The organism is Sphingobacterium thalpophilum, from assembly GCF_901482695.1.
In the GTDB taxonomy this organism is placed as follows: Bacteria; Bacteroidota; Bacteroidia; order Sphingobacteriales; family Sphingobacteriaceae; genus Sphingobacterium; species Sphingobacterium thalpophilum.
Genome location: NZ_LR590484.1, coordinates 1,038,086 through 1,095,756, shown reverse-complemented (window position 1 = coordinate 1,095,756; position 57,671 = coordinate 1,038,086). Strand labels below are relative to the sequence as shown.

Sequence of the window (57,671 nt, the reverse complement as noted above, 5' to 3'; positions counted from 1 at the left end):
ATTAACCGGATACTTACGTTTGGCGTATTATTGTACAAAGAGATGGATTGGGAGATTTTCTCCACAATATTGATGTTTTCCGTTACGGTAGTTGGAAATTTAGCAAAATGCGAAAATTCGGATGCAATCTGTGTAAGTGCGTCGATTTGTTCAATAAATGAGGTAGAGAACTTATTAAAACGGTCAGGAAATTTAGGATCATTATCCTTATACGACCTGCGGAGCTGTTGAATGCCTAATTTCATCGGTGTCAATGGATTCTTGATCTCGTGTGCGATCTGTTGCGCCATTTCACGCCAGGTCGATTCACGTTCCGTATCTTTTATTTTATTGGCATAGTCCTCCAATTTTATGATCATGAGATTATACTCTTTGATCAGAGTTCCGATCTCATCATTTCGCTGCCAGAATAGTGGCTCATTGGGCTGACCGAGTCGCAGCTGTGAGATCTTCTTACTGATGATGCTGAGCGGATTAGTCACACTATTGGCCACGAATGTGGCATAGAAACCAAATCCAATGATTATCAAGGAATAAATGTTGACTATGGTGTTTAAAAGTAGATTTTTATTAATATTTTCTTCCTTCTGCAAGGAAAAATTAGGGATACCGATATAAGCCAACGTATTGTAATTTTTGTCTCGGATAGTCGCATAACTCGTTTCAAACTGGAAGGTCCCAATTCCTTCATCCTCGATGGTCTCGGATTTCTTTAATATCGACAGATTTTTGAGAGCTGCCGGATTGATGAATGTCGAAAAAAGCTCTAGATCGTAGATCCGGCGCTGAGAGCTATAGAGTAGTCTTCCAGACTTCGAATACAGGTTAAAATCTTTGGATACGGTCTCGGATAGGGTTTTTAAAATGCTGATGAGCTGCGTTTCATTAGAGGCATCGTCAGTATCCGTCAACATATTTTCCATACGTTTGCCGAGCTCAATGATAAAGCGCTCCTTGCTATTTCTGTTGTTGTTATAAAGTTGTTTATTAATACTGATATACGAAATTACTGCAGATATCAGGATGGCCAGTATAACGGACGAAATGATGGAGGTCTGTATACGTGTTGAATACTGAATCTTATTGACGATTTTGTAAAATTGATATTTTAGGTTACGGAAGGTAAGCTTTGTGTTTTTCAGAAAAATGTAGAAGGACTTTATGAAATGGAAAATCACAAATACCATAAAAAATACGAGAAAGAGGAAGGATGTAGTGGCGACGTAGTCCCAAAAAGAAGGTTTCTGTTTGCTGATAACGTAAGTGGAAAATTTGTTGGCAATATATGCCATATGTAGGTATGCGTCTCTGTCAAGCACGGTAATGTATTGTCCAGGCGCCCCCTGTAGCCCTCTGAGATTGTTCTCATAGGTATATTTTCCAAATTGGGTCACCAGTGAGCCACCTTTATACAATGCGATCGAATAGTCGCCTTTATTATAGTATTGCGAGTTGTTGATGCGCATATCCGTCAGGATTTCAGGATAGGGCACGGTATAACTAAAATCCTTATTGGAGAGATTAATAATGATATTAACGGTTATGTCCGAATCGATCACAAGGGGAATTATCGAGAAATATTCATGCGTCCCCAGCTCGGCACTCGCCCGATAGAAATTCTGCGTGACCTTTATGGATTTATTGATCACTTTCTCGCGATATTCATTGATGCGATTTTGGCTGTAGGGATTTAACGGGATATTATTCTGATCATAATAATAGGCCTTGAACTCATATTTGGAAAGGTAGCCGCTAAAGTACTTTTTCTTAATAAAGTCATTGATAGCTTCTGTATTCGGATGCGGCAGACTAATATTAAATAAATGCTTCAGTTCTTTATCGTTAGCGATGCCGCTCTCAATATCTGAAAATAGTGAAACAGCATTCACATCATCCTCTGACTGAAGATTGCTGAGCAGAATTTTCATATCGATGAGATCGCGCTCCTGATAATAGCGGGCGTGTGTAATGGCACTTATTACTGCCCATAGAATAAGAACAGCGATATAATTTGTCAAGATATGACGATCAAAATATTTTTCGCCGAAGGACTTTACCAGAATGATCACGGCCAACAGGAGATTGACCAGGCTATTTTTCTCAATGTAGATCGATATAAGCAAAATGACAAAAATGACACAGGCTAACTGTATATTTAGCAGTTGCGTAGGCTTCAGTTCCAGTTTCTTCAGGAAGAATAGGACAAGGTCAATATAGATATTAAGCGCCAGAATTGCCAATCCGACGATACCCAGGTCTACCCAGCTCAAAAAATGAAGGTCGACAAGTTTGGTAAAATCAAAATAGATATTGTTGGAATGTGTGACCAGCGTACCGGCGATATCATATAAAAGAGCAAAGGCCAGATATATACTTAATATAAATGTGACGGCTATCGGAAGTTTAAAGAGCCGGATATTTCTGATTTTGTCAAAACTTAGTTCCTTTCGGATCGAATAAATGAATAGGACAAGCCAGAGAAGCAAAATGGTCGTGGAAAGGACAGACCAGATGTTTGGAAAGAGACTGTTATAGGCGTAATTGCGGGAATCAAAGATTGCAAATGTGGCATTCTCTGACAGTAGATTCCATTCGAGGTCTGCAACTTTTACCAAAATAAAAACTAGGGCGAGAAGCAAGGTGCCATACCAGGGCTTTCCGGTCTTAGCCATATGCAAGCAAAGGCTGTTAAAGAAAATTAGCAGTGCAATCCAACCCATAAGCCAGCAAAAGAACTGTAAAATGGTATATGCGTTTTCATGCTCACCTTCCTTGAGTTTCACCGAGAAGAGATAGGAGCCTTCGCTACTATAAATATTTTTAATCGCCACCGTATCGGTGTAAGAAGCAATATCGATATTCCTGGTCTCAAAGAAGTTTCTCCGGAGAGACGAGTTTAGATAAGGATTATTATTGTTTGTATAGCCCTTAACAAGGATATATGCGAGGATGCTTATATTGCCGATGGTCTTTTTACGGACCACATAAGAGCGGTTGTCGTCCTGCGTAAAATGCGATTTTTCCAGGAAGCCCTGATCTGTGATCGGTACAAATAAATGGGTACTCCACATCTTAGGCTCATGGTTCTTAAAAAGGAAAAGAAATATCTTATCCTGATTCTTGTACTTTTCAAAAGCTTGATAAACGGCTATCGGATACTGATCGTAGTTCTTGAATGTTTTGAGAAGCAGGGAATCATTGAATATTTTGTCGACTTTTTTCTCCTGTTCGGCAATGTGATCATTGAGCGATTTGGTGTCAATGTCCAGTATTTCTTTATTAGTGACAGATTCTTTGATGGTTATCGCTGTCCCGATAAAGCAAAGCGTTAAAATGAGTAGAAGTAAACGAATTTTTATACCAGAATTCACGTTAGTCAATTTACATTATTGTAAATATAAAAAAAAGTCCTTGCTTTCTTAGGGCAAGGACTTTTATATTATTTTATTGTAGCGCCTAGGCGTGAGGTTCTTCTTGTCTGAAGATTTTAGCCGTCAAATATTCACGGTTAAGACGAGCAATATTTGTCAGCTTGATACCTACAGGACATTCAGCCTCGCAGGCACCAGTATTGGTACAGTTACCAAAGCCCTCTGCATCCATTTGGTCTACCATAGCCTGGGCACGTTCGTAGCGCTCAGTTTGGCCTTGCGGTAAAAGAGCGAACTGTGATACTTTCGCAGATACAAACAACATCGCTGAAGCGTTTTTACAGGCTGCCACACAAGCACCGCAACCGATACAAGTAGCCGATTCAAATGCTTCGTCGGCAATACGTTTCGGAATAGGAATAGTGTTGGCATCAGGAACACCTCCCGTATTTATATTGATATATCCACCTGCCTGCTGGATGCGGTCGAAAGCTGTACGGTCTACAGCAAGATCTTTTAGCACTGGAAACGCTGCTGCTCTCCAAGGCTCAATCACGATCGTCTGTCCATCGTGGAAACTGCGCATATGCAACTGGCAGGTTGTAGTACCTTGTTTAGGACCGTGCGGGCGACCGTTGATCACGAGTGAACACATACCACAAATACCTTCACGGCAATCGTGGTCAAAGTATATCGGATCTTCGCCTTTACGTGTCAATTCTTCATTCACAATATCAAGCATCTCTAAGAAAGACATATCATCAGCGATATCGTTTGCCTGATAAGTCACAAATTGACCTCTCTCTTTATCATTTTTTTGACGCCAAACTTTCAGCGTTAAATTCATATGTTGTGCCATGATAATATTTCTTTCTTATTTATAACTTCTTTGTGTTAACTGAACGTTTTCGAATACAAGATCTTCCTTGTGCAATTGCTCAGGTACATTTTCTCCCTTGTATTCCCAAGCCGATACATAAGCGAATTCTTCATCGTTACGTTTGGCTTCCCCTTCTTCAGTTTGGCTTTCCAAGCGGAAGTGACCACCGCAGGACTCTGCACGTTGCAGTGCGTCGACGACCATTAATTCGCCCAATTCCAAGAAGTCTGCTACACGGCCAGCTTTCTCTAAAGAAAGGTTAAGTTCTTCGTTCTCACCAAGAACTCTAGCATTGGTCCAGAATTCTTTTCTAAGCTCCTGGATCAAACCTTGCGCTTTTTGTAATCCTTCTGCAGTACGCGCCATTCCACAATATTCCCACATGATGTGACCTAGCTTTTTGTGGATATCATCCACTGTTTGCGTACCTTTTAGCGACAATAACTTATTGATTCGGTCTTCCACTTCTTTCCGTGTAGCTTCAAACGCTGGGTGATTGTGGTCAACTGGAGCGAAAGAACCTAATTTAGCTAGGTAGTCCCCCACTGTGTAAGGAATAACGAAGTAGCCATCAGCAAGCCCTTGCATCAACGCAGATGCACCTAAGCGGTTAGCGCCGTGATCCGAAAAGTTACATTCACCTAGGGCATAAAGACCCGGAATTGTAGTCATTAAATTGTAATCAACCCATACACCACCCATTGTATAATGTACAGCAGGGTAGATACGCATCGGTTCTTTATAAGGATTTTCATCTGTGATCTGGTAGTACATGTCAAATAAGTTACCATATTTTGCACGTACAGCATCTTCACCTAGGCGGCCGATCGCTTCTTTAAAATCCAAGAAAACGGCAAAACCAGTTTTACCTACTCCGCGGCCGTCATCAACAGCTTCTTTGGCATTACGTGAGGCAACGTCGCGTGGTACCAAATTACCGAACGAAGGATATTTACGTTCCAGGAAGTAATCTCTATCCTCTTCTTTGATATCATTGGCTTTGATCTCCCCCTTACGTAATTTCTCCGCCATTTCACGGGTTTTAGGAACCCAGACACGACCATCATTACGAAGAGATTCTGACATCAAAGTCAATTTCGACTGGTGATCTCCAGTGACAGGGATACACGTAGGGTGGATCTGCGTGTAACATGGATTTGCAAAATAAGCACCGCGTTTGTGCGCTCTCCAAGCTGCAGTCACGTTACAACCCATGGCATTGGTCGATAAGAAGAATACGTTGCCATAACCACCAGTACACATCAATACAGCATGCGCAGCATGTGTTTCAATTTTACCGGATACAAGGTCACGTGTAACGACTCCCTTAGCGTGACCGTCAATCACTACCAAATCCAGCATCTCATGACGTGTATAGGATTTGACTTTACCTTTTTTAATCTGACGGTTCAATGCAGAGTAAGCTCCCAATAATAACTGTTGTCCAGTTTGACCACGCGCATAAAATGTACGGCTTACTTGAGCACCACCAAAAGAACGGTTGTCCAATAGACCGCCATATTCACGTGCAAATGGAACACCTTGCGCAACGCATTGGTCGATAATATTCACCGAAACTTCCGCCAAACGATATACGTTTGCTTCACGTGAACGGTAATCACCTCCTTTGATCGTATCGTAGAATAAACGAAACACTGAGTCACCATCATTTTGATAACTCTTCGCCGCATTAATACCACCTTGAGCCGCGATTGAGTGGGCACGACGAGGTGAATCCTGGTAACAGAATGTAATTACATTGTATCCTAGTTCGGCTAACGATGCAGCTGCAGACGCACCTGCGAGACCTGTACCAACAACGATAATCGTAAACTTACGTTTGTTAGCAGGGTTAACCAATTTAAGATTAAATTTATGATTTGACCACTTTTGGGCCAATGGGCCCGCTGGTACTTTTGAATCTAACATATCTCTTAATTTTATATTGATCGATAAGGCCTGAACCTTATCTTAAAGATTCCGAATTATTTAAAGAAGAAAAACAATGGCATTAATGCAAAGCCTATTGGAATTAAAACCCCAAATACCCAAACACCGATCCCTCTGATAATTCCAATGTATCTTCTGTGATTGAAACCCAAAGTCTGGAATGCGGATTGGAAACCATGAATTAAGTGGAATGCCAGCGCTGCCATCGCAATGACATATAAAGCGACCAATGCAACATTTTGAAAAGCAAAGTCTACTTGTTTGTACAAATCTCTTGCCTTTACGATTTGAACATTGTTTTCTACCGTTTCCTGATAGTCATGGAATTCAGAAGCTTGAAGTTCTCTCGCTGTTGTTTGTCCAGTTGCCAAATCAGTGCGGTATTCAATGTACGGTACTTGATCATTATGGAACTTCCACCAAAAATTGGACATATGCGTAGCTATGAATACTAAAATGACCGTACCCAAGATACCCATGTTGCGTGAATTCCATTTACTGTTTGCTTGGCCGTCATATTTAGCATAACCAATAGGACGAGCGGCTTTATTTTTCATCGTCAATGTGATGGCATAGATGACGTGAATGATTACCGAAGCATACAATAAGTAAGAAACAACTTTGATTGGTGTAAAGTGAGTCATAAAGTAAGCGTACTTGTTGAACGCTAGACCCGCATCATCTTTAAATAATTGCAAGTTACCAACCAAGTGAACAACCAGGAATAAACATAGAAAGATTCCTGTTAAGCTCATGATTAGCTTCTTCCCAATCGAAGAACTGAAAACTGGCTTTGATTTACTCATTATCCTTGTAATTTAATTTTAATTAGGCAAATCTACTATTTGCTATTAAATATGATACCATTTTGACAAGAAAAAGCAATAATTTAGAACGGTTCTAAAGTTTGTGAAAACAAAAAGTCCGTTTTGGATAAAAACGAACTTTAAATGATGTCTAAATGCTGGTTAACTGACTACAGGATGCTGAATAATCTATAGCCTAAGCCAATACTCCACATATTGATTTTGGGATTTGCCTGGCTTTCGTTGTTGACCTTATTCAGTCCCATTTCATAACGTACGTCTACCCGTAAGCTTGAAATGTCAGCGCCCACGCCAAAAGCCCATGATGTGCCGCTTTTTTTGTAATTGTTCGGGTTCAGCTGGTCGATCACTTTATCCTGTTTGTCGTCTACTTTAAATGAGAAAATTGGGCCGGTCTGTATTCTTGCACCGATTGGCCCTAGACCAAAACGTTTACCCAACAATACCGGAACGTCAACTGTTGTAAACTTTACATCTGTCGTTTCTCCATTTTCTGCTTTTACGGTAGTGTTTTTGCCCGTTAGGTAGACCTCTGGTTGCACATGGAATCCCAAGACGCCGACACGGCCGTAAAGACCTGCTTGATAACCTGCTTTGGTATCTGAATTGAAGTATTTGCCGTCGCTTTTGAATTTTGAAAAGTTCAAAGCGCCTTTTAGGCCGACTTCAAAACCTGGTAACAACTGTGCCTGTGCTGTTGCTATGCTACCACAAATCAAGAGTAATGCGGGTAAAATCTTTTTCATAGTCTTTTATTTATGTATATATTGTATCTTTAAACAAACTTTCACAAGTTTGGTAAAGATATACAAATTTTATACCTAAATCGTAGTTATGCTGAAAATTAACGAAGAACAATGGCTGGTAGCCAAAGAAAAACTCCGTCGTAAGTATAATCACTTAAGTGACGAAGACTTAGCTTTTCAGGCAGGGGAAGAGGAAAAATTAGTAGCCAAATTAGCACAGCGCTTAAGGAGAAAACCTTCTTATATTTTATTTACGATTGGCAAGGAGATCGAAGACATTAATAGTAATCGCCTATGAGCAGTGTCATTACCTGGGCGGAGTTTGAGCGGGTCGATTTGCGTGTTGGGACGGTGCTGGAGGTACAGGATTTTCCCAAAGCCAGAAAACCTGCCTATCAGCTAAAAATCGATTTTGGTAGCGAGATTGGAATTTTGCAGAGCAGTGCACAGATTACTGTACACTATACCAAAGAAGAGTTGCTGGGTAAGCAAGTTGTTGCAGTGGTAAATTTCCCGAAGAAGCAAATTGCCAATTTTTTCTCCGAATGTCTGGTGACCGGTTTTGCGGATGAGAAAGGAGATATTATTTTGACTTCAGTGGACAAAAAATTACCAAATGGAGCTAAACTTAGTTAAGTTTGCGGTATGACGTTTATAGATTTTGAAGGCACCCAACTGATTGATAGCGACGAGTCCTTTATGCGTATGGCTTTAACTGAGGCAAAGCGGGCGCTGGAAGAAGGAGAGGTACCCATCGGTGCCGTAGTCGTACACAAGGGGCGTGTAATTGGCAAAGGACATAATCTAACCCAGCGGCTCAATGATGTAACAGCGCATGCCGAAATGCAGGCTTTCACAGCTGCAGCAAACTATCTCGGGGGCAAATATCTGGATGAATGTACGCTATACGTAACTATCGAACCCTGTATTATGTGTGCTGGAGCCGCCTATTGGACCCATATCGGTAAAATCGTATATGGGGCAAAGGACGAAAAGCGAGGATATTCGCATTTTCATGACAAAATTCTCCATCCCAAAACTGTCATCGTGCAGGGAATTTTGGAGGAGGAATGCGCAGATCTGGTTAAATCATTTTTTCGTCAAAAACGTTAAACAAATTTTCAATTTATCGTAATACATAAAAACATAACAGGGTATATTGTGTTATATTTGTATATATAAACGAAGTAATTCACATTTAAAATTAAAATAGATATGGCATTTGAATTAGAAGCGTTACCATACGCAGCCGACGCATTAGAACCACATATTGACAAAACTACAATGGAAATCCACCATGACAGACACCATCAGGCATATGTGGATAATTTAAATAAAGCAATCGCGGGTACAGACGCCGAAAACTTGTCTTTACTGGATATTATCAAGAACGTAAGTAAGTATGCCCCTGCTGTACGGAACAACGGCGGTGGTCACTACAACCACTCGCTATTTTGGAAAGTGTTGGGGCCAAACGCTGGAGGTGCTCCAACCGGTGAGCTGGCAGAAGCAATCAATGCGGCGTTTGGTTCATTTGATGAGTTGAAAAAACAACTTCAGGCAGCTGGAGCGGCACGTTTCGGGTCAGGCTGGGCTTGGCTGATCGTTAATGCTGAGGGCAAACTCGCAGTGACTTCTACACCAAATCAGGATAACCCGTTAATGGATGTTGCCGAAGTAAAAGGTACTCCGATCTTAGGTATCGACGTTTGGGAGCATGCTTATTACCTGAAGTTCCAAAACAAACGCCCAGCATACTTGGAAGAAATTTTTAATGTGATCAATTGGGATGCAGTAGCACAAAATTATGCTGCGGCTAAATAGTTGAATCCGTTTACATCATACGAAGGAGCGGCAATATAAATTATTGCCGCTTTTTTGTTTAACAATAATTTTCTATTCGCACCTTGTCCTTATCGACAATTGAAAAAGAACCCGGCTGCCGACGGAAAATAAGTCTGTTGAAAGCCTCATCCCGCACTCCTTGTTACGTCTTTTTTTTAAGCTGTATAAGTCATGTTTAGAAGAGCACATTGGCATGGAATCCAGTGAAAAACGGTTGTCTTCTGGGGTAGACTGCCAACAGTATCACTGCCAGCTGTGATAATGCCATCATCATCTATGTACGATAATCGCTAACATGATCACGTTGCATGTGAAAGAACCAAATTGTCGGTCGGCCATAAACCGAAATTGGAAAAAATTAAACGTATCTTTTCCAAGCTGCTCAAAGCGAGGGCTTAACTTTGGGTATTCATAAAAATTAAGGTAATTTTACTGCTATTGGCGGGTTAAATAGCAAGCTAACAAGCTGAAAACATTGGGTTTTATAAATAGAATTAGAAAACCTGCTAGCTATCGCCAGGAGAAGAGTAATTTTTGGATGAATAATAAATAATTGTAATATGTCTAAAGGATTTTTTACAGTTCCTGTTCCTACTAATGAACCGGTGTATACGTACGCTGTCGGAACGAAAGAGCGTAAGTTGTTGAAAGCAGCGATTGATGAAGCACGTTCTAAGCAGATCGATATCCCCATGTATATTGGCGGTAAAGAAGTGACGACTTCTAAAAAGGTAAATATAGCTCCTCCACATGACCATCAGCATATCTTAGGTCAATACAACCAAGGCGATAAATCACATGTAACGGATGCGATCAATGCCGCGTTAGCAGCAAAAAAGAACTGGGAGAATTTGGCATGGGAAGACCGTGCGGCGATTTTTCTGAAAGCGGCTGAATTGATTTCGGGTAAATACCGTTATGAACTAAATGCAGCGACCATGTTGGGGCAGTCAAAAAATCCGTACCAGGCAGAAATCGATTCCGCTTGCGAGATCACGGACTTCTTGCGCTTTAACGTGCAATACATGAGTGAGATTTACAAACAGCAGCCTCCCATTTCAGGAAAAGGGGTATGGAATCGTGTGGAGCAACGTCCGCTCGAAGGCTTCGTGTTTGCATTGACTCCGTTCAATTTTACGGCGATTGCTGGCAACCTACCTTCGTGTGTGGCTATGATGGGAAATGTTGTGGTATGGAAACCATCTAACACTCAGATATACTCTGCGAATGTATTGATGAAGATCTTCCGTGAAGCGGGGCTTCCAGACGGTGTAATTAACCTTGTATATGTTTCTGGTCCGGATGCCGGAGAAGTTATTTTCCAACATCCTGATTTCGCGGGTATCCATTTTACAGGATCCACAGGTGTATTCCAGGATATCTGGAAAACAATCGGCGATAATATCCATCGCTATAAGACTTATCCGCGTATCGTCGGCGAAACAGGGGGTAAAGATTTTATTGTTGTCCACCCTTCAGCCGATGTAAAAGTTGCAAATACAGCGTTGGTACGTGGTGCCTTTGAGTATCAGGGGCAAAAGTGTTCGGCGGCTTCCAGAGCATATATTCCTAAGTCCTTGTGGCCCGCATTAAAAGAATTGATGATCGCGGATGTCAAATCATTCACTATCGGTGGAACCGAAGACTTTTCTAATTTTATCAACGCGGTTATTGATGAGAAGTCATTTGATAAACTTGCAAAGTTCATAGAGCGTGCTAAAGAGTCCAATGACGCAGAGATTGTTGTCGGAGGTACTTATGATAAATCGAAAGGATATTTTATCCATCCGACGATTATTGAAGCATCAAAGCCGGATTACGAAACGATGGTAGAAGAATTGTTTGGTCCAGTGTTGACCGTATACGTCTACGAGGACGCTAAGTTTGAAGAGACATTGGATATCGTGGATAAAACATCTATCTACGCCTTAACGGGCTCGATTATAGCTCAGGATCGTTATGCGATTAATCTGGCTACCGATAAGCTTAGACATGCGGCAGGTAATTTTTACGTGAACGATAAGTGTACAGGTGCCGTGGTTGGGCAACAGCCTTTTGGCGGTGCAAGGGGTTCGGGAACGAATGATAAAGCTGGCTCTATGATTAATTTGCTCCGTTGGGTATCTCCACGCACAATCAAGGAGACATTCAATCCCGATACGGATTATCGATATCCTTTCTTGGAAAAAGGCGAATAAGTATCCATGTCATATCGATGGCAATTGTTCACTGGAGATAGGGAAGGCGCTCAAAAAATTGAGCGCCTTTCTTATAGGTTCAACAGTCCTAGTTCGACCCCGTCGTCCCGGGTCATACGTACCGTCAACGATTTATTCGTGCCTGATACGTCAATGACGGTCCTGTTACCAATTTTAGGACCGCCACCGATGAAAATAGCGTATTGGTGGTCCTTATCAGCTGGATAATATCCGTATTGATGGGTATGCCCCGAGATCATGACATCAATTTTGTACTTTTGAAATAAAGGATGAAAGGATGCTCGGTTATCTAATGTGCCGTGCCAGTCGTCCGAATGGAAAATCGGGATGTGACTAATGACAACCGTGTAACGGGCGGATTTTCTTTCTTTTGATTGCAGTACTTTTTCTAACCATCCCGCCTGTTCCTTTCGGTAATTATCGTAATCTACCGTGCCCCCGTAGACTTCGTGGTTGTCGGGCTTGTCCTCTCCGCTGTCCAGCATAACCCAGAAAACAGGACCTCTTTTGAAAGCTTGATAGAACTTGTTGTCTGGATAACCGAAGTATTGTTTGAAATTGCGGGCGAAGGATCCCCTGGTCTCATGATTGCCTCTGTTCATAATAAAAGGCTTGTCTGTTGCAAAGAAATGTATTGGTTTCAATAACTTTTCCGTAATATCATCCTGCTTGGTTACATAATGAAAGGAGTCTCCATTGAGTACGAAGAAGTCATAGGGAGAAGTGTCCTGCCGGGGCAACAAATCCCGATAACTGGCTTTTTCTTCATGTACATCATTATATATGAGACAGCGGATCTGATCTTGGTCTTCGTGGGCTAATTTCGCATCATATATTTTGCTCTCGATTTCCTGGCCATAAACGATCTTGTAGGGGTCGAATTTTTGAATTTCTTTTGCTTTGATGCGGTATCGGAACGTCGGTTGGGCTTGCTCGATGGTAAACCGAAAGCAATCGGTATTGGCGTTGATCATGCCGTCCGCTGACTGAAATATTTTCTCCTGTATATTGCCGGAATTGTCCAGAATTTCGACCCAGGCGAGCCCAGGTTTGTTCAGTATGCTAAAGATACTAATGCCCGTGGCCGTTTGGTTCTGTAGGTACGCCGGTATGATGAAGGCGAACTGTTCTTCTTCCGTATTTCCAGTTTGTTCCCGGGCTATAGCAATGTTGGGTAAAGTGATGCCTGCTAGGGCAAGAGCTTCTAAAAATTTTCTTCTATTAAAGTTCATAGGGTTATTTTATATCGATTTCAACATACAAAGGTCTATGGTCACTGGCATATCGTTCATCAAGGATACGATGGTTCGAGAATTTAGCGCCTGCACTGCTGATCATGATATAGTCTATTTCTGTATTAGGTGAGTCTTGGGGAAAAGTGAAGCCATTGGTGATGGTACTTTTTGTAAATATTTTTCCTAGTTCCACGATCGCGGGATCATGAGGTTCAGCGTTCAGGTCGCCAACAAGTATGGTAGGTAATTTTTCTTTTTTAAACCGTTGAGTAATAAATTTGGCTTGCGCAATTTTATTTTCATCTTTTAGGTCGAGATGGGTATTCGCAAATAACAGTTTTTTATTCTGGATCCTCACTTCGGCAACCGCAAGGCTGCGCTGTTCGCTTTTTGCGGGCGAGGGGAGGAAATGTTTTTCCACACGCTGGATCGGATGTTTGGATAATATAGCTGTTCCATACTCCCCTTTTTCCAGGTCAATTCCTTTTGAGAAAATGTAGTGCATACCCGTAAGCTCGGCGAGCTTTTTCGCCTGATTTTCGTTATTGGACCGACCTAAATTAACATCAACTTCCTGCAATCCTACCAGGTCAGCGTTGGTAGTTTTGATAATTTTTGCGATGGTATCCAGATTGATAACGGTTTCGTCCTCGGTGGGCGGGTTGCCGTGATGGATGTTGAAGGACAGTATGCGTATTTTTTGCGCACTGAGCTGAAAGCTGCTTCCGAGCAGGATAAAAAAGAATACAATTAATTTACGGTTCATGATATCAAATTAAGTCCAGCGTATGGGATGACAGGCAACTGCTGCTGGACTAAAATACTAAATCCGGCAGTAGATAGCAATCAATTCCAACGTGTAACGAAATAATCATTGAAGTTTGCAGCCGACATGATCTGAAGTTAAAAAAATAGCCGTCCTGCTCAGGGACGGCTATCTACATTATACTAATTATTACAGCAACTAGTCTTCATTTTCATCCGTGTGAAGCAAAGGATCTTCTCCTGTTACTTCCGCACGGATTTTGGCCTCAAGTTCGTCCATTAAATCAGGGTTGTCAAACAATAAGGCTTTTACGGCATCCCTACCTTGTCCTAGTTTTGTGTCACCATAACTAAACCAGGAACCAGCTTTCTTAATGATGCCATACTCAACACCCAAGTCGATGATTTCACCTACTTTAGAAATTCCTTCGCCAAAGATGATATCAAACTCCGCAATACGGAATGGAGGGGCTACTTTATTTTTTACAATTTTAACTTTGACGCGATTACCCGACACTTCTTCGGAGTCCTTAATCTGCGACGTACGGCGAATATCCAGACGTACAGAGGCATAGAATTTCAGGGCATTACCACCTGTTGTTGTTTCTGGGTTACCGAACATCACACCGATTTTTTCACGCAATTGGTTGATGAAAATACAGCAGCAATTGGTTTTGGAGATGGTACCTGTCAGCTTACGGAGTGCCTGAGACATCAGCCTCGCCTGCAGACCCATCTTTGAGTCTCCCATTTCGCCTTCGATCTCTCCTTTAGGAACGAGCGCCGCTACAGAGTCAATCACAATGACATCAATGGCGCCAGAACGGATTAAATTGTCGGCGATTTCCAAAGCTTGCTCACCATTATCGGGTTGTGATATCAGTAGGTTCTCGACATCAACACCCAGTTTTTGTGCGTAATATTTATCAAATGCGTGCTCTGCATCAATGATAGCCGCAATACCGCCTTTTTTCTGAGCTTCCGCGACGATATGCGTTGCCAAAGTGGTTTTACCTGAGGATTCAGGACCGTATATTTCTATGATACGCCCTTTTGGTACACCACCGATACCTAACGCAATGTCCAAGCCCAGTGAGCCAGTGGAAATTGCTTCGATGGGTTCGACGGCAGTATCACCCAATTTCATAATAGAACCTTTTCCAAAGTTCTTTTCTAGTTTATCTAGCGTAAGCTGTAAAGCCTTTAATTTATCTGTGTTGCTCATATTTTTAGTATATATTTATCAAAAGTAACAATAAAAAATTATAATCCAAATATTTTCACTAAAAAAATTAGTTTTTCGATTCAGCGGCGGCTGAAGTGTCTTTTATATGATATGTTTTCTCAAAATACTTGCACATATATGTAATAGGACATTTTTCGCATAGTGGTCTTCGGGCCAGGCAGATATAGCGGCCATGCAGAATAAGCCAATGGTGTGCAATGGCGATCGTATCCTTTGGAAGGTTTTTGACCAGCTGCTTTTCGGCGGCCAATGGCGTGGTTGCACGGTAGGTCAGCCCAAGCCGGTTGGCAACACGGAAGACGTGGGTGTCCACAGCCATGGCAGGATTGTGATACACCACAGACGAAATGACATTGGCTGTTTTTCTGCCCACACCCGGTAACTTAATAAGGTCCTCAATTTTTTCGGGAACCACATTGTTAAATTTTTCAATCAGCATCTGCGCCATGCCGACAAGATGTTTTGCTTTATTGTTAGGATAGCTGACTGACCGGATATAACTGAATACTTCATCTACACTTGAGGCTGCCAATGCCTGAGCGTCCGGATAACGTTCGAAAAGCTTAGGCGTAACCTGATTTATCCTCTTGTCTGTACATTGAGCAGATAAAATGACCGCCACAAGCAATTCATATGGATTACTATAGTTGAGCTCAGTCTGTGCGTCCGGATTGTTTTTTGAGAAATAATCCACAAAAGCTTTGTATCGTTCCTGTTTTAACATGATGTCCAAACTTAGCAAAAATTGCCATCAAAAAAGAAATTTTGCTCCACACCGGCGGTAGCGAAAAGGATGTTTTTATCCAAAGGTACAGTAGTCGACTGATAATCATCTCAGGTATGTGCTTGTTAGGGTAAGCAGTTTCCCGGAGCGGTAAGCGGCAGCGATGTGTTATAAATAAGGCCTAATCTCTTGATTAGGCCTTTCTTTTTTCCAGTTGTTTCGAATATGCCAAGATATTCGAAATACATTTTTTGCTTGGATGAAGCAACATTTTGGGCAATTGAAGTTTCAATTCATTTTCTACATCCTCGTCAGTCATTTCCTTCTCGTTTTGGGTTAGTAAATTTTGAACTTCGTTTTCTGATTGAGTAAAATTTTCTACCATACGCGTGCTATATTTTGTCTCTGTAAGTTAATTAATTAAACGGACAAAATATAGTTTTGGTATATAAAAAACGAGAATATTATTATTTTTTCTTTTTACTGTTATATTCTTCGGCTTTTAAGATTGCATTATAGGCGTTAACGATACCGCCGGTCACGGATATATCGGCCAGTCTGGCCATTTTGGTAGCTGTTTCACCAACTTTCACGCGCACAAGCTGATCGGGTTTTTCGACAGATTCCAAGATGATCTGTTTTGTTTCCACGGCCGTCAGCTCAGGGTAATAGGAACGGATCATTGCTGCCAGTCCTGCCACTACAGGGGCGGCCATACTTGTTCCTTGCTCTTCCTTATATTTTGAGTCAGGAACAGTCGAATTGATTTTTATTCCCGGCGCAAATACATCAACCGAATTTTTTCCGTAATTCGAAAATTCCGCCAACAGTTCGGTGTCTGGATATAAGCCTGTTGCCCCCACCGTGATCCAGCTATTGGCAACACCGGTCGTATCCCCCTTGGCATTGGTGTAGTATTTCATCGGGAAATTGGGTTCTATGTCGTTGTCTTCGCTGTCGTTTCCAGCAGCGTGTATCATCAGGACATCCTTCGATTCAGCATATTTAATTGCTTCATCTACAGCTTGTTTGTTGTGAGCATAACTCTTGCCAAAACTCATATTCAGTACTTTTGCGCCGTTATCTGTAGCATACCGAATAGCATTGGCCACATCCTTGTCCCGCTCATCGCCGTCGGGTACGAGCCGTACCGTCAGAATCTTAACATTGTCCGCTACCCCGTCGATGCCAATGTTATTATTCCGTTTGGCGCCAATAATGCCGGCGACATGACTCCCGTGAAGGGCATCAGGGCCCTTTACATCTGCATTTCCGTAAAAACGTTCCTTGGCATTTGCATAATTGTCTCCGACAATCGGACGGGAGTCGTACTCTTTATTCAGATGGTACTCGACTTGGTTGTTGAAATATTTAGCACCTTCCGTGATATCTTCATAAAATTTAACAAAACCATTTGCCTGGATTTCTTCCTTCGCATAGCCCAAGGCGATCCGTTGGTTGTTCGATTTTGGATGGTAGTTTTCCAGGTCGGAAAGTGTGATCTCTTCCGGTTTTTTCCCTATTTCCCGGACGACAGCGTCCAAATTACGTTTCAGGGCATCATAGGAAAATTGTCCCATCTTGGCTTCTTCGAGCTTGTTCTTATAGCTTACCACCATCTTTTGGTAGGCTAAAAAAGCCTTACGGTCTTTGGCACTCAATTCTGTAGCTGGCGTGACATTGGCAAATCTTTTGTCCAGCTCCCGTAATTGTCTTGTCAGTTCTAAATTGTCAAATTGAACATTCTCACCGTTGGCGTTACCGATGAAATTCCATCCATATTTGTCATTGATATAACCATTTCCGTCATTATCTTTCCCGTTGCCTATACTATCTTTGGGGTTGATCCAGACGACATCTTTTAGATCCTCGTGGAAAACATCTACGCCGCCATCCAGCACGCCGACAATGACGGGCGTGGATTTCTTACCCTTCAATAAAGTTTTATAGGCTTTCTCAGTGCTGATTCCCATAACACCGTCCGTCTGATAGTCCAGATTGAACCAATTTGCAGGAACACTGTCAGTCTGAGCAAAGGAAATAGCCGGTATCAGGCCTAACGCAATAAAATATAAAGTTTTTTTCAGATTCATATGTAAACATGTATTAATTCGGTTTAAAGTCGCCGCTGTTTGTGATGCGTATATCTGGACACTTACCCCGTATAAAGGCAAAGATAGCGTTATTGTGCCGGTGGAATTGTTAATTTTTACTAAAAATCAGATTTCTTTAAATACTTATTTTACTTACATTCTCCTGATCAGTTATTAGAGCCATGAAGCTATTTTTGTTATTTATGAAAAATGGCACTAAATTTCACATCTGTTGTAGCTTACATTTTACGAATGTTATTGGTTTAGAATCGCTTCGACAAATCATATAAATGATAAATAAGCATCCCCGAATATGAAATACAAGAAGAATATACAATGGCCCTCAGCTTTGCCACCACAAGCAGCAATCTATCCGCGCAAGAGGCTAATTCATGACGACGAGGTCGTTGATGATTATTACTGGATGATTGACTATTTCAAAAAAGGACCAAAATCTCAGGAAGTAATTAACTATCTGACTGCTGAAAATACCTATACAACGGATATGCTGCGGGATACCGAGTCATTGCAGCAGGATTTATTCGAAGAAATGAAATCCCGGATCAAGGAAAAAGACCAGTCCGTGCCATATTTTAAGAATGGGTATTATTATTATAGTCGTACAGAGGAGGGGAAACAATACTTTAAGTTTTGCCGCAAAAAAGGTACGCTGGAAGCCGAAGAGGAGATCTTGCTGGACATCGATGAAATGGCCCTGGGTTTTGCTTATTATACTGCGACAGGCTTCTCAGTCAGTCCCGACAATCGCCTGCTGGCGTTCAGCGTGGACACGGTTTCGCGCAGACAATATACCTTATACGTCAAGAATCTGGAAACGGGCAAAATTTATCCTGATCACATAGCCAATACCGAAGGGGCAGCGATCTGGGCTAACGACAACCGGACACTCTTTTACACAGCCAAAAATCCCGTCACGCTGCTCAGTGAAAAGATCATGCGGCATACATTGGGTACCGATGTTGCACAGGACTGCATCGTCTACGAGGAGAAAGACAATAGCAACTATATCGGGGTCCATAAGTCGAAAAACGGCAAATATATCTTTATCCATTCTGAAGGGACGTTATCTTCCGAAGTATGGCTCTTAGACGCCGAAGTTCCCGATGCGGCATTCCGTGTTTTTCAGCGGCGTTTGGAGAATGTACTTTATTCAGTAGTGGCTTTGGAGGACCGTTTTTTAATCTTAACTAATCTCGATGCGATCAATTTTCAGATCATGCAGTGTCCTTTGGAGAATACCGAAAGAACGTATTGGCGGCCTTTTGTCAAACATCGTCCTGATGTCCTGGTCACTGACATGGAAGAATTCAGGAACTTTTTGGCTATATCTGAAAGAAAAAATGGCTTGACGCAGCTACTGATTTATACGCTGGGGACCGGGCAGCAGCATTATCTCGAATTTGACGAAGCCACATACACCGTCTATCCCGGAATTAACGTTGAATACGAGACTGAAAAATTGCGTTATGGGTATACATCCTTGGTGACGCCTGGTTCTGTCTTTGAATACGATATGCGGGCACACAGGAAGACATTGCTGAAACAGCAAGAAATTTTGGGCGGCTATAATCCAGGGGACTATGTGACGGAAAGAGTATATGCTACAGCACGGGATGGGATGCGAGTTCCGATATCCATCGTTTATAAAGAGGGAACTGTATTGGATGGTTCAGCTCCCTTGCTCCAATATGCTTACGGCTCATACGGAGCATCGATGGACCCCAGTTTTTCCAGTAATCGAATAAGCTTGCTGGACCGTGGTTTTATTTATGCGATCGCACATGTCAGGGGCGGTGAGGAAATGGGGCGGCATTGGTATGAAGATGGTAAAATGATGCGAAAGAAAAATACATTTTATGACTTTGTCGATTGTGGCCGGTATCTGATCGAGCAGCATTATACCTCACCAGCGCATCTTTATGCCCAGGGGGGAAGTGCAGGAGGACTGTTGATGGGAGTGGTGGCCAATATAGCACCGGAGCAGTATCATGGGATCATTGCCCAGGTTCCTTTTGTGGATGTGGTGAATACCATGCTGGATGAAACTATTCCGCTCACTACCAATGAATATGATGAGTGGGGCAATCCAAATGAAGCGGAAGCTTACTTTTATATGAAAAGCTATTCTCCATATGAGAATGTTGAGGCCAATGCGTACCCGAATCTTTTGGTAACAACCGGCCTGCACGATAGTCAGGTTCAATATTTCGAGCCCGCCAAGTGGGTGGCTAAGCTGCGCGCCACTAAAGTTGGAGAATCGGTCGTCTTGTTGAAGACAGATATGGACTACGGACATGGAGGCGCCTCAGGGAGATTTGATTATCTAAAGGAAATCGCGCTGGAATATGCTTTTCTGTGTAAACTGGAAGACCTGGTAGGCTAAGGTACATTCCCGACAATAAAAAAGCGGCATCAGCCGCTTTTTTATTGTCGGGAATGATTTAAGCTATCTTGTTGTTTCTGTAAACGTTCTTCCCGTTCGATCTCCCGTGCGTCGATCTGATGCTGTTGGTAGTTGTCCATGGCAACTTTGCTCGCTTTCTGCGATACGTAGATCGCTAATATGGCTACGACGGTGATAATCGCGATCCCCCAAGCGTATTTATGTTTGTCCTGTTTGACTAGCCAATACATAAAAATGATATAAGGGATAGCAAAAATGATATAGAAAATTAAACTCGGTGACATCGTATTTTTTTCTAATGATTTGTACAAAAGTATCGTTTTTCATTAAGAATAACGAACAACCAAAAGAAACTGGGGGATTCAATTGACAAAGCCTTAACCCTTTATCTATTTTGTTGTCAAATTAATATAAGTATATAGCTGCGCCATAGCGGGAAATTGTGCGAACTAAATGGTTGAAAATGAAGTCGGGAGAATGCTTTTGCATGATCAATGTAACTTTTTGATTTTTGCAAAAAATCGAAGATAATATTGTAGAAAAGAAAAAAATATTTTTATACATTTGCATCGTCAGAAACAATTGACAGAGAATAAAAAATGAAACAGCACAAAAAAAACGATTACACTTGCACTCAAACTTTTGAGAAGTTTATGAGGAAGGTTTTCTGTGCTTTCATTTTCGTTGAAATACCTGTTTTACGCTTCCGACGACCCATACTACCTCGGGCTTGATTTGAGGTAGTGAATCTTTCCAAACAAGACCATGATTGTCCGATGGTTTTGAATTCCATTATTTTAATTTATTGAGTAACAAAACGCAACAATAGTTGTTGTTTTATTATTAGGGTCGTAAGTCAATGACTATATCAGATTTTTTAATTATCCCGGCTAAGCCAGAGCATGCACACTATGCAGAGGTAATTTGCAACGAAATGTTTGAGTCTGCAAAGGCTCGCGGTACTGGTATTGCACGTCGTAAGCCAGAATATGTTGCCAACAAGATGAACGAAGGCAAAGCCGTGATTGCTTTGCATAGAGATGGTAGATGGGCCGGTTTCTGTTATATTGAGACTTGGGGGCATGGAGACTATGTCGCTAACTCGGGACTTATCGTCAGTCCGGAATTTCGAAAAGTCGGTTTGGCCAAGGCTATTAAAAAACGAGTATTTGAACTGTCGCGCGAAAAATACCCGAAAGCGAAAATATTCGGGCTCACGACAGGCTTTGCCGTCATGAAAATTAATTCCGAACTGGGATATGAACCTGTGCCTTATTCTGAACTCACGACCGATGACGAGTTTTGGAAGGGCTGTCAAAGCTGTGTGAACTATGAAATTCTAATGAGCAAGGATCGTAAGAATTGTATGTGCACGGCCATGCTTTGGGATCCGGAGGAAAAAGAACGGGAGCTGAGAGAGAAGATTCAGCGTAAACATGAGGCAAAGGAACGCCTGGAGCGGATTACACAGAAGCAATCTTTACTAAAGCGTATTCAGGCTAAATTCTGGAGATCGACAAATAAGTTTTTCGCTGTCAATTTTCCAAAGCACAAAAAGGTGGCCAAAGGCTTTTAAAATTAGTGTCTTTTGGTAATCTTGTCTGAGTAGAATAGATTTACAAATAGAATATATACAGGGAACTAACGTTTAAAAGGTAGTTTTCCCATAATAAGCAAACCGAGTGTAAACGCAGCTTTGGGCTGCTGGATTTTGCACTCATAAACAAATTATTCCAATGAAGAAAGTAGTTTTAGCGTTCAGTGGAGGATTAGACACATCATTTTGTTGTATTTATCTTTCACAGGATTTAGGTTTAGAAGTTCACTCCGTAGTCGTAAATACAGGTGGTTTTTCGGCTGAAGAATTAAAGAATATTGAAGCGCGTGCTTATGCTTTGGGCGTAAAATCGCATACCACGATTGACGAAACGGAAGACTACTACCGCGAAACTATTAAATATTTGATTTTTGGCAATGTGCTGAAAAATGCGACTTACCCGCTATCAGTATCTGCTGAACGGGTATGTCAGGCGACCGCTATCGCTAATTATGCTAAGAAAATCGGCGCTGAATGTGTTGCCCATGGTTCTACCGGAGCAGGTAATGATCAGGTGCGTTTTGATATGATTTTCCAGACACTAATTCCTGGAGTGGAGATTATTACACCGATCCGCGACCTGCAGTTGTCCCGCGAAGCCGAAATCGAATATCTCCATAAACATGGCGTTGAATACTCTGCAGAGAAGGCCAAGTATTCAATCAATAAAGGCCTTTGGGGTACTTCAGTGGGTGGAGCCGAAACGTTGACATCAAACCAGTATCTGCCTGAATCTGCCTGGCCGACTCCCGTTACATCTTCCGAGCCTCAACAGATAACGATAGATTTTGAAAACGGTGAGCCTGTTGCGCTAAATGGTACGAAAATGTCTCCTGTCCAAGTGATTCAGGAACTTCAGGCAATCGCACAGCCTTATGGTATAGGGCGTGATATCCACGTCGGGGATACTATTATTGGTATCAAAGGTCGAGTTGGTTTCGAGGCTGCCGCTTCAGTTATCCTGATCAAAGCACACCATACACTTGAAAAACATACATTGACCAAATGGCAATTGTCATGGAAGGACCAAATCGCAGCGTTCTACGGAAATTATATGCACGAAGGTCAGATGCATGATCCTGTAATGCGTGACATTGAAGCTTTCTTGCAATCCTCTCAGAGCACCGTCTCCGGTCGTGTTATCGTTGAACTACATCCTTATCGTTTTATTGTGATCGGTATTGAGTCAGCGCACGATTTGATGTCCAATAAATTCGGTAGCTATGGCGAGATGAATAAAGGTTATACTGGAGAAGATGTCAAAGGCTTCTCGAAAATTTTCGGAAACCAGACGATCATCTGGCATAAAGTAAACCAAAAATAAAAATGTTTTTCGGGCGGTAGCTGATTTGACGTCAGACGGGTAGATAAGCTGTCGCCCAAACAGTTTATATCAAACTAAATCTAAAAAAGCGATGATAAGAGTAGGTATAGTTGGGTCTGCAGGATATACCGGGGGAGAGTTGCTCCGTGTTTTGATCTACCATCCCGAGGTGGAAATTGTATTTGCCAATAGCGCTTCTAACGCTGGGAATAAAGTTTATGCGGTTCATAATGATCTTTTTGGTGATACCGAATTGACTTTTTCTGCCGATTTTCACTCCGATATCGATGTTCTGTTTCTATGTGTCGGACATGGGGATGCCCGTAAGTTTTTAGAGGCAAATCCTGTTGCCGATAGGGTAAAGATCATTGATCTTTCACAGGATTATCGCCTCCGTGCAAATACTGCTTATGGAGAAAAGCAATTTATTTATGGGCTTCCCGAGTTAAACAAAGAAGCCATCAAAAAGGCACAATATATAGCCAATCCGGGCTGCTTTGCAACCAACATTCAGCTTGCTTTGTTGCCACTGGCAAGTAAAGGACTGTTGCCTGATCAAATTCATATCCATGCGACAACCGGATCCACTGGCGCGGGACAGAAGCCTGGAGCGACAACGCATTTTTCCTGGCGTAATAACAACCTATCTGCTTACAAGTCTTTCGAGCATCAGCATTTACAGGAGATTGCAGAGTCCTTGGATCAGCTTCAGAAAGGTTTTCTGCCAGTGAACAGCGCCTCCTTGCTGGAGCGGGCCGCAGAGAAAATAAACTTTGTTCCCCAGCGTGGCGATTTTACCCGTGGGATTTTTTCTGCTATCTATGTAGCCTCTGATCTGAACGAAGAGCAGGCTTATGAGCTGTATGAAAGCTATTATGCGCCGCATCCCTTTACCTGGGTTAGTCGCGCCAACATTGACCTTAAACAGGTTGTCAATACCAATAAGAGCATTATACATCTCGAAAAACACGGTAACAAATTGCTTATCCTGAATGCGACAGATAATCTTCTGAAAGGGGCATCTGGACAGGCGGTACAAAATATGAATTTAATGTTTGGCTTGAATGAGCGGGCCGGGTTGAATTTGAAAAGTGTTGGTTTTTAAGGGGCTTGTGAATAGTAAACATAGTTATTAACAGTTTGTGGATAAACAAGCCAGGGTGCGCGGCAAAGAAGACAGAGTTTTCAACATGTTTATTAACACTGTGTGGAAAAACGAAGGGAGATCCCTTCGTTTTTTATGTATATAGTACAAGAGTTACTCCATTATGTTCATCGTATTTAGGAGGAGCGATATAAATTTTACACAATCGATTGATTTCCATTTCCTTTCTTCACCTGAAAAACTAACGCTTATCTTCAAGGAATAATTCTGTTTTTGCCGACTTATTTGTGTATCCGGATGCTGTGCCAACAACGCGGGAGTATTGATAAGCTATGAGCAAGATGACAGAGCTTCTAAACTTAAAGATGTATTCAGATGAAAAGACAACTTTTAATTCAGTATTTATTAATTAGTGCTTTATTTTATTTTTCGTTAGGTGTTAGGGCCCAGACGAGCAGTCAGGTATACGCAGTGCCACTAGCGGGCAATGCGTTTATAACTGCGGGCCAACAAAGTAAAACCGAGATCTCAGGGCGCAATGGCCTTGTAAAATGGTCCAGTGGCGAGGCGATAGCCTCGGTGTATTTCAGGGTGCAGAGGGCTGGTAGGCTCGAATTAAGACTTAATGCCAGGAGTTCTGATGGAAACAAAGCAACAATCGAACTAACTGCCCTAGGTAAAAAGACGAGATTGAAAATTGCTGGAAGCACATTTGCACCAACCGCGCCGCTATTGCTCCAGGTAAATGAGCCCGGTTATGTACAGGTCAACTTGAAAGGTGTAAGCAAATCCGGCAATAATTTTGCTGACGTCAAGGAACTGTTGGTTCAGGGCGAAGCTGCGGCCGGTGGACTCATTTATTCCAATGATCCCGATTACTACTATTGGTCACGCAGGGGACCATCCTGCCATCTGAATTACAATCTACCTACAGCAGCAAATGTCAGCTATTATTATAATGAACTGAAAGTGCCCGAGGGAGAAGATAAAGTCGGTTCATATTTTATGGCTAACGGATTTGGAGAAGGGTATTTTGGCATTCAGGTTAACTCTGAAACGGAGCGACGGATATTGTTCTCTGTCTGGAGTCCTTTTCATACGGACGATCCTCAAAGTATTCCTGAAGACCAGAAGATCCATCTGCTGAAGAAAGGGAAAGATGTCCATACCGGCGAATTTGGCAATGAAGGCTCAGGCGGTCAGAGCTATCGTAAATATTTTTGGAAGGCCGGTGAAACCTATAAGTTCTTGCTTAAGGGCGTTCCCGACGGAAAGGGTAATACGGATTATACAGCATGGTTTTTCGTTCCTGAAGAAAACACATGGAATCTCATCGCCAGCTTTAAACGTCCCAAAACAGATACCTATCTGAAACGTTTCCATAGTTTCCTTGAAAATTTTAACCCCAATCAAGGCCACCTAGGCAGACGAGTCGAGTTTAAAAATCAGTGGGTATACGATGGTCAATGGAAGCCTGTACAATCGGCCTCCTTCAGTGTCGATAATACTTACCGGGCCAACCAGCGCATCGATGCGATAGGAGGGGTCACCACCAGTGGATATTTTTTACAGAACGGGGGCTTCTTCAATGAGATCGTGAAGCCCGGTACCACATTTCAAATGGCGAATAAAAATACTGCGCCAAACATTGATTTTGATCGATTGCCGTAATGATAAGAATAGCCTTTATTATTAATGTAACTAACGGCAGATCAGCTACTGATCGGTAACAAAGAGCCGCAAATCATTGCGGCTCTTCTTTTTTTATTTTTCTGATAGCGTAATATCCCGTTCTATGGAGATATTGTCACCCGTGATAGCGTTCCCTTCCTTATCGACCAGTGTCAACTTAACTTTATTGCTACCCATCGGTAATCCCTTTATCTCGTATGGTCCCCATTTATCTAAGGTAAAAGTCTGCCCGTTGATTGTGGCAATGACCTTGTTTCCATCTCCCTTAAGGTCAGTATTGACGAGATAAAAATCCAATAAGAGATTTTTTGTCTCATCCCCTTTGTACTCCCCCTTTGGACGGGAGTAGAACAAGGCAGGATCTTTTGGTACAGACTCCTGTGTTAATTTCCCGGTTGCATCAATCTTAAATTTGAGTAATTTCGAAGCTTCCGGAGTTTTAATTGACTCATGGTACGATCTCGACAGGAAAGAAAGTAGGTAATGTTCCGAGTTTAGCGGTACCGTGACGCTGTGTTCAGGTTTATATAACGCCGTATAGGGTTTATTATCCAAGATAAAGTGAATATGCTGTCCGTCATGCGAATTGGCCATGTGGGCGGCATGCGCATCGTTAGTCATTTCTGTTAGTTTAAAGTTTTTTACCTCATATTTTACCGTCACTTTTGCTGAATCGGCACCTGCCTTCTCGGAGCTTATAGAAGCGATCTGAAGTGTGGCCCCTGGAAATTCTTTGGAGTCTGCAATTGGCGTAACGGATATCGAATCCATATTCTGAGCCATCAATGTGTCCGTATTCTCTGTCGAATCTGCACTGTCTGCACTTTTATGGCTAGAGTTATTACAGCCTACTGTTCCAATTAACAGGGCTAGTCCGGCAGTGATGCCAGTAATTTTGTAGTACTTCATAATTGTTTATATTTAAGTTTTTATTACTCAGTATCTTAAAACAATTTAGACACTGATTTTGTTTGTCGTGTCCACAAAAAACACCATCTTGCACGGACAAAAAGATCCATTTGCCTTTTGTATACTGAAAATATAAAATTTCCTGGAGCCGTTAAGTGGCTGTCAATTAGATAGATTGATTTTTTTTATAAAAAAAAGGACAGTAGATGTAATAGCTTGGTCTCTTCAGATGTCTTGCTAATAAATGGAACAGGCAGGATCAGGGGATTGAAAACAGGTGGAAAAATGAGTGGCCAGTGTCCGTGATGGAATCTTTAAGCGAATAATACATGAACCAAGAGCAATTTAAAAATACCGTTTTCGTCCATAAGGATAAGCTATTTCGCTTTGCGAAACGGATCTTGGTTGATGAGGAGGAGGCATTCGACGCCGTACAGAACGTGATGATGAAACTGTGGCAATGGAAAGATAGACTGCATCAATACAGTAATCTGGAGGCTTTCTGCATGCAAAGTGTGAAAAATGAAGCGCTGAACCGTATCAAACGGGATAAAGTGCGGTCTGACTTCGCGGAGCGCCAACAGATCATCGGAATGACAGAGAGTAGGGTTGGAAATACCAAAGAGATTATTTTGGAGATGGTCAATTCCTTACCCGAAAAACAAAGGCTGGTTATGCACCTCCGCGATGTCGAAGACTACGATATTGCGGAAATAGCAGAAGTCTTGGACATGGGAGAGTCTGCCGTGCGTGTCAATTTGATGCGCGCCAGACAAAGAGTCAGAGAACAACTGACAAAATTATTTGATTATGAAAGCGCCAGGATCTATTCCAGTAGGAAAGGAACCTAATCGCTTCGGTCATTTTTACATATCAAATTGAGAATGATGGAAAACAGCAGATTAAAGGAGCTAAGAGACAAATACTTCGGAGGCAAATCTTCTTTGGAAGAAGAGGACGAACTGAAAAAATCGAATGATTTCTTTTTCCGGATATTGGATCAGGAAAAGAAGGTAGAGATGGATTGGTCATTTGAGGATTTTGTAGAGCAGACGCAAGACCGAAATGTAGTCACTGTCCCGTGGTGGAAGAGCGTATGGGTGAAATATGCCGCTGCGGCAGTCATCTTCATGACTATTGGAATGATATTTTATATGAATCAAAATCAGCCTCCTTCCACGGCACCAGTATTTGTTCATAGAGATGTGCGGCCAAACGTCGGAGCACGGGCGGAATCGGTGGAAGAAGTGACTGCCAAGACTCCTCAGGACAATAAGGAGATTGTAGTAGAGCAGCGGACTGCAGTGCGAACAGAGCAGCCTCCGAAAAAGAGGTACCAAGGCAAACGGGCAGAAGCCAGAGGGAGGGAGCATGAGAGCAGCGAAGGCCTGTCAAGTTCCGACGGGTATCAAGCTGACTATGTAGTGCTAAATGGCAAACCGGTAGCAAACGAAGAGGAAGCAGTGGAATTAACCCTGAAATCCTTGGGATTGCTGGCAAACAATCTGGAAAATGGGATGGATAAAGCGATGAATATCAAACAAATGTCGATAACGATAAACTAAAAATAATATGAAGGGGTTTTTAATAGCATGCCTTTTACTTGCAGCAAGTATGGCAAATGCACAGATTTCGAAATTAGATAAACTATTTGAACAGTATCAGGGTAAAAAGGGAGTTACTACACTTAAAATTGGAGCTCCGATGTTCAAAATATTGGGAAATTTAAAGATAGATGACGAAGATTTACAGAAAATTTCCCCCTTGCTCAAGAATGTTAAGTCCTTGCGTATGCTGATCGTCGAAGATGGTGAGGACAAAAATTTGACTTCAGTCATCCGAGATGCTGTCTCTAACCTAAAGTATGAAGAGCTGATGTCGATGAACAGTGAGGGGGAGGACATCCGCTTTCTGGCCGAGAATATAGAGTCGAATGCGGATATTCTTAACAACTTACTGTTGACGATCAACGGTGATGGACAAAATCTCTTTATGATTTTGGACGGGGCGATACCGCTACGGGAGGTAACTAGCCTGGTGAATGAAAACAATAAGAAAAAATAACGGTTATGAAAAGACTAACTGTATTACACCTATTTGGATTGCTGTTTTTGTTGCAGTCCTGCATCGTGAAAAAGGGGGCTAACATGGAATTCGTGAGAGGGTCCAATGTTTCGCGAGATGCCGAAATTGTAGCGATCAGCCTGCCTATGTGGTTAACAAAACCTTTTATTAAAAAAGCGCTACAAGATGATAATGATGCCGACACCCAGGCGATGGCAGCGATTGTTAAAAAATTGAAGAAATTCCGGATGATGACACTATCCAATAATGAGCGCGAAAAAAGTAAGCTGATTCTGGCAGATTATCACAAGTATCTGAAGAAAAATAAGTTTGAGGAGCTGCTTGTCGTCAATAGCGAAGGGGAAGAGATTTCATTGCATGCGCGTATTGACAAAGATAACATGATTAACAGGGTCTCACTATTCGTGCAGGACGAAGGCGACGAGAGCGTCTTTATGGATATCAAGGGCAAGTTTTCACTTGACGAGATTATACAGGGATTGAATAAGATCAAAACGAAGGATAAAAAATTGGCGAACACATGGGTGGATACCAGTGGGACGCATCAAATCGAGCTCTGAGATTGCAGATTCTATATGCCTACACCTATGGTATATTGATCAAAAAGCAAATGCCCCAAATTCTTTTGGGGCATTTGCTTTTTGAGGCTCTTTTTAACCGTTGAAAACAATATCCAAAGCCTCAAAAATATGCTTCTTCGCGGTATCCAGATCGGATTCCGTATGCGCTTCCGATATGAAGCCGACTTCGTAGCCGGATGGACCAAAATACACCCCGCGATTTAACAATTCGCGATGCATGATCTTATACGCGTCCATGGAGGCGGGATTGATCTCGCTGGCTTTTTTTATATCCTGTTGTTCGGTAAAGGCAAACCAGAAAATTGAAGCCACGCTAAAGAGCTGAACCTGATAGCCTTTTTCCGCTATGTAGGAACGGATATCCTGTACAAATGTTGCGGTCTTGGCATTCAGGTTAGTATAAAAATCCTTTTGTGCCAGAATCTTCAACGCTGCAATACCTGCTGCCATTGCAACCGGATTACCGGATAAAGTACCTGCCTGATACACTGCGCCGTCCGGAGATATGCAGGCCATAAGCTCTCTGGATGCACCGTAGGCCCCTACTGGCATGCCACCGCCGATGATCTTGCCATAGGTGATGATATCTGGTTGGATATCGTAATAAGCAGCGGCCCCCTCAAATCCAAGGCGGAATCCTGTAATAACTTCGTCCAGGATCAGCATCGTTCCATTGGTTTTGGTGATCTCGCGCAAAAAGTGCATATACTCCTTGGTCTGCAATAAGAGCCCGTTGTTGGCTGGTATACCTTCAATAATAACGGCGGCAACCTGTCCTTTAAATTCTGCAAAAGCAGCTTCCAGTGCCGCTGTATCATTCAGTTCAATAACGATGGTCTCGTCGGCAAATGCTTTTGGGACGCCTGCAGAAGACGTTTCTCCAAAAGTAACCAGTCCTGAACCGGCTTTGACCAGCAGGGAATCTGAATGTCCATGATAGCAACCGTCGAACTTGATGATTTTATCCCGTTTTGTAAATCCTCTTGCCAGACGGATGGCGGACATAACAGCTTCCGTGCCCGAACTGACAAAGCGGATTTTCTCGATATACTTGTTATTTTCGATAATCAGTTCTGCAAGTTCGTTTTCTAAGGCTGTAGGTGCTCCAAAACTTAAGCCTTTGCTGAGTTGAGCAGCAACTGCTTCACGGACTTGATCATTGTTGTGCCCTAAAATCAAGGGACCCCAGGAACAGCAAAAGTCTATAAACTGATTCCCATCTGCATCCCATAGGTGTGCTTTGTCACCCCGTTCAATAAATAAGGGTGTACCGTATACCGATTTAAAGGCCCTAACGGGTGAGTTTACGCCGCCAGGAAAGTACTGTTTTGCTTTTTCAAATAATTCAGCAGATTTTGCTCTTGATATATCAGGTGTTTGCATTTCAGAAATTAAAAGTGAATACTAAATAAAGCCTTTTTCAAGTACTTCCTTTGAATGGTAGGACAAGATTGCTGTAGCACCCGCGCGGCGAAAGCTCAATAACGTTTCTAAAATAACACGTTCATCTAACCAACCGTTCTGTATAGCAGCCTTCAACATGGCATATTCACCGCTGACATTATATACTGCGATAGGAAGATCAAAGTTGTCCGCTAATAATTTCACGATATCCAGATACGGAAGTCCTGGTTTGACCATGAGGAAGTCCGCGCCTTCCTGTACGTCAAGTTGTGCTTCGATCAGTGCTTCCTTTGCGTTTGCCGGGTTCATCTGGTAGGTTTTTTTATCCCCATGTTTTGGCGCTGAGCCCAAAGCATCCCTAAATGGTCCGTAATATGCCGATGCATATTTTGCGGTGTAGGACATCAATGAGACATTCGTAAAACCATTGTGGTCCAGCAGTTCGCGGATATAACCGATACGGCCATCCATCATATCTGAAGGCGCAATAATATCAGCGCCGGATTGTGCATGTGCGAGTGCCATTTTCCCGAGGACTTCCAAAGTCTCATCGTTTAGGATTTCTCCATTTTCAACGATCCCATCGTGGCCATCGCTACTGTAAGGGTCCATTGCTACGTCAGTCACAATACAAGCTTCGGGAAAATTTTTCTTTACTGCGGCAATGGCACGCAGGTATAAACTGCCTTCGCGATGACTTTCTGTAGCGTATTTGTCTTTTAGGGACTCTTCGATATTAGGAAACAGGTCGAAGGAGCGCAAGCCAAGCTTGAGGCAGCTTTCTACTTCTTTCAGCAAATTATCTATGGAATAACGATAGATGCCCGGCATGGATTTAACCTCGGTTTTTTGATTTTCACCATCGACAATAAATAATGGAAAAATCAAATTTGACGCGTCTAAACGTGTCTCTTGAATCATGTCGCGAATCACGGCAGATTTACGATTTCTTCTCGGACGTTGTAACATTATGTTTAATTTATTTATTAATATTGTTTCGGTACCTATTGATACCTGGTATCGTTAATATTCTAAGCCAAAAATAGCCTCCGAAAGACCGATCTCGTCTGGAGAGTAGGGCAATGTATAGGGAACGTTCATCTCGTCGAATTTTGCTCCGGTGGAACGACCTATACAGATCACCTTCTGCCCCGGTTCCAGCAGGTTGTCCGCAAAATAAGCTTCAACATTGCTGGGACTGGTAAATACCAGCACCTCGGCATTTGAGGGATCGACGTCTTCTTCCAGGACGGTTTCATAGACCGGCATATTAATGATTTTCGTTTCCGGACTTAGCGCCTTCTGGATAGTTTCCAAAGACTCTTTTGCGCGTGGAATAAGAACAGTTCCGCCATTGGCGAGTTCAGCAAACTTCTTTGCGATTTCGTCCATGTTGATCCCTTCGCTATCTCCCGAAAAGTCGGCTACACGGTCATACTTACGCAATACCTCCTCGGACCCGCGGCCAATCACTGCTATTTTGGTTTTTTTGCTCAGACGCGGTTCTAAATTGAAGAAGTGTTCAATCCCGTTTTTGCTGGAAAAGATAATCCAATCTACATGTTTTAGAATAAAAGGGTCTAATTTGTTGATGATCGGAAATATTTTGATGAGTGAACGACCCTCAATGGAAATGTTATGTTTGGCCATTGCCCGGGCGAAATACGAATTTTCATCGATCTCCCGCGAAATAAAAACCGATTGCGGCAATTTGCGGTCCTTCGCATATTTACTGAAGATGCGTTCCGCCAGACGGGTAGGATCGGAGTCTTTGAGATACACCCGGTCTGGAAAATCCTCACTGGTATCGGCGATAGACGCCCAGGCTTCGTAAGCATCAGCGGTTTTACGGCAGTAACAGCCAAGTGGAGCATGACAGCCGGCATCGAATTTGTTCAGTACCAAACGTTCGACAGAAATTGTTCTGGCTACCTCATCATCATTGATGGGCTGCAGTGCCTCGAATAGCTCCTTGTCCGACTCCCGGATCTGGATGGCCAATACACCCTGTGCCGGCGCGGGAATAATTTCCACCGGCGGGATCTCCTCTACATGGAAATCCGAAATGTCCATCGCAATACGACTGATACCCGCCTTAGCCAAAATAATGGCATCGTATTGCTCGTCGCGCAATTTTTGCATCCGCGTTTGCAGATTGCCACGCAGGTCATCAAACTCTAAATCAGGTCGAAGGGCCGAGATCTGAGCCTTTCTGCGGTTGGATGAAGTCCCAACAGTAGCATTGTGCTTTAAGGACAAGCGCTTCTTGATGTCAACACAGTCTTTATGGATGATCAATAGTTCAGAGGGGTCTTCGCGTTCAGAGACAGCGGCAATAATCAGCCCCGGCGGATTGACGGTTGGTAAATCCTTATGTGAGTGTACCGCTAAATCAATCGTTCCGCTCAAAAGCTCTTCTTCAAGCTCCTTCGTGAAAAATCCCTTGCCCTCCAGCTTGTCTAAACGGAGGTGTTGAATGATATCGCCTTGAGTTTTGATAACCTTCAATTCTGCTTCAATACCGATTTCTTGCAAACGGTCTTTTACAAAATTTGCCTGCCACATAGCAAGTACACTTCCCCGGGTGCCAATAATTAGTTTTCTGTTCACGTTAATTTTACTTTAACTATTAAAATCATCATTAAGTTGTGATCCACATGGCGCTAGCCAGACCTAAAATCAATATGGGCGCTTTTTAAAGCAATTTTTGAGCTCTAGGAAACAGTAGCCTGCCGACATGTGTCTTATTTCACTTACCGAAGCAAAAATAAATAAATAGGTGGAATATGTTGACACGTTACTGTCATTATATATAGCGAAATCGTTGATAAACTGTATATAATATCGATAAATGGCCGGTTACTATTCATGAGGAATGGAACAAGATCGTAATACCGTTCAAGTGTAAGCTGGCAGGAAAAAATAAAAGACGAGAAGGAGATGTGCTGTGTGGGATGCCGATTAGTTTTTCTCGGTTTCCGGGGTTTTAACCAGAATCTCTTTAGCCATGACCATCGGAACTTTGATATATTTCTTTTCCATGTAGTTAATGACTTTTTCAAGTACGGCCCTCGCTTCGGGAGTCAATGCCTGAACTTCCTGGGCAAATACTTCATTTAGCGCAAACGACTTGATCTCTTTAATTTTTTCAGGAACCTCACGCATGGCCACTTCTACACGCCTTTGTTTGATTAAGGGCAGAAATTCCTGGATATTGTCCTGAATAATCTTTTCTGCGCTTTCCAGTTCATTATAACGTTCTTGGATGTTTTTCTCCGCAATGGCCTGCAAGCTGCTGACCTCAATATAGTGTACAGGGTTATTTTTAAGTACCTCCGCATCAATATCATTCGGTACTGCCAGATCAATGATAATTTTTTTATCGTTTTCACCGTTCAATAAGGACTGATAGAGAGTATTGTCAATAATTGATGTTGGTGCTCCGGTACAGGTAATTAAGATATCGAATCCTTTTTTGTATTTACCGATTTCGGATAGGGGGTAGGCCTCTGCATTTAATTCTTCAGCCAGCACTTTTGCATTTTCCAGCGTACGGTTAAAAACCACAAATTTTGCTTTTTGGTTCTTTTGAAAATATTTAGCTAGATTCTGATTGGTTTCTCCTGATCCTATAATCAGAATTCGTGGATTTTCAACAAGTTTCAACTCTCGCAGTTTGCGGTAAGCAAGTGATACCACAGAAATGGGATTTCTGGAAATTTTGGTATAGGTATATACCTCTTTGGCTGTCTTTACGAGACGGTCCATCATTAAGCGGAGAAAATCTCCGGTAAATCCGGCTTCTCTGCAGCGGTCATAAGCCCTGCGGACCTGTGCCAAGATTTCTTTTTCGCCAACAACAAGACTTTCAAGCGAACAGGACATGCGAAGTAAATGGTGTAGAGCATCCATTCCTTCGTATTTGGTCACCTGGCCAAGATAACATTGGAGACGCTCTTGCGGAACACAGAAGTTTAGTTTCCCCATAAACTCCGCAATAAATTCGTTGGTAAGTTCATGAGCACCATAAAATACAAACTCTACTCGATTACAAGTTCCAATGTAAAAAATCTCAGGAATATCTAGACTATGTTTTAAGTTAATGAGGCGACTTTCTAAATCCTCATTGCAGATCACTAGATTTCCTAGATCTTTCAGTTCGACATGTTTATGAGTAAACGCTAATACTTTAAGATTTTTCAAAGCTCTAATCCCTCGCTTATATTTAACGGTACAAATGTAGCTTAAAAGCTTTGTGCTTGTGTCAAAAATCTGTCAAACGGACTAATTTAGAAAGATTTTAAATAGTCGTTAATTTTGTGTAAAGTATTGTGTTACAACTTCTTTTGGTATTCACGTAATCGTTGTGATTCTGGTCACTCTTTGGAGTGACCAGAATACTAAAGTTATTGAACTGTAATCACTCATTGCTGTTAGCACCGGATTGAGTCGAATCCGCCGTAATATCTTCGAGCTCTTCTATATAAGGACCTTCTTCGGGAGTTGTGGTCTCCCTAATCTCATCATCATTATACTGGTAATAACTGTCAAAGGTCTTGGTTTCTTTGTTATAGAGCAGGGCATATTTAGAAGCTTTGTTTTTGATGATAATACCGTCTGCGGGGCTGGGGACCAATTTCATTTCATTCATATAAATTTTTTGACCTTTCTTGAAACTATTGATCAAGGGCAATTCATTGGAATATTCTTTCCAGAATAGGATATCGCCTTTAGCTGAGATAATCCAGATCGCGCTGCTCTGATAATCATTTTTTTCAACCAGGAAAGCCATTTCTTTATTCCAGTCATTGGCATCGTTGCGGTCGGTAAAGTTCCCGTAACAGAATACATGTTTCGCACGGTCCTTGATACGTGTAAATTTGTATACCGGTTTATCGTCTGCCGGTTCGAGATAATTATTGCCCATGAATATTTTAGTGATCCCCCTGCGGTACCGCAAAGCAATGTTGTCGTACTCGGGGATAGTAAAGATCGCGTTGTTCCAATGCATTACATCTTCAAGCGAGCTCCATCCGTCGGCGTCCCCCGTATCTTTAGGATCCACCTGACCAAAGCCGGCGACTTCTGTAGCAACGCTGTCTGCGGACGGAACGCTGTCAACAGGCTGCTCCAGCGTATAATAATACCCACCTGTGGCCAGAGCGGCAAATACCAGGATGATACCGGCAACGATAAATCCTTTTTTTTGTTTATTGGGCTGTGACGGCTGTGCTGTAGCTGTCTCCTCGTCAAATACTCTTTTCATATTACTATTATTTGGCGTAAATTTTTATATGTTGTTCGATAACCTGTCTATAGATACCGATTTATTGAGCCTATTTGCCAAGCCTCGTTGCCTGGAACTGCGCCTAAAATAGAATAATTTTTCAAAAAAAGGAATACAGGTTATATAAGTGCCAATAATCAACTTATATTCGTATCGATATTAACATAATTAGAATCATGATCATTATCAGGAAGTATTTTGCGATTGTCGGGCTAATCGTCTGTTTTGTGTCCAGCATGACACCGTTTTTAAAAGTTCCAATCAAAGGAAACTGGAATTTGTATCAGGTCGATGCTTACCTATTTTTTATTACGATGCTGATCTTGGGAATAACAGCTTTGTTATTTTTCGTTCGCGCCGTGCGGGCGTATCATTGGATGACCAGATTGGCTGCTTTTTGGTATGTATTGAGCATCGCTGCAGTGTGGTTTAAGATCAATAATTATTTCGGGTGGGGATTTGCAGACCGGTTATTGTCCAAATCCCTCCATATGCGCTGGGGCTGGATTATTTATTTGGTCGGCATTGGGCTACTGCTGCTGAGTACCAGGAAAATGTCCTCGAACATTGAAGATACCCAACAAAAAACAAGCTAGATGATTCATCTAGCTTATTTTTTGTTGGGCCGGTGTGGAATAAAGTGTGCTTTTAATTTCTCCAATCCCAGGTCTTCTTCGGCCTTGTCCAGTTCATAGAACCAGATTTTTTCGTCCAGAATTTCATGGCGTTCCTTTGGGTTAGTTAGATCCACAGGTCGTACCCGTTGTTCTCTGTTGATAGGCAATGTCAGTTCCTGGAGGCTGCTGCTGTGTCTGATAATCTGGAATCGGAATGTTGGCCATTTTCCTACGTTCGCAAAATTCCCGGTATAAAACTGTATCGAATCGTGTGGCGGTATTTTATTGCTGAATATGCCTTTTACCTTGTTTGCAGTGGCTTCTGATACAGAGGCTAGGAGCTCATAGCTCGTTTCGTTGATGATATGCAGTTTGGCCAGTCCATCCTTATGGTCGCCGGATATAGCCAGCAGAATGCCTTTCTCTACAAATCTGTTTGGTGTAAGCGGACTGGCATGCTGGTCGAGTTCGTCATCTGCCCGACGCATATTACCATATACTAATGTAATTTTATCCATCGGTACAGGGATTTCAAATCCTGTGTCATCGGTAACTCCGACGATATTATTCCCTTGCATGGATGTGATGTGACCCTCGATCGGTTCATCCACAAACCTGACTAAATCGCCTATTCTAAATTTCATCCTTATTTTACTTTTGTGTCTATAATGTCTAATAGCTTTGCCAGATCCGTTTCATCATTGTACAGATGAAAACCTACCCGGATTCCTGAGCCTCGGGGAAAACATTTTATCCCTTCATGAATCAGTAGCTCAACGTTGTCCGGGCTGATCTGTATATTGAAAATATTACTTTGGGGGCGTCTATTGACGATACTGTCCAATAGAAGCTTTCTGTCGGACAGTTCAGCTTTTGCTGCCGAGACAAGTTGCTGTGTGTAGCTGACGGCCTTTCCATAACCCCACTCTGTAAGCTGCTCCAGTGCGTGCTGCAATGATCCGTGTGACAGCGTGTCCAGATGCCCAGGTTCAAAACATAATTGTACAACCGACTTATTTAACCATTGATTATTGAGGTAGCTGTACTTTTTTTGAACGTCTGCATAGAGGATATCTTTCATTTTTTGGTTTAAAAGAACAAAGCCATTTCCATACCCGGCCATCAGCCATTTATATCCACTGCACAACACAGCGTCAAAGCCTGATTGATCAAAGTGAAAATGGTCGGTTCCCAAAAACTGTGTCCCATCTCCGACGACAAGCAAATCGGGGTGCAGGTGCTTAAGCTCCTGGATAAAGCTCAGATCTATTTTCATCCCGGAGATATACTGTACAATGGAAAATACCAGTACGTTGGGGCGAAAAGTTGCGATAGCATTTAAAATGTTAGCTTCCAGCTGTTCGTCCATCGCTACAAACTGATGTTCAAAACCGCTTATGATTGTCGGAAAATTTACGGAAGGATAATCGTTATCCAGCAGCAGAACCCTATAATGTTTGGGCAGACCGGCCAACAAGGTGTTGAAAGCAACTGAAAAGCAGCTGGACAAAAACACATTGCACGGCGCACAATTGAAGAAGCGGCCGATAGTCTCCCTACAGGAGTCCAGGGCAGCTCCCTGCTGTTCGCGTAATACGGTATTAGAGTCAAAGAATTCTTGATCCCTCTTTGTCCGCCATTGTTTTGTTTCACGTGAAAGGAGGCCCGATCCAGGGGTGGTTAGGTAGCTGATATCCGGAGCTATGTCGAAATGAGGTTTGTACGGACTGTTCATTGGTCTGTTGTTAGTATAGTTAGATAATTGGACAAAGAAAGGAATTCGCCGCCCATGCTGGCCAGATGTGGAGTATGGAACTGACAATCGATTAGTTTGAGTTCGATTTCCTGTGCCAGATAGATCAAAGCCGCTTTGGACGCATTCGCTTCTTTGGAAAACATACTTTCTCCACAGAAGACGCCATTGATAAGTACTCCATAGAGTCCGCCCACGAGCGAGCTTTCTTTCCAGACCTCAATGGAATGGGCGTATCCTTTTTCAAAAAGCAAAGTGTAGGCCTCCATCATATCTCGCGTGATCCAGGTACCATGCTGTCCTTTTCGTTGAATGGAAGCACAATGCTGGATAACCTGTCCGAAGTGCTGATCGATGGTGATGGAAAAGATATTTTTCCGCATCAAAGAGGCCATGCTTTTGCTGATCTTTATCTTGTCCGGATAAATGACAAAACGAGGATCCGGAGCATACCAGAGAATCGGTGTTTCGTCACTGAACCAAGGAAATATCCCGTTGCTGTAAGCGAGAAGCAACCGTTCCGCTGAAAGATCACCCCCTATAGCCAATAGGCCATCTTCTTCCGCATAGCTGGGATGCGGAAATTCAAGTCTTTTGCTATCAAGTTCAAATACCATTGATCTTCAGACAAGACAATTGAGCGATATTATTCAGGTTGACGGGGCTCTTTGCTGATTTCTTCAAACAATTTGTCCATATGCTCGACATATTCGTTGGTGTCATCCAGGAAAAATTCCAGCTGCGGAATAATCTTCACCTGATTTTTGATTTTGGATCCCAGTTTATAGCGTATTTCGGATGTTTTTGTTCGGATAGCCTTGATATCTTCCTGGGCAGTCTTTGTGTTTAGAAAGCTCAAATAAACACGGGCAATAGCCAAGTCTGGCGTTACTCGAACACGTGTGACCGTAATAAATGCCCCTGGAGCCCACGAATTGCCTTCTCGTTGAAATAGTGCTGCTAAATCCTGTTGAATCACTCCAGCAAAACGTTGCTGTCTCTTGCTTTCTGTTCCCATCGTATACGTTTTTTGTTGAATATTTTCAATATCAGAACAAAGATAAGGATTTTAGCCTAGAATAAGCTATCCTCCTTGTCGCGCCGGGGCAGGACACGAAAAAAGGCACATCTTGGTTTGATGTGCCTTTAAATTTCGATTCACAATTGGTTAGGTAATTTCTTACAAGTTTTAAGACGTTGAGGTCTATCATATTTGGTTTTAAAATTCGGTGTATTTAAAGTGGTAAGTATTTACTAACCTTATCCGCTTTTAATTTTTCATCTCCCTTACACTACAAACATAGGAATACTTAAAAAACTGACAAAATAAGATTTAAAAATAAAGTGAGTGGTTACTTATAATGTGTGTTTATTGCGATTTAACAAACTTTTAACATTTTATTTTTTTTGTAACGGCTCGTGAGTTCAGCGTGAAAATCTGTTTTTGAGTGTTCATATAATCTTGAACGTCTCCGATCAGGCCATTGATATAACCATTTGCAATTGGTATTTTTGCAAGGCTAATAAGATCTGATGTCAATATCGCAAGGAGCATTATTAGCCAGAATAGGTTACTAATGAAATTTACATGATCTTCAATCAACGCTAAACAACTGGTTCATGGCAACTTCATTATCCATAATAAACAATTTGTAGCAATGAAAATCTGGCAAAAAAATATAGATGTTGATTCCTTTGTTGAATCATTTACTGTCGGCAACGACCGGGAGATGGACCTGCAGTTGGCAGCCGCTGATGTCTTGGGCTCATTGGCGCATACGCGGATGTTGAATAGCATCGACCTGATGACAGACGCAGATCTTGATGTCGTACAGAAAGAATTGAAGAATATCTATAAAGATATTCAGGCAGGTAATTTCCAGATTGAAAGCTCTGTGGAAGATGTCCATTCGCAGGTGGAGATGTTGCTGACGCAACGTATTGGTGAGGCCGGCAAAAAGATACATTCAGGAAGGTCGCGCAATGACCAGGTATTGGTCGACCTAAAATTGTATTTCCGTTCGGAGATCCAGCAGATCATTCAGCACACAGAGGCTTTTTTTAATATCCTCGTACAACTGAGTGAACGCTACAAACATATCCTGATCCCTGGATATACACATCTGCAGATCGCCATGCCGTCATCTTTTGGACTTTGGTTTGGTGCATATGCGGAAAGTTTGGTTGATGATCTTGAAATGATGCGTGCGGCATGGAAGGTGTGCAATAAAAATCCTTTGGGTTCCGCGGCAGGGTATGGTTCGTCATTTCCATTAAATCGAACCATGACCACACAGTTGTTGGGATTTGAAGATCTCAATTACAATGTGGTTTACGCACAGATGGGAAGAGGCAAGACGGAGCGTATCCTGGCACAAGGAATGAGTGCTATAGCTGCTACCTTGGCAAAATTTGCCATGGATGTATGCTTGTATATCAATCAGAATTTCGGTTTTATCTCTTTTCCAGCTCATTTGACGACAGGATCCAGTATTATGCCACATAAGAAGAATCCAGATGTCTTTGAACTAATCCGTTCGCGCTGTAATAAAATTCAGGCACTGCCCAATGAGATTGCGCTGATGACCACAAATCTGCCATCGGGTTACCACAGAGATCTGCAGCTGCTGAAAGAAAATCTTTTTCCAGCATTTACATCATTGAAGGACTGTCTGGAGATCGCGACCTTCATGCTTGAAAATATCTCGGTAAAAGAAAATGTGCTCGATGATCCGAAGTACGATTACCTGTTTTCGGTAGAAGTGGTCAATAATGAGGTGCTTAAAGGAGTGCCTTTTCGGGAAGCTTACAGGACAATCGGTATCGATATAGAGGCAGGCCGTTTTAAACCGTCCAAGGAAGTCAACCATACCCATGAAGGCAGCATAGACAATCTCTGCAATGATCAGATCCAACGCATGTTTCAGCAGGTAAAAGCCACTTTTGAATTCGAAAAGGTGGAACAGGCCATAGATGAGCTGTTAAAATAAAGTATATTGGAATAACAGAAAAAACGGCGAACGAGATACTTCTCGTTCGCCGTTTTTTCTGTTATTATTTTTTGATGGAAAATTTAAAGTGTGTTTCCGAATCAAAGGATTCGCCGGCCCGTAACAGAGTCGAAGGAAATTCCGCCTGATTAGGGCTGTCCGGAAAATGCTGGGTTTCCAAACAGAAGCCGGCGTAAGGCAGATATTTTTTTCCGCTTTTGCCAATATCGTTGCCAGTCATCCAATTGGCGGTATATAGTTGCACGCCCGGCTCGGTCGTAAACACGTCCAGCTGTATCCCCGTATTTTTGGAATACGCGGTGGCACAAGGCTGCGAAATAGGTTTATTATTAACATAGCAGTGATCATACCCTTTTGCTGCAATAAGCTGTTCATCGTTCGCTGTGATATCCTGGACAATTTTTTTTGGAATCCGGAAGTCAAAAGCTGTTCCGTCAACTGGAACGATTGCATTGGGGATTTGGTTCTCATCAACAAATAGAACTTCATCTGAATTGATCTGCAGTATGTGCTGTAGCACATCCCCGTTGCCTTCCCCATCAAGGTTGAAGTAGGTATGGTTGGTCAGGTTGACATGTGTGTCGGCGTCGGACTGCGCATGATACTTAATGATAATTTCATTATTTCGGGTGAGTGTATAGGAAACCATTACCTTTACATTTCCGGGAAAACCCTCTTCACCATCAGGAGAGACATAATAGAATTCAACATGAGATTGATAGGTGACCCGACGGTCCCATACTTTGTCATGGAACCCCGAAATGCCACCATGCAGGCAGTTTGGGCCATTATTTTGCGGGAGCGTATAGGATCTATTGTTAAGTTCGAATTTGCCGTTTGCGATACGGTTTGCAAAGCGTCCGGCTGTACAACCATGATATTTTTCATCTGAGGCTAAATAGCCCTGTATGGAATCAAATCCAAGTGCTACATCCACTAAATTGCCGTTTTTATCAGGGACTAAAATACTTACGATACGCGCGCCGTAGTCGGTGAGGAGCACCTGCATACCTCCTTCATTCTTCAATAAAAGTAAATGGGTATTCTTCCCCTCGATCGTAGCATCAAAGTGTTTTGGTATAAGTGATTGATATTTTGTCATGACCGTTTCTATTGGTATTGGGAATTAAAGATACGGAATTAGTATGGAGTATGGAGGCATGAGTGACAAGATTCCATCTTTTTAATTTTTACTTTTCCTATCTTTGCGCTATGTCTGAAAAAATGAACTGGAAAGATTTGCTTTCTGCAAAACGCTGGGGTTATGAAGATAGGACGGTGGAGAACCATCTGGTAGCCCGGTCGGAATTTCAACGGGATTATGACCGTCTGATTTTTTCATCGCCATTTCGAAGATTACAGAATAAGACGCAGGTCTTTCCGCTTCCGGGAGCAGTGTTTGTACACAATAGACTGACGCATAGCTTAGAAGTTGCGAGTGTCGGCCGTTCCCTTGGACGCATGTTTTATGCACAGCTCAAAGAACAGAACCCGGCTATCGATACGGCATATCCCTACCTGCAGGAAGTAGGAAATATTATTTCAGCTGCTTGTCTTTCCCATGACCTTGGGAACCCTGCCTTCGGGCATTCAGGGGAGTCGGCTATTTCCACCTACTTCACCGATGGTGATGGACGAAAATACCAAGATCAGGTGACCGCTGAAGAATGGGCCGATCTGACACACTTCGAAGGAAATGCCAATGCCCTGCGGATTTTGACACACGCTTTCCAAGGAAAGGACCCTAAAGGGTTTGCATTGACTTATACCTCCTTGGCGTCTATCGTAAAATATCCTTGTCTGGCTATTGACGGCCATGTCAAAAAAAGCCATCACCGCAAAAAGTATGGTTTCTTTACAGAAGAACAAAAAGCATTTGAGCAGATCGCCAATGAATTAGGCTTGTTGAGGGATCCCTCCAATCCCCGCGGATACCTTAGACATCCTTTGGTCTATCTGGTTGAAGCAGCAGATGATATTTGTTATAATATTATTGATCTGGAGGATGCGCATCATCTCAAAATCTTGTCTTATCAGGAAGTTGAGGAACTTTTGCTTCCCCTTTGTGGTTCTGAAAATCTACGGGAACGTCTGGATAGTTTGCTAGATACACCGAGCCGTGTCGCCCTGTTGCGCGCCAAAGCAATTAATACCTTGATAAAAGGCTGTGTGGATGTCTTTGTCCGCGAACAGGATAAGTTCTTGTCCGGCACGTTTTCTTCCGCCTTGATGGACGCGCTTGATGAAGATATCGTCAGACAGATGAACAAAATTTCGAAAATTTCCATTGAAAAGATCTACAATGCGCCGACGGTGGTCCAGATAGAGATAGCCGGCTACCGCGTAATGGATGCATTACTCAAGGAGTTTGTTCCCGCGTATCTAAAAAAGAATAAAAATAATTATGACAAAAAGCTGGTTGCTTTGATACCGGAGCAGTTTTATACAGATAAAGAGGATTCTTATTCCAAAATACGCTGTGTCCTGGATTTTGTTTCCGGGATGACGGATGTATATGCGATCGAACTTTATCGGAAAATCAAAGGAATCACGATTCCGAGTATTGAATAAACTTGGACCTGTCAGCTGAGGATCTTAACGGTCAAAAGAGTGAAGACATGTTAAGTTTGGTGTGATTTCACCACAGTAAAATGGAAAATATCAGGTGGGCCAAAGGCTTGTACAAGTAGTGTCAAATTTCAATACGCAAATCTCAATACGTTAAAATGAAAGTTGTAATAGCTGAAAAGCCATCCGTAGCACGGGATCTGGCGCGGGTGATGGGAGCAAAAGAAGTTAAGGATGGTTATATCGCCGGAAATGGTTATGCTTTTACTTATGCTTTTGGGCATTTGGTGCAGTTGTGTACACCTCAGGCCTACGGTTACAACAGCTGGACTATTTCCAACTTGCCGATTATACCGGCAACCTTTAAACTCGAGTCAAAAAAAGTCAAAAAAGACGGAAAACAAATCGATGATGCAGGAGCTGTCAAGCAACTGAATACAATCAAATCACTATTGGACCAAGCGGAAGAAATTATTGTGGCGACGGATGCGGGACGGGAAGGCGAACTTATCTTTCGAAATATCTATTATTTTTTAGGTTCAAAAGTGCCTTTTAAACGCCTTTGGATTTCAAGTCAGACTGACAAAGCGATCAAAGAGGGCTTCGCCAATTTAAAGGATGGAACAGAGTACGACAGTTTATATATGTCTGCGCGTTCGAGGTCGGAGTCAGACTGGCTGATCGGGATCAACGCGACCCAGGCCATTACGCTCGCCGCGGGTAATAAAGGACTCCTATCCTTAGGAAGAGTGCAGACGCCGACCTTGGCAATGATCTGTGCGCGTTATCTGGAAAACAAAGACTTTAAGCCACAGGCTTTCTACAAAATTCAGGCTGGTTTTGAAAAGGATAATATCAATTTTAAAGCCACCTCCAATAAGATCGATAAAAAAGATGTGGCGGAGGAGACTATAGCGCGGTTATCGGTAGGATCTACAGCACGGGTAGCCCGAGTGGAAGCCAAAGAGACAAAAGAACAGCCGCCCTTGCTCTTTGATCTGACTTCTCTGCAGCAAGATGCGAACAAAAAATATGGGTATTCAGCCGACCAGACGCTAAGTATTGCCCAGACACTCTATGAGAAAAAAGTGATCACCTATCCGCGGACAGGCTCCCGTTACATCAGCGAGGATGTCTTCGAGAAAATGGAAGAGCTCTTTCAGCATCTGTCGGATACTGCGGAGGAATCGATCGCCTCTATTGCGCGGAATTTGATCGGGGCTAAGCTGAATAAACGCTCTGTTGATGACAAAAAAGTTACCGATCACCATGCTTTGTTGGTAACGGATGAGAAGCCGGGGCACCTGCTCAAAGAGCAGCAGAACATTTACAATATGATTGCCAAGCGTATGGTGGAGAGCTTTTCTGATGTATGTATCAAAGACATTACCACTGTCATCATCGATGCACAGGGAGTGGAACTAATTGCGAAAGGTACCGTGATCAAGCAATACGGCTGGCGTCTTTCGCCCGAACAGATCGAGGTGGCCGATGATGATAAGAATAACGAAGACCAGGACAATGAAAATGCGCAGCTCCCCAAATTGTCGGCCGAACAGCTGTTGGAGATACTGACGCTCGAGCTTGCCGAACGTTTTACCAAAGCGCGGCCAATTCATACCGAAGCGTCGTTATTGAAAGCCATGGAGACTTCTGGCAAGGACATCGAAGATGAGGAAATGCGTCAGGCCATGAAAGATTGTGGGCTTGGAACTCCGGCCACACGGGCCGCCACTATAGAAACACTCTTTCAGCGCGATTATATCAAACGCGAGAAAAAGAAGCTCATTCCCACCGAAAAAGGATTAGCGGTCTATCAGCTGGTCAAGGACCGTTCGATTGCAAAGGTGACCCTGACAGGTAAATGGGAGCAGAAACTCGAAGAAATGCGCGCCAATAAGGTTTCTTACGATGTGTTTATGAAGCATATCAAAGATTATACGGCGAAGATAACCAAAGAGCTGCTGGCCTTACGCATCTCATTGGCTCAAGAAGAGATCAAGCCGCAACAAAAAGGCAAAATAAAGTGCCCAAAATGTGACAAAGGCCTCATTCAGCTGTATGACCGTGTGGCCCAATGCGACCATTATGCCCGTGGTTGTGACTTTAAGATCTGGCGAACCCTAAACGGAATTTTTCTGGAGGAAAAAGAGATGAAAAATCTCCTGGAAAAAGGAAAAACTTCAGAATTTAAAGGCGTGAAAAATAATGACGGCAGCATCGTGAACGCAGCGCTGATATTTGAAAATTTTAAAGTAAACGTGGGATAGCCATCCTTAGTTCTGAATTTTCAAAATTTCTGAAAATAAAATATATTCCATAAACAGGTCAAGATAGCGTAATAAGAATATCCATACCTTGTGTCCTATTCGATTTGTATTAACTTTGCTGGCATTATGGCGACAACTTTGTACAATCCATTCAGACAATTTCAGTTTGAGTCAGATATTTGTTTTTTGACGGGCAATAAACTTCAATCGCAGGAGGAATCTATTCAGGTTTTCCCAGTATGGATGATGAAATCTTTTCAGTTGGAGGATAAGCCTTTTAAGATGCTGGACGAGAATCTGGTCACCTATAAATCCTTGAAGCTTCCTTGTTGCATAGCCGCAGCAGAGGCTATCGAACAAATGGAACGCGTAGTGGAACACGCATTCGGGCAGGGATATGAGGCCGTTAGGCGCGTTGACCCGATATTGCTGTTTCAATGGATGTCCAAAATAATGTATGGTGTAGTCTATAACGAAATCCTGGCGGGGATCCGACAACAGCAGGCATCTGGTGAGGATATGAACTTTTCCCAGGCCTTGGCACAACGATTTACAAACCTGCATGCCATGTTGCAGTCGCTTGTGACACCCATGGAATTTGAGAATACGATGCCTTTCTCTTTGGTTGTTGTGCCTGTGAACAATGCTCCCGATACGTTTATGTACCGAGACGAGATCAATACCCTGATTTTTTCCATTCGGATGAAAGATTTCGCCGTGGTGGCCTGTCTTCAGGACAATGCCACCAACAATATCTATCACGAGGACATCCTGAAAATAATCCAAGGCAAGATCCTACACCCTATCCAATTCGAAGAACTTTGTGCACGGTACTTTTATTCTGCTTATTTATTCAACCGTCTGCCAGATTACACCTACTTAAATACTCCGCAGAAAGTCTATGTCGAACCGATGCCATTAGCTGACATGTCGATGAAACCGATATTTGATCACTGGCAGAACAAAACTTATGGTCAGGTTTTGGAGAATTTTTGGAAGCCTTGGGGCCTTACATTGTTTGAGATTATCAAGAATCCCGAACAGCCGGTCAGCTTTCTGGTGGATGAACAGGGTAACTTTAGGTCTGAACTCGATATGCCATTGAATTAGATGTAAGCACAGATAATGCAATAAATAGCTATCGAAACACGTTAAATGGTATGAATATGGTTTCTAAAATTTTTTCCACCGTTGTACTGCTGGTTTTTACGTGTTGGCACGTTCATGCTCAGGCTGTCCGTGACATACCCGCGGATAGTTTGGTTCAGAAAGTGGATGAGTTTCCATATTTTAAAGGCGGACTAACAGCATGGTCTAAATTTTTGCAGAATAACCTCGATTTGACCAGAACTGCCATGATGATGGACAGCGTCGCCTATGTGAAGTATGGGGCAAAGCAGACTGCGGTTCTTAATTTTATCGTTTGCGAAGATGGCGCCATCTGCAATATCGAAATCGAAAATCCGGAAAAAATTAGTCCGGAGTTCGCGAAGGCGGTACTGGCTGCCATGCGCAGGTCTCCACAGTGGATGCCAGCTCTGGTGAAGGGAAAGCCGGTTAAGACCCGGTTTCGGCAGCCTGTAGTTGCAGTTATCGAATAAAAAGCTACAGTTTATACACAACCAATATATTAACACAGTATGTCGTTTTGGGATAAAGTTAAAAAATTAATGAGCGGTGAAGACAGTGCTGCTTCTGAAAACAAGGAAGTGGAAATTACCGCTGGTGGTTCTACGGTGTATCGTTATGAAGAACAACCCGAAGAAAAAAAAGATCCGAGGAATCTTTTTCCCGAAATTCAGTGTGTCTATCTGGAAGAAATCGAGGAGCATTTGACAAAATATATTGCTCCACCCGAAATGGTTTTTCATGAAATCATTTCTGAGCTGGTACATATCGATGTGCATTGGATCAAACCCAGTGCAGATTATCCCTTTAACATTCTGGTAACTTCAGGCATGAGTGATTTGCCTATGCATGTTCCGGATGAACTGGAAAACAAAGAAAGTTATGAGCGAGCTGAGCTAATGGTTGTGCTTCCTGCTGACTGGGCGATAGGCGAGCAGGAATTTCAGGATGATAACAACTACTGGCCGGTTTACTTTTTAAAACGGCTGGCACGGTTTCCTCATGAATATAAAACGTGGCTCGGCTATGGCCATACCATTCCAAATGGAGCAGATGCCGAAGAGATCGCCAATACCGGATTCGGCTGTATGCTGCTATTGCCTCCGATGCTTAGCTTCGGTGAGGAATTCCTAGAACTTAAAACTAAAGATGGCAACGTGATTAATTTCTACGCAATGATCCCAATTTATAAGGAAGAAATGGATTATAAGTTAGAAGAAGGAACCGATGCGCTACTGGACCGTTTCGATGAGTACGGCATTTCTGAACTGGTGGACGTGGACCGACCGAACGTGTGCCATTAATAAACATAACAACTCAATTCCCTGGGATGTGAACTCGCAATGGACACTGTCCCGGGGAATTGCTATGATTATAGACTGGCCGTCATAATGCTGACTGTCCGATCGATATCCTCAAAGCTGACATTGAGGTGGGGTCTAAAGCGGATACTTCGTTCACCACAGCCCAGCATGATCAGCTTATTGGCATAGGCTTTTTTAATAAACTCATTGCGTGCATCAGTGGATTCAAAATCCAGCGCTACAAACAGTCCTTCTCCCCGTAGATTGGAGAGCTGCGGTCTTTCCACCATCAGTTCTTCAAGTTTAGACTTAAGATACTCACCTTTTTCAGCTGCATTTAAAACTAAATTTTCCTGTTCGATCACTTCTAAGATTAGTTTAAAACGGAGCATGTCCATAAAGTCTCCACCAAAGGTAGAGTTGATCCGGCTCGATTCTCTGAACACATGATGTTCTACCAGGTCAAACTTCTCTTTGCTAGCTAATATGCCGCAGACCTGCGCTTTTTTTCCAAAGGCGATTACATCTGGTAACACATCATAATGCTGATATGCCCACATCTTTCCTGTGATGCCCAATCCGGTCTGGACTTCGTCAAAGATGAGGAGAATTTGCTGTTTGTCACAAATCTCACGCAGTTGCTGCAAAAATTCCTTTCGGAAGTGATTATCACCACCTTCGCCTTGAATAGGCTCAATAATAATGCAGGCGATGTCATGTGGGTTACTTTCTAATGCATAGTTGATTTCGTCTATGGCTTTTTCCTCAAGGTCGATTGTCTGTTTGATGCGTTCGGCTGTTAGCGGATAACTTAGCTTGGGATTGGTGATCCGCGGCCAGTTGAACTTTGGAAAGTACATATATTTCCTTGGGTCATGGGTATTGGTCAACGAAAGTGTATAACCCGACCTGCCATGAAATGCCTGTCTGAAATGTATGACCTGATGGGCTTCTTTCTGTATACCTTGGGAGAAATTAAGTCGTGTCTTCCAGTCAAAAGCTGCTTTCAAGGCATTTTCAACAGCCAAAGTGCCGCCTGAAATGAAGAAGGCATAGGCGAGTTCATCTGGGATGGCGACCCGGCCGAAGGTGTCCACAAAGTCTGCAAATTCTTTTGGATAGATATCTGACATTGCAGGTTTATTCACTGCCATTTTTCCTAAAAAGTCGCGATGTTTAACCAAATGAGGGTGATTGTATCCTACGGCCATGGAGGCAAACATGCTGAACATATCAAGGTATTCATCGCCGTTTTCATCGACAATATATGACCCATGCGATTTTTCCATATCCATCACTAATGGAAAACCGTCTGCCAATATATGTTTGCTTAATCGTTGATGTACAGTGCTCATAATTTTAAAAAAAATGGTTTTATAAATCGAATTTGATACCTTGTGCCAATGGCAGGTCGGTCGAGTAATTAATGGTATTTGTCTGTCGGCGCATATACGCTTTCCAGGCATCTGATCCGGATTCTCTGCCGCCACCTGTATCTTTTTCGCCACCGAATGCCCCTCCGATTTCCGCTCCTGAGGTACCTATATTGACATTGGCAATGCCACAGTCGGACCCTGCCGCGCTAAGAAATAGCTCGGCTTCCCTTAAGTTGTTGGTCATCACCGCAGAAGAGAGGCCTTGTGCAACACCATTTTGAAGGTCGATTGCCTGGCTGATATCTCCTTGGTATTTGATAAGATATAGGATTGGCGCAAACGTTTCGTGCTGTACGATATCATAATGATTTTCCACTTCAGCAATAACAGGTTGTACGTAGCAGCCACTTTCATAACCATCCCCTTCAAGAACTTTACCTTTGATCAGAAGTTGGCCGCCTTGTGTTTCGATTTTATCCAATGCATCCAAGTATGAATTTACAGCAGCTTTGTCGATCAACGGCCCAACATGGTTGTTTGTGTCCAGAGGATTACCGATTTTAAGTTGGTCATAGGCTTCTGTCAACAGTTTCTTCACTTTTTCATAGATGCTTTCATGGATGATTAGTCTCCTCGTGCTGGTACAGCGTTGCCCAGCGGTTCCCACTGCACCAAATACAGCTCCAATGACAGTCATTTTGAGATCCGCTTCCGGTGTAACAATGATGGCATTGTTGCCTCCTAGTTCCAGAAGGGTTTTTCCTAGTCGCTGAGCAACGGTTACAGCGACTTCTTTTCCCATTCTTGTTGATCCGGTTGCTGAAATTAGACCGATTCGAACGTCAGCAGATAGCCATTCTCCGATCTCTTTGTCACCAATAACAAGACTGGAAATGCCCTCAGGCAGGCCATTCCGGTAAAGAATTTCAGCAAGGAGCTTTTGGCAGGCTATGGCACATAAAGGCGTTTTCTCACTAGGTTTCCAAATCACGGTATTTCCACAGACCAATGCCAATGCGATATTCCATGCCCATACAGCAACCGGAAAATTGAATGCGGTAATAATACCTACGATTCCCAGCGGATGATACTGCTCGTACATGCGATGACCGGGACGTTCCGAATGTATGGTATTGCCATAAAGCTGACGGGATAATCCAAGCGCAAAATCACAGATATCAATCATCTCCTGAACCTCGCCCATCCCTTCTTGATAGGATTTGCCCATTTCATAAGAGACCAGTTTTCCCAGAGCCGGCTTAAGTTGCCGTAATCGGTCTCCCAGCTGCCGTATGATTTCACCCCTTTTAGGAGCGGGAATAAGTCTCCAGGTTCTAAAGGCATCTGTGGCACTGTTGACAACTTGCTCATAATCCTTTCGGCTGCTGCCTGTTACTAAGGCAATACGCTTGCCATCTACGGGTGAAAAAGATTCAAATAGTTTGCCTCCGGAAAACCAGTGCTGTCCTGTCGAAGATCCCGGGTTTTGGGTGGATATACCAAGTATTTTGAGTTCATTTTTCATTATAAGGTTTATTTTGTTCGTGGTATATAGTAAATATAGGGAATAAAATTCTGTTTAACAAGATTAATATGAATATTGTTCAGTATTAAAAAAAATCGTATCTTAGTTATTGGGTAAAAAATAAAAACCGCACCAAGATGAGACAAATTAATATTGATTATTATCAGATAGATGATCTGTTGTCTGATGAGCATAAACTGATCCGCCGGACTGTTCGGGATTTTGTACGTTCTGAAATAAAGCCTGTTATTGAAGAGGCAGCACAAGAACATCGTGCAATTGACGGGCTCATGCCAAAGCTTGGATCGATAGGTGCCTTAGGCCCTTATATTCCGGCAGAGTATGGTGGGGCAGGGTTGGACCAGATTTCCTATGGTCTGATTATGCAGGAATTGGAGGCTGGAGATTCTGCGGTGCGTTCGGCTGCGTCGGTACAATCGTCTCTAGTGATGTATCCAATTTACAGTTACGGAAGTGAAGCACAGCGCCGTAAATTTTTACCACCACTTGCCTCTGGGGAGTTTATTGGCGCCTTTGGCTTGACTGAACCTAATCATGGTTCCGATCCTGCTGGAATGGAGACCAAATTAAAGTCTTATGAAGGCGGTTTTTTATTGAATGGGGCAAAGATGTGGATTACTAACGCTCCTATTTGCGATATTGCAGTGGTTTGGGCAAAAGACGAAAGCGGAAAGGTTCGAGGAGTCATTGTTGAGCGCGGTATGGAAGGCTTTGAGACACCAGAAACTTTGCATAAATGGTCCTTGCGGGCGTCAAAGACTGGAGAACTTGTTTTTCATGATGTTTTCATTCCTGCTGAAAATGTCTTACCAGAGGTGAATTCTATGCGCGGGCCGTTGTCTTGTTTGAATTCAGCCCGTTATGGAATATCTTGGGGTGTGATTGGCGCGGCAATAGATTGTTACGAAACCGCTGTCCAATATGCACTGGAAAGACAGCAGTTTGATCGGCCGATCGGAGGCTTCCAGTTGCAGCAGAAAAAGCTTGCCGAATTCCTTACTGAAATTACAAAGGCACAGTTGCTTTCCTGGCGTTTGGGTGTACTGAAGAATGAGGGCAAGGCTACGCCGCAGCAGATTTCCATGGCGAAACGAAATAATGTGAATATGGCCTTACAAATTGCACGGGAATCCAGACAGATTCTGGGTGGGATGGGCATTGTTGGTGATTTTCCGATTATGCGGCACATGATGAACCTTGAATCTGTTGTCACCTATGAAGGTACACATGATATTCATTTATTGATAACAGGACAAGATATTACTGGCTTGAATGCATTCTCGTCATAAATTTCACCTCTTTTGTAATTTCCGTTACCCCGCGCCGAGGTGGGGCCCGCCAAGATAATGGACTAAGGAGGTTCTGCTCCCATCACGGGTATATCTTACAATTCCGGAGTATTTGTTGCCGTGTCACTCTCCAGTATGTTGTATGCACTGATTTTCTAATGACGGTGACCAAGTTCCATATTTACCTAGATATTACATATTTCTTAGTTAGGTTTCCGTTAGGTTTAGTTTAGCCTGAGCCTAATGAAAACCTAAACTAAACCTAAACAAACCCTAAGTAAAACCTATATAAAAGTATATGTTGGCCTCTGCCGAGTTGCCCTTTGGACGTTGGACCGGATATCCGTAGCTGGTCGTGCGCTTCGGGCCCGTTCAGTCCCGGACAGTCAGCAGATCGTGTGTCCGGAGTGCGTGTGTCCGTGCTGCCCCATGTTTTCTCCGGCTGCGGTGCACCGCGGATCCACTGCTGCTCTGCGCCTTATCCGCATCCGGGGCAGGATGACCGTGGAGTGAGAACAGGGCCGGGAGGCGCTGAGAGCGTGCAGGACACGGACTCAACACGGACTCATCATAGACTCAGCACGGAAACAGGGCGGAGCCACCGTGCTGATGGCATGCTGCTGTCCTGCAGTGAGAGCCAAGGATTATCGGAGTATTGCGGGCTCTGGTACCCGTCTTCAGGATCTGTTCCCCGGGCTCCGGGGGGAGGCGTCGCTGTTGGCCATGGTCCCGGGATTCCCGTCCGCCTGCCGGTCGGCCGAAGTCTTTCCGTTCAGATGTTTTGCCCCGTGCCGGATTTTCCGGCCCCGGAGCAGACCCCGGCTCAAACGCCCGTCCATCTTTCCGGGGAGCTGGCTGCTCTGCCCTGCATCCGGATAGCATTCTGCTTAACCGGATGCTTTCCGCGGAGATTTTTGCTTCCGCCCGCCCTTGCGGCCCCTGTTCTGCGGTCCCGGAGCCGCCGGTTTCAAAAAGAATCGTCCACCTGTCCAGCAGGTTAGGTTAAAAACAGAAAAAATAAGCACAGAAGGCTTGGAAGTTTGTTATAAAAGTTTCTATCTTTGCACCACTCCGCAAGGGAGGGCGGGCTGCTCCGGAAAAAGCAGCCATGAAAGAAAGAAGGGTTCAACGGTAGCTGAACGCGGAAACCGGAAAAAGAAAGCCAAAAAAAACTTCAGAAAGTTTTTGGAAGTCCGGAAAAGATTCCTACCTTTGCAGTCCCGTCGGAAACGGCGGGGAAACAAAAAAAGATAAAAGAGGGCGCAATGCCATCGGAATACAGCGGATACGGAAGTTGAAGCGCATAAAGTTCTTTAATAACACACAATCATGTAGCGTGACGAGTAGGCAGACAGACGAAAGTCGGAAGTCATGGAACAGATTCAAGTAATCCGTTCAATTCGGTCCGAGATCAGAGATATTAAAAAAAGAATTCTGATTATTATAAATAGTCGGAATCAAAAACTTCATTTTACAATGGAGAGTTTGATCCTGGCTCAGGATGAACGCTAGCGGCAGGCCTAATACATGCAAGTCGGACGGGATCCATTGGTAGCTTGCTATCAATGGTGAGAGTGGCGCACGGGTGCGTAACGCGTGAGCAACCTGCCTCCATCAGGGGGATAGCCTCTCGAAAGAGAGATTAACACCGCATAACATAATGTTCCGGCATCGGGATATTATTAAATATTTATAGGATGGAGATGGGCTCGCGTGACATTAGCTAGTTGGTAGGGTAACGGCTTACCAAGGCGACGATGTCTAGGGGCTCTGAGAGGAGAATCCCCCACACTGGTACTGAGACACGGACCAGACTCCTACGGGAGGCAGCAGTAAGGAATATTGGTCAATGGGCGGAAGCCTGAACCAGCCATGCCGCGTGCAGGATGACTGCCCTATGGGTTGTAAACTGCTTTTGTCCGGGAATAAACCTCCTTACGAGTAGGGAGCTGAATGTACCGGAAGAATAAGGATCGGCTAACTCCGTGCCAGCAGCCGCGGTAATACGGAGGATCCGAGCGTTATCCGGATTTATTGGGTTTAAAGGGTGCGTAGGCGGCCTGTTAAGTCAGGGGTGAAATACGGTGGCTCAACCATCGCAGTGCCTTTGATACTGACGGGCTTGAATCCATATGAAGTGGGCGGAATAAGACAAGTAGCGGTGAAATGCATAGATATGTCTTAGAACTCCGATTGCGAAGGCAGCTCACTAAGCTGGTATTGACGCTGATGCACGAAAGCGTGGGGATCGAACAGGATTAGATACCCTGGTAGTCCACGCCCTAAACGATGATAACTCGATGTTGGCGATAGACAGCCAGCGTCCCAGCGAAAGCGTTAAGTTATCCACCTGGGGAGTACGCCCGCAAGGGTGAAACTCAAAGGAATTGACGGGGGCCCGCACAAGCGGAGGAGCATGTGGTTTAATTCGATGATACGCGAGGAACCTTACCCGGGCTTGAAAGTTAGTGGAGGATGCAGAGACGCATCCGTCCTTCGGGACACGAAACTAGGTGCTGCATGGCTGTCGTCAGCTCGTGCCGTGAGGTGTTGGGTTAAGTCCCGCAACGAGCGCAACCCCTATGTTTAGTTGCCAGCATGTTATGGTGGGGACTCTAAACAGACTGCCTGTGCAAACAGTGAGGAAGGTGGGGACGACGTCAAGTCATCATGGCCCTTACGTCCGGGGCTACACACGTGCTACAATGGACGGTACAGCGGGCAGCTAGCTGGCAACAGCATGCTAATCTCTAAAAGCCGTTCACAGTTCGGATCGGGGTCTGCAACTCGACCCCGTGAAGTTGGATTCGCTAGTAATCGCGTATCAGCAATGACGCGGTGAATACGTTCCCGGGCCTTGTACACACCGCCCGTCAAGCCATGAAAGTTGGGGGTACCTAAAGCATGTTACCGCAAGGAGCGTGTCAGGGTAAAACCGATAATTGGGGCTAAGTCGTAACAAGGTAGCCGTACCGGAAGGTGCGGCTGGAATACCTCCTTTCTAGAGCATCGCGGACCGTTGCTCGTCACGTACCACATGATTGAAAAGAAGAAAACATCAGAAGAAAGTGCCCTCCCCTTAAAGGAGCGGTCCCGGAAGGAGAGATGGAATAATACAGCTAGTCCCGTAGCTCAGTTGGTCAGAGCACTACACTGATAATGTAGGGGTCAGCAGTTCAAATCTGCTCGGGACTACGGATAGAAAAGGGGAATTAGCTCAGCTGGCTAGAGCACCTGCCTTGCACGCAGGGGGTCAACGGTTCGAATCCGTTATTCTCCACGTTTCCGGGAGGAACATCGAGAGATGTTCTAGAAAAAGCAACCGGAAAAAGAGTTCTTTGACATACTGAAAGAGAAAAAAAATTACAAGAGAAGACAACAGTAGGGATAATGTCAGTGATGGCATATCCATGCAGCTTCCCGGCGGGCAAAAGGGCCGGGGGGTGAAGAAAGTAAATAAGGGCACACGGGGGATGCCTAGGCTCTCAGAGGCGATGAAGGACGTGATAAGCTGCGATAAGCTTTGGGGATCGGCAAATGCGAAATGATCCAAAGATTTCCGAATGGGGTAACCTGGCTATTTGAAGAATAGCCGTATGATACGCGAACGCGCTGAACTGAAACATCTAAGTAGGCGTAGGAGAAGAAAATAACAATGATTTCCCAAGTAGTGGCGAGCGAACGGGAAGGAGCCCAAACCGTGCATGTTACGGCATGTGCGGGGTTGTAGGACCACGATATTGTACTGTGCTATGAACTGGAAGCAGGTGGGAAACTGCGCGATACGGGTGATAGCCCCGTACAGGTAAAGAATACAGACATAGTGGTATCCTGAGTACCGCGGGACCGGAGAAATCCTGTGGGAATCTGCCAGCACCATCTGGCAAGGCTAAATACTCCTGAGAGACCGATAGTGGACCAGTACCGTGAGGGAAAGGTGAAAAGAACCCCGAACAGGGGAGTGAAAAGAACCTGAAACCGTGTGCTTACAAGCGGTTGGAGCGGAGTAGTTCCGTGACAGCGTGCCTTTTGCATAATGAGCCTACGAGTTACTCTTGTCTGGCAAGGTTAAGTCCTTCAGGGACGCAGCCGAAGCGAAAGCGAGTCTTAACAGGGCGCATAGTCAGATGAGGTAGACGCGAAACCCTGTGATCTACCCTTGGGCAGGTTGAAGTTGCAGTAACATGTAATGGAGGACCGAACCGATAAACGTTGAAAAGTTTCCGGATGACCTGAGGGTAGGGGTGAAAGGCCAATCAAACTGGGAAATAGCTCGTACTCCCCGAAATGTTTTTAGGAACAGCGTGAGAACTGAGTCTGTCAGAGGTAGAGCTACCGATTGGGTGCGGGGGAGTCAAATCCTACCAAATCCAGACGAACTCCGAATGCTGACAGATATGTCTTGCAGTGAGGCTTTGGGTGCTAAGGTCCAAGGCCGAGAGGGAAAGAACCCAGACCATCAGCTAAGGTCCCCAAATCCGTTCTAAGTTGAACTAACG

General features: G+C 43.3%; 48 protein-coding genes, 2 tRNA genes and 2 rRNA genes (2 of these 52 running past the window's edge). 26 read left to right on the top strand and 26 right to left on the bottom strand.

Going from position 1 to position 57,671, the window contains the following annotated elements; genetic code table 11:
• The 5 genes from FGL37_RS04720 to FGL37_RS04700 all read right to left on the bottom strand — a co-directional run.
• A protein-coding gene (locus tag FGL37_RS04720) for a sensor histidine kinase (protein WP_051607248.1) crosses the window boundary here: on the bottom strand, positions 1–3,371 show its 5' portion. The gene continues 376 nt to the left of window position 1, outside the view; the window shows 3,371 of its 3,747 coding nt (coding positions 1–3,371); its start codon is at positions 3,369–3,371; its stop codon lies beyond the left edge, outside the window.
• 85 nt (positions 3,372–3,456) lie between these two features.
• Entirely contained in the window at positions 3,457–4,230 is a 774-nt protein-coding gene (locus tag FGL37_RS04715; protein ID WP_171019303.1) for a succinate dehydrogenase/fumarate reductase iron-sulfur subunit, read from the bottom strand.
• Positions 4,231–4,245: 15 nt separating this feature from the next.
• Positions 4,246–6,180, bottom strand: coding sequence for a fumarate reductase/succinate dehydrogenase flavoprotein subunit (locus FGL37_RS04710; RefSeq protein WP_028071535.1), 1,935 nt, complete (start codon positions 6,178–6,180; stop codon positions 4,246–4,248).
• A 56-nt stretch (positions 6,181–6,236) separates the two neighbouring features.
• Complete coding sequence (locus FGL37_RS04705) at positions 6,237–7,007, bottom strand: succinate dehydrogenase cytochrome b subunit (RefSeq protein WP_028071534.1); 771 nt, start codon at positions 7,005–7,007, stop codon at positions 6,237–6,239.
• 170 nt (positions 7,008–7,177) lie between these two features.
• Positions 7,178–7,774, bottom strand: coding sequence for a porin family protein (locus FGL37_RS04700; protein WP_028071533.1), 597 nt, complete (start codon positions 7,772–7,774; stop codon positions 7,178–7,180).
• An 88-nt stretch (positions 7,775–7,862) separates the two neighbouring features.
• Here FGL37_RS04700 and FGL37_RS04695 point away from each other — a divergent pair, with 88 nt between their 5' ends.
• The 5 genes from FGL37_RS04695 (at position 7,863) to pruA (ending at position 11,817) form a co-directional block, all read left to right on the top strand.
• Positions 7,863–8,072 carry a hypothetical protein gene (locus tag FGL37_RS04695; protein ID WP_051607247.1) on the top strand — a complete coding sequence of 70 codons (210 nt, stop codon included), beginning with the start codon at positions 7,863–7,865 and terminating at the stop codon, positions 8,070–8,072.
• Positions 8,069–8,410 (top strand): tRNA-binding protein, encoded by a 342-nt coding sequence (locus tag FGL37_RS04690; RefSeq protein WP_028071531.1) that lies wholly within the window; start codon positions 8,069–8,071, stop codon positions 8,408–8,410. Before FGL37_RS04695 ends, FGL37_RS04690 begins: the two co-directional genes overlap by 4 nt.
• 9 nt (positions 8,411–8,419) lie before the next feature.
• Complete coding sequence (locus tag FGL37_RS04685; protein ID WP_081817977.1) at positions 8,420–8,887, top strand: nucleoside deaminase; 468 nt, start codon at positions 8,420–8,422, stop codon at positions 8,885–8,887.
• Between the two features lie 102 nt (positions 8,888–8,989).
• Positions 8,990–9,598, top strand: a complete 609-nt coding sequence (locus FGL37_RS04680) for a superoxide dismutase (RefSeq protein WP_028071529.1) — start codon at positions 8,990–8,992, stop codon at positions 9,596–9,598.
• Positions 9,599–10,179: 581 nt separating this feature from the next.
• Positions 10,180–11,817 carry an L-glutamate gamma-semialdehyde dehydrogenase gene (pruA, locus tag FGL37_RS04675; RefSeq protein ID WP_028071528.1) on the top strand — a complete coding sequence of 546 codons (1,638 nt, stop codon included), beginning with the start codon at positions 10,180–10,182 and terminating at the stop codon, positions 11,815–11,817.
• A 71-nt stretch (positions 11,818–11,888) separates the two neighbouring features.
• Here the strand turns inward: pruA and FGL37_RS04670 are convergent, their stop codons facing one another.
• The 6 genes from FGL37_RS04670 to FGL37_RS04645 form a co-directional block, all read right to left on the bottom strand.
• Complete coding sequence (locus tag FGL37_RS04670; protein ID WP_028071527.1) at positions 11,889–13,070, bottom strand: metallophosphoesterase family protein; 1,182 nt, start codon at positions 13,068–13,070, stop codon at positions 11,889–11,891.
• A gap of 4 nt (positions 13,071–13,074) precedes the next feature.
• Positions 13,075–13,839, bottom strand: a complete 765-nt coding sequence (locus FGL37_RS04665) for an endonuclease/exonuclease/phosphatase family protein (RefSeq protein ID WP_037534141.1) — start codon at positions 13,837–13,839, stop codon at positions 13,075–13,077.
• 198 nt (positions 13,840–14,037) lie between these two features.
• Positions 14,038–15,063 (bottom strand): recombinase RecA, encoded by a 1,026-nt coding sequence (gene recA, locus FGL37_RS04660; RefSeq protein WP_028071526.1) that lies wholly within the window; start codon positions 15,061–15,063, stop codon positions 14,038–14,040.
• 67 nt (positions 15,064–15,130) lie between these two features.
• A complete protein-coding gene (nth, locus tag FGL37_RS04655) occupies positions 15,131–15,808 on the bottom strand; it encodes an endonuclease III (protein WP_028071525.1) in 678 nt (225 codons plus the stop codon).
• Positions 15,809–16,001: 193 nt separating this feature from the next.
• Complete coding sequence (locus FGL37_RS04650; protein WP_028071524.1) at positions 16,002–16,193, bottom strand: hypothetical protein; 192 nt, start codon at positions 16,191–16,193, stop codon at positions 16,002–16,004.
• Between the two features lie 82 nt (positions 16,194–16,275).
• A complete protein-coding gene (locus tag FGL37_RS04645; RefSeq protein ID WP_028071523.1) occupies positions 16,276–17,901 on the bottom strand; it encodes a S8 family peptidase in 1,626 nt (541 codons plus the stop codon).
• A 313-nt stretch (positions 17,902–18,214) separates the two neighbouring features.
• On the opposite strand from FGL37_RS04645, the gene FGL37_RS04640 reads away from it, so the two are divergent.
• A complete protein-coding gene (locus FGL37_RS04640; RefSeq protein ID WP_051607246.1) occupies positions 18,215–20,305 on the top strand; it encodes a S9 family peptidase in 2,091 nt (696 codons plus the stop codon).
• A 41-nt stretch (positions 20,306–20,346) separates the two neighbouring features.
• On the opposite strand, the gene FGL37_RS04635 is transcribed toward FGL37_RS04640, so the two are convergent.
• Entirely contained in the window at positions 20,347–20,610 is a 264-nt protein-coding gene (locus tag FGL37_RS04635) for a hypothetical protein (protein WP_037534140.1), read from the bottom strand.
• A 575-nt stretch (positions 20,611–21,185) separates the two neighbouring features.
• On the opposite strand from FGL37_RS04635, the gene FGL37_RS04630 reads away from it, so the two are divergent.
• The 4 genes from FGL37_RS04630 to FGL37_RS04615 all read left to right on the top strand — a co-directional run bounded on the left by FGL37_RS04630 (position 21,186) and on the right by FGL37_RS04615 (position 26,023).
• On the top strand, positions 21,186–21,902 hold the full coding sequence (locus tag FGL37_RS04630; protein ID WP_028071521.1) for a GNAT family N-acetyltransferase: 717 nt from the start codon (positions 21,186–21,188) through the stop codon (positions 21,900–21,902).
• A gap of 160 nt (positions 21,903–22,062) precedes the next feature.
• Complete coding sequence (gene argG / locus FGL37_RS04625; protein ID WP_028071520.1) at positions 22,063–23,247, top strand: argininosuccinate synthase; 1,185 nt, start codon at positions 22,063–22,065, stop codon at positions 23,245–23,247.
• Positions 23,248–23,338: 91 nt separating this feature from the next.
• Positions 23,339–24,352, top strand: coding sequence for an N-acetyl-gamma-glutamyl-phosphate reductase (argC, locus tag FGL37_RS04620; protein ID WP_028071519.1), 1,014 nt, complete (start codon positions 23,339–23,341; stop codon positions 24,350–24,352).
• A 375-nt stretch (positions 24,353–24,727) separates the two neighbouring features.
• Entirely contained in the window at positions 24,728–26,023 is a 1,296-nt protein-coding gene (locus tag FGL37_RS04615) for a DUF3472 domain-containing protein (protein WP_028071518.1), read from the top strand.
• A gap of 93 nt (positions 26,024–26,116) precedes the next feature.
• Here the strand turns inward: FGL37_RS04615 and FGL37_RS04610 are convergent, their stop codons facing one another.
• Positions 26,117–26,953, bottom strand: a complete 837-nt coding sequence (locus FGL37_RS04610; protein ID WP_037534138.1) for a hypothetical protein — start codon at positions 26,951–26,953, stop codon at positions 26,117–26,119.
• A 329-nt stretch (positions 26,954–27,282) separates the two neighbouring features.
• Between FGL37_RS04610 and FGL37_RS04605 the strand changes: the two genes are divergently transcribed.
• From FGL37_RS04605 to FGL37_RS04590, 4 genes are read left to right on the top strand one after another with little or no spacing between them, the layout of a single operon-like run.
• Positions 27,283–27,804 (top strand): GFO_1088 family ECF-type sigma factor, encoded by a 522-nt coding sequence (locus FGL37_RS04605; protein ID WP_028071516.1) that lies wholly within the window; start codon positions 27,283–27,285, stop codon positions 27,802–27,804.
• A 33-nt stretch (positions 27,805–27,837) separates the two neighbouring features.
• Positions 27,838–28,518 carry a hypothetical protein gene (locus FGL37_RS04600; RefSeq protein ID WP_028071515.1) on the top strand — a complete coding sequence of 227 codons (681 nt, stop codon included), beginning with the start codon at positions 27,838–27,840 and terminating at the stop codon, positions 28,516–28,518.
• A gap of 7 nt (positions 28,519–28,525) precedes the next feature.
• The gene (locus FGL37_RS04595) at positions 28,526–29,017 is read left to right on the top strand and encodes a DUF4252 domain-containing protein (protein ID WP_037534134.1); all 492 of its coding nucleotides are present in this window, start codon (positions 28,526–28,528) and stop codon (positions 29,015–29,017) included.
• 5 nt (positions 29,018–29,022) lie between these two features.
• The gene (locus FGL37_RS04590) at positions 29,023–29,598 is read left to right on the top strand and encodes a DUF4252 domain-containing protein (protein ID WP_081817976.1); all 576 of its coding nucleotides are present in this window, start codon (positions 29,023–29,025) and stop codon (positions 29,596–29,598) included.
• Between the two features lie 93 nt (positions 29,599–29,691).
• On the opposite strand, the gene hemL is transcribed toward FGL37_RS04590, so the two are convergent.
• From hemL to FGL37_RS04565, 5 genes are all read right to left on the bottom strand, one after another.
• Positions 29,692–31,002 carry a glutamate-1-semialdehyde 2,1-aminomutase gene (hemL, locus tag FGL37_RS04585; protein WP_037534132.1) on the bottom strand — a complete coding sequence of 437 codons (1,311 nt, stop codon included), beginning with the start codon at positions 31,000–31,002 and terminating at the stop codon, positions 29,692–29,694.
• 21 nt (positions 31,003–31,023) lie between these two features.
• Positions 31,024–31,992: a porphobilinogen synthase gene (hemB, locus tag FGL37_RS04580; RefSeq protein WP_028071513.1), complete on the bottom strand. Its 969-nt coding sequence runs from the start codon at positions 31,990–31,992 to the stop codon at positions 31,024–31,026.
• 54 nt (positions 31,993–32,046) lie between these two features.
• Positions 32,047–33,633, bottom strand: coding sequence for a hydroxymethylbilane synthase (gene hemC / locus FGL37_RS04575; RefSeq protein ID WP_028071512.1), 1,587 nt, complete (start codon positions 33,631–33,633; stop codon positions 32,047–32,049).
• Between the two features lie 351 nt (positions 33,634–33,984).
• Positions 33,985–35,226, bottom strand: a complete 1,242-nt coding sequence (hemA, locus tag FGL37_RS04570) for a glutamyl-tRNA reductase (protein ID WP_028071511.1) — start codon at positions 35,224–35,226, stop codon at positions 33,985–33,987.
• A gap of 217 nt (positions 35,227–35,443) precedes the next feature.
• Entirely contained in the window at positions 35,444–36,289 is an 846-nt protein-coding gene (locus FGL37_RS04565) for a hypothetical protein (RefSeq protein WP_051607243.1), read from the bottom strand.
• 197 nt (positions 36,290–36,486) lie between these two features.
• On the opposite strand from FGL37_RS04565, the gene FGL37_RS04560 reads away from it, so the two are divergent.
• Complete coding sequence (locus FGL37_RS04560) at positions 36,487–36,906, top strand: hypothetical protein (protein WP_051607242.1); 420 nt, start codon at positions 36,487–36,489, stop codon at positions 36,904–36,906.
• 14 nt (positions 36,907–36,920) lie between these two features.
• On the opposite strand, the gene FGL37_RS04555 is transcribed toward FGL37_RS04560, so the two are convergent.
• From FGL37_RS04555 to rbfA, 4 genes are read right to left on the bottom strand one after another with little or no spacing between them, the layout of a single operon-like run.
• Positions 36,921–37,571, bottom strand: a complete 651-nt coding sequence (locus FGL37_RS04555; protein WP_028071510.1) for a DUF8465 domain-containing protein — start codon at positions 37,569–37,571, stop codon at positions 36,921–36,923.
• A 2-nt stretch (positions 37,572–37,573) separates the two neighbouring features.
• Positions 37,574–38,662 carry an aminotransferase class V-fold PLP-dependent enzyme gene (locus FGL37_RS04550; RefSeq protein ID WP_028071509.1) on the bottom strand — a complete coding sequence of 363 codons (1,089 nt, stop codon included), beginning with the start codon at positions 38,660–38,662 and terminating at the stop codon, positions 37,574–37,576.
• On the bottom strand, positions 38,659–39,297 hold the full coding sequence (aat, locus tag FGL37_RS04545; RefSeq protein WP_028071508.1) for a leucyl/phenylalanyl-tRNA--protein transferase: 639 nt from the start codon (positions 39,295–39,297) through the stop codon (positions 38,659–38,661). The genes FGL37_RS04550 and aat overlap by 4 nt, the downstream gene beginning before the upstream one ends.
• A 29-nt stretch (positions 39,298–39,326) precedes the next feature.
• Positions 39,327–39,698 carry a 30S ribosome-binding factor RbfA gene (gene rbfA / locus FGL37_RS04540; RefSeq protein WP_028071507.1) on the bottom strand — a complete coding sequence of 124 codons (372 nt, stop codon included), beginning with the start codon at positions 39,696–39,698 and terminating at the stop codon, positions 39,327–39,329.
• 640 nt (positions 39,699–40,338) lie between these two features.
• On the opposite strand from rbfA, the gene argH reads away from it, so the two are divergent.
• Positions 40,339–41,670, top strand: a complete 1,332-nt coding sequence (gene argH / locus FGL37_RS04535; RefSeq protein WP_028071506.1) for an argininosuccinate lyase — start codon at positions 40,339–40,341, stop codon at positions 41,668–41,670.
• Positions 41,671–41,734: 64 nt separating this feature from the next.
• Here argH and FGL37_RS04530 read toward each other — a convergent pair whose 3' ends face one another.
• Positions 41,735–42,793, bottom strand: a complete 1,059-nt coding sequence (locus FGL37_RS04530) for an aldose epimerase family protein (RefSeq protein WP_028071505.1) — start codon at positions 42,791–42,793, stop codon at positions 41,735–41,737.
• A 110-nt stretch (positions 42,794–42,903) separates the two neighbouring features.
• Here FGL37_RS04530 and FGL37_RS04525 point away from each other — a divergent pair, with 110 nt between their 5' ends.
• The 5 genes from FGL37_RS04525 (at position 42,904) to FGL37_RS04505 (ending at position 48,961) form a co-directional block, all read left to right on the top strand.
• Positions 42,904–44,262 carry a deoxyguanosinetriphosphate triphosphohydrolase gene (locus FGL37_RS04525; protein ID WP_037534129.1) on the top strand — a complete coding sequence of 453 codons (1,359 nt, stop codon included), beginning with the start codon at positions 42,904–42,906 and terminating at the stop codon, positions 44,260–44,262.
• Positions 44,263–44,417: 155 nt separating this feature from the next.
• A complete protein-coding gene (locus tag FGL37_RS04520; RefSeq protein ID WP_028071503.1) occupies positions 44,418–46,529 on the top strand; it encodes a type IA DNA topoisomerase in 2,112 nt (703 codons plus the stop codon).
• A 126-nt stretch (positions 46,530–46,655) separates the two neighbouring features.
• Positions 46,656–47,639 carry a hypothetical protein gene (locus FGL37_RS04515; RefSeq protein ID WP_028071502.1) on the top strand — a complete coding sequence of 328 codons (984 nt, stop codon included), beginning with the start codon at positions 46,656–46,658 and terminating at the stop codon, positions 47,637–47,639.
• A 56-nt stretch (positions 47,640–47,695) separates the two neighbouring features.
• Positions 47,696–48,130, top strand: coding sequence for an energy transducer TonB (locus FGL37_RS04510; protein WP_160169538.1), 435 nt, complete (start codon positions 47,696–47,698; stop codon positions 48,128–48,130).
• A gap of 39 nt (positions 48,131–48,169) precedes the next feature.
• Positions 48,170–48,961, top strand: coding sequence for a suppressor of fused domain protein (locus FGL37_RS04505; protein WP_028071500.1), 792 nt, complete (start codon positions 48,170–48,172; stop codon positions 48,959–48,961).
• Between the two features lie 68 nt (positions 48,962–49,029).
• Here FGL37_RS04505 and lat read toward each other — a convergent pair whose 3' ends face one another.
• A complete protein-coding gene (gene lat / locus FGL37_RS04500) occupies positions 49,030–50,316 on the bottom strand; it encodes an L-lysine 6-transaminase (RefSeq protein ID WP_037534128.1) in 1,287 nt (428 codons plus the stop codon).
• Positions 50,317–50,335: 19 nt separating this feature from the next.
• Positions 50,336–51,862: an L-piperidine-6-carboxylate dehydrogenase gene (gene amaB, locus FGL37_RS04495; protein WP_037534127.1), complete on the bottom strand. Its 1,527-nt coding sequence runs from the start codon at positions 51,860–51,862 to the stop codon at positions 50,336–50,338.
• 137 nt (positions 51,863–51,999) lie between these two features.
• Between amaB and FGL37_RS04490 the strand changes: the two genes are divergently transcribed.
• Positions 52,000–53,172 carry an acyl-CoA dehydrogenase family protein gene (locus FGL37_RS04490; RefSeq protein WP_028071497.1) on the top strand — a complete coding sequence of 391 codons (1,173 nt, stop codon included), beginning with the start codon at positions 52,000–52,002 and terminating at the stop codon, positions 53,170–53,172.
• A gap of 576 nt (positions 53,173–53,748) precedes the next feature.
• Here FGL37_RS04490 and FGL37_RS04485 read toward each other — a convergent pair.
• Positions 53,749–54,054 (bottom strand): hypothetical protein, encoded by a 306-nt coding sequence (locus FGL37_RS04485; RefSeq protein ID WP_138096674.1) that lies wholly within the window; start codon positions 54,052–54,054, stop codon positions 53,749–53,751.
• 591 nt (positions 54,055–54,645) lie between these two features.
• Between FGL37_RS04485 and FGL37_RS04480 the strand changes: the two genes are divergently transcribed.
• The 4 genes from FGL37_RS04480 to FGL37_RS04465 form a co-directional block, all read left to right on the top strand.
• A 16S ribosomal RNA gene (locus FGL37_RS04480) occupies positions 54,646–56,173 on the top strand.
• A 120-nt stretch (positions 56,174–56,293) separates the two neighbouring features.
• Positions 56,294–56,367 (top strand) — tRNA-Ile (locus tag FGL37_RS04475).
• Between the two features lie 11 nt (positions 56,368–56,378).
• Positions 56,379–56,452 (top strand) — tRNA-Ala (locus FGL37_RS04470).
• Between the two features lie 166 nt (positions 56,453–56,618).
• Positions 56,619–57,671: ribosomal RNA gene (locus FGL37_RS04465) — 23S ribosomal RNA — on the top strand; it runs 1,831 nt beyond the window's last position.
• Together the 16S and 23S rRNA genes with 2 tRNA genes alongside form the textbook arrangement of a ribosomal RNA operon.

What these genes read in the sequence shown, in the direction of transcription:
- pruA (WP_028071528.1), top strand. Translation starts at nt 10,180, where the DNA reads ATGTCTAAAGGATTTTTTACAGTTCCTGTTCCTACTAATGAACCGGTG.
- FGL37_RS04485 (WP_138096674.1), bottom strand. Translation starts at nt 54,054, where the DNA reads ATGCTATCCGGATGCAGGGCAGAGCAGCCAGCTCCCCGGAAAGATGGA.
- hemL (WP_037534132.1), bottom strand. Translation starts at nt 31,002, where the DNA reads ATGCAAACACCTGATATATCAAGAGCAAAATCTGCTGAATTATTTGAA.
- FGL37_RS04590 (WP_081817976.1), top strand. Translation starts at nt 29,023, where the DNA reads ATGAAAAGACTAACTGTATTACACCTATTTGGATTGCTGTTTTTGTTG.
- FGL37_RS04560 (WP_051607242.1), top strand. Translation starts at nt 36,487, where the DNA reads ATGATCATTATCAGGAAGTATTTTGCGATTGTCGGGCTAATCGTCTGT.
- FGL37_RS04700 (WP_028071533.1), bottom strand. Translation starts at nt 7,774, where the DNA reads ATGAAAAAGATTTTACCCGCATTACTCTTGATTTGTGGTAGCATAGCA.
- FGL37_RS04605 (WP_028071516.1), top strand. Translation starts at nt 27,283, where the DNA reads ATGAACCAAGAGCAATTTAAAAATACCGTTTTCGTCCATAAGGATAAG.
- argC (WP_028071519.1), top strand. Translation starts at nt 23,339, where the DNA reads ATGATAAGAGTAGGTATAGTTGGGTCTGCAGGATATACCGGGGGAGAG.
- FGL37_RS04680 (WP_028071529.1), top strand. Translation starts at nt 8,990, where the DNA reads ATGGCATTTGAATTAGAAGCGTTACCATACGCAGCCGACGCATTAGAA.
- FGL37_RS04685 (WP_081817977.1), top strand. Translation starts at nt 8,420, where the DNA reads ATGACGTTTATAGATTTTGAAGGCACCCAACTGATTGATAGCGACGAG.
- nth (WP_028071525.1), bottom strand. Translation starts at nt 15,808, where the DNA reads ATGTTAAAACAGGAACGATACAAAGCTTTTGTGGATTATTTCTCAAAA.
- FGL37_RS04695 (WP_051607247.1), top strand. Translation starts at nt 7,863, where the DNA reads ATGCTGAAAATTAACGAAGAACAATGGCTGGTAGCCAAAGAAAAACTC.
- FGL37_RS04520 (WP_028071503.1), top strand. Translation starts at nt 44,418, where the DNA reads ATGAAAGTTGTAATAGCTGAAAAGCCATCCGTAGCACGGGATCTGGCG.
- FGL37_RS04630 (WP_028071521.1), top strand. Translation starts at nt 21,186, where the DNA reads ATGACTATATCAGATTTTTTAATTATCCCGGCTAAGCCAGAGCATGCA.
- hemB (WP_028071513.1), bottom strand. Translation starts at nt 31,992, where the DNA reads ATGTTACAACGTCCGAGAAGAAATCGTAAATCTGCCGTGATTCGCGAC.
- FGL37_RS04530 (WP_028071505.1), bottom strand. Translation starts at nt 42,793, where the DNA reads ATGACAAAATATCAATCACTTATACCAAAACACTTTGATGCTACGATC.
- FGL37_RS04550 (WP_028071509.1), bottom strand. Translation starts at nt 38,662, where the DNA reads ATGAACAGTCCGTACAAACCTCATTTCGACATAGCTCCGGATATCAGC.
- FGL37_RS04505 (WP_028071500.1), top strand. Translation starts at nt 48,170, where the DNA reads ATGTCGTTTTGGGATAAAGTTAAAAAATTAATGAGCGGTGAAGACAGT.
- FGL37_RS04615 (WP_028071518.1), top strand. Translation starts at nt 24,728, where the DNA reads ATGAAAAGACAACTTTTAATTCAGTATTTATTAATTAGTGCTTTATTT.
- rbfA (WP_028071507.1), bottom strand. Translation starts at nt 39,698, where the DNA reads ATGGGAACAGAAAGCAAGAGACAGCAACGTTTTGCTGGAGTGATTCAA.
- FGL37_RS04490 (WP_028071497.1), top strand. Translation starts at nt 52,000, where the DNA reads ATGAGACAAATTAATATTGATTATTATCAGATAGATGATCTGTTGTCT.
- recA (WP_028071526.1), bottom strand. Translation starts at nt 15,063, where the DNA reads ATGAGCAACACAGATAAATTAAAGGCTTTACAGCTTACGCTAGATAAA.
- FGL37_RS04665 (WP_037534141.1), bottom strand. Translation starts at nt 13,839, where the DNA reads ATGAACCGTAAATTAATTGTATTCTTTTTTATCCTGCTCGGAAGCAGC.
- FGL37_RS04555 (WP_028071510.1), bottom strand. Translation starts at nt 37,571, where the DNA reads ATGAAATTTAGAATAGGCGATTTAGTCAGGTTTGTGGATGAACCGATC.
- argH (WP_028071506.1), top strand. Translation starts at nt 40,339, where the DNA reads ATGAAAATCTGGCAAAAAAATATAGATGTTGATTCCTTTGTTGAATCA.
- FGL37_RS04705 (WP_028071534.1), bottom strand. Translation starts at nt 7,007, where the DNA reads ATGAGTAAATCAAAGCCAGTTTTCAGTTCTTCGATTGGGAAGAAGCTA.
- FGL37_RS04510 (WP_160169538.1), top strand. Translation starts at nt 47,696, where the DNA reads ATGGTTTCTAAAATTTTTTCCACCGTTGTACTGCTGGTTTTTACGTGT.
- FGL37_RS04690 (WP_028071531.1), top strand. Translation starts at nt 8,069, where the DNA reads ATGAGCAGTGTCATTACCTGGGCGGAGTTTGAGCGGGTCGATTTGCGT.
- FGL37_RS04565 (WP_051607243.1), bottom strand. Translation starts at nt 36,289, where the DNA reads ATGAAAAGAGTATTTGACGAGGAGACAGCTACAGCACAGCCGTCACAG.
- lat (WP_037534128.1), bottom strand. Translation starts at nt 50,316, where the DNA reads ATGAGCACTGTACATCAACGATTAAGCAAACATATATTGGCAGACGGT.
- FGL37_RS04635 (WP_037534140.1), bottom strand. Translation starts at nt 20,610, where the DNA reads ATGTCACCGAGTTTAATTTTCTATATCATTTTTGCTATCCCTTATATC.
- FGL37_RS04670 (WP_028071527.1), bottom strand. Translation starts at nt 13,070, where the DNA reads ATGAACTTTAATAGAAGAAAATTTTTAGAAGCTCTTGCCCTAGCAGGC.
- FGL37_RS04710 (WP_028071535.1), bottom strand. Translation starts at nt 6,180, where the DNA reads ATGTTAGATTCAAAAGTACCAGCGGGCCCATTGGCCCAAAAGTGGTCA.
- FGL37_RS04525 (WP_037534129.1), top strand. Translation starts at nt 42,904, where the DNA reads ATGTCTGAAAAAATGAACTGGAAAGATTTGCTTTCTGCAAAACGCTGG.
- FGL37_RS04645 (WP_028071523.1), bottom strand. Translation starts at nt 17,901, where the DNA reads ATGAATCTGAAAAAAACTTTATATTTTATTGCGTTAGGCCTGATACCG.
- FGL37_RS04515 (WP_028071502.1), top strand. Translation starts at nt 46,656, where the DNA reads ATGGCGACAACTTTGTACAATCCATTCAGACAATTTCAGTTTGAGTCA.
- FGL37_RS04600 (WP_028071515.1), top strand. Translation starts at nt 27,838, where the DNA reads ATGATGGAAAACAGCAGATTAAAGGAGCTAAGAGACAAATACTTCGGA.
- FGL37_RS04650 (WP_028071524.1), bottom strand. Translation starts at nt 16,193, where the DNA reads ATGGTAGAAAATTTTACTCAATCAGAAAACGAAGTTCAAAATTTACTA.
- amaB (WP_037534127.1), bottom strand. Translation starts at nt 51,862, where the DNA reads ATGAAAAATGAACTCAAAATACTTGGTATATCCACCCAAAACCCGGGA.
- FGL37_RS04595 (WP_037534134.1), top strand. Translation starts at nt 28,526, where the DNA reads ATGAAGGGGTTTTTAATAGCATGCCTTTTACTTGCAGCAAGTATGGCA.
- FGL37_RS04715 (WP_171019303.1), bottom strand. Translation starts at nt 4,230, where the DNA reads ATGGCACAACATATGAATTTAACGCTGAAAGTTTGGCGTCAAAAAAAT.
- argG (WP_028071520.1), top strand. Translation starts at nt 22,063, where the DNA reads ATGAAGAAAGTAGTTTTAGCGTTCAGTGGAGGATTAGACACATCATTT.
- FGL37_RS04640 (WP_051607246.1), top strand. Translation starts at nt 18,215, where the DNA reads ATGAAATACAAGAAGAATATACAATGGCCCTCAGCTTTGCCACCACAA.
- FGL37_RS04610 (WP_037534138.1), bottom strand. Translation starts at nt 26,953, where the DNA reads ATGAAGTACTACAAAATTACTGGCATCACTGCCGGACTAGCCCTGTTA.
- aat (WP_028071508.1), bottom strand. Translation starts at nt 39,297, where the DNA reads ATGGTATTTGAACTTGATAGCAAAAGACTTGAATTTCCGCATCCCAGC.